This window comes from Cognatundibacterium crateris (assembly GCF_010078235.1).
GTDB lineage: Bacteria > Pseudomonadota > Gammaproteobacteria > Burkholderiales > Burkholderiaceae_D > Undibacterium > Undibacterium crateris.
On record NZ_JAABOS010000005.1, the window covers coordinates 230,687 to 287,545 of the forward strand.

Genomic DNA, 56,859 nt, shown 5'->3' on the forward strand with positions numbered 1-56,859 from the left:
AACGCAATCGAGTAATAGGCGGCTAACACCAGCATCACCAGTATCTGCCCGCGCAGATATTGGGCCAGCAAATCATCCACCTCCAGTAAGCCTGAGGTGGTGGCGCTAACCCAGCGGCGTGGAATGAAGTGTGACAGCCGATGTAGCAAGGCATGCCAGTCCAGCAGCAGATAAAACAGCACGATGGGGATCAGCAGTAAGTTAGCCAGCATCCCAAGAACAGCAGTACCGCCGACTTTAATCGAAGACAGTACCGCTTTGCCGATGACATCACCACTACCGGCCAGCTGCTCAGTCAGCAAGTCTTTAATGCCAGCGCTATCGAGGCGGATATTAAAGCCATGTGCTGCCAGTAAAGGCGATAAAGTCTGGTCGAATTTATCAAAAAAGCGTGGAATCTGCGCCTGTAACTGTGGAATTTCCTTTTGCAGGATAGGCACGATCACCAGCACCATGGCCAGCACCGCCGCGATCAGCAGCAATATGGTGATGCTGGCAGCCATAGGACGTGGCAGTGACCATTTCTTAATCCGCCAGGCGCTTAATTTATCGACCCAGGGATTGAGCACATAGGCCAGTATCCCGGAGACCACAAACGGCATCAGCACCGGACCCAGTAAAGCCAGCAAGACTACCAGTGCCAGCGCGACGCTGAGCCAAAGTAGTGACTGTTTCTGCTCTGTGGACAAAGGTATCAGCATATTCAGGACGGGAACCCCAGGATTAGTTAAGCTTTTGTTATGCATTGACCGAAAATCAGGTCAAGGCGCAGTCGTTTTGTTAAAATAGCGTTTTTGCCGGTGTTTTCTGGCAATTTCTCTATTTTACCGCCTCAAGCCCCTACTGACGAATATCATGAGCACTTCTACCCCTGTTTCTCTCTCTTACGCCGACGCCGGTGTCGATATGGTTGCCGGTGATGCACTGGTCGACGCGATCAAACCATTTGCAAAACGTACCATGCGCGAAGGCGTAATGGCTGGCATCGGTGGTTTTGGTGCGATGTTCGAAATCAGTAAAAAGTACAAGGAACCAGTCCTGGTTTCTGGTACAGATGGCGTCGGTACCAAGCTGAAACTCGCGTTTCATCTGAATAAACATGACACCGTCGGTATTGATCTGGTCGCAATGAGTGTTAACGATATTTTGGTTCAGGGTGCTGAACCTTTATTTTTTCTGGACTACTTCGCTTGCGGCAAACTGGATGTGGCCGCAGCGACGGACGTCATCAAAGGTGTGGCTTTCGGTTGCGAGCAGGCTGGCTGTGCACTGATCGGTGGCGAAACCGCAGAAATGCCTTCTATGTATCCGGATGGCGAATATGATCTGGCTGGTTTTGCAGTCGGTGCAGTAGAAAAATCCAAAATCATCGATGGCAGCAAAATTCAGCCGGGTGACGTGATCCTGGGTCTGGCTTCTTCCGGCATTCATTCCAATGGATTCTCTCTGGTACGCAAGATTATCGAAGTGGCTAATCCTGATCTGAATGCTGATTTCGATGGCCGTACTTTGGGCGATGCGCTGATGGCGCCGACCCGTATTTATGTCAAACCTTTGCTGGCGCTGATGGAAACGCTGGAAGTGAAGGGCATGGCGCACATTACCGGTGGTGGTCTGGTCGAAAACGTACCACGTGTCTTGGGCGACAAATTGACTGCAGTATTGCATAAAGATGCGTGGCCCTTGCCTCCGTTGTTCTCCTGGCTGCAGCAGCACGGCGGCGTGGCGGATGCTGAAATGCACCGCGTATTCAACTGCGGTATCGGCATGGTCGTTATCGTTTCTCAGGAAAATGCGCAGGCAGCAATGGAGCAATTAAGCGCCGCTGGTGAAACGGTATTCCGCATCGGTGAAATCCGTGCGCGTGACGGTAATGAGCATCCGACTATCGTGGTCTGAGCTGAATAGAGTGTTGAACAAAAAGCCTTGTCCGTGGACAAGGCTTTTTTATTGCTGCTGCGAGAAACAGTCAGGTAGCTAAATAAGGAGATATTGAGATATCCGTGTTTTTTAATTTCAAATTTATCTAAATGGAAACAAAGCTACTGTAAATAGGTGTTTTATTCAATATTGTAAATTTCATACAGTTAAGAAAACTTTTTTTACAATTAATATTCTTAGTCGTAGAATTCGCGGGCGGTAGTGGTATTTGATTAACGTACTTGAGAATGGTGTTCTATGAAGCAATATGGCGTAACTCTGGGCTTACTGGCTTTGCTGACTGCATGCGGCGGTGGCGGCGGTGGTGGTGGCACGGATATTGGCGGTCTGCCGTCTTCTGAGTCATTGGCAAATTTGTGTGCCAACCCGCGTGCGGGTAGTGTTGATCGTCAGGGCACGATGGATAATGAAAAAGCCTTCCTGCGTTCTTTTGTTGATGAGACTTATCTCTGGTACAAAGATGTGCCAACGAATCTGAATCCAGCCAGCTATGCCAATCCTCAGCTGTATTTTGATGTACTGAAAACGACAGCAAAAACAGCATCGGGTGTAGCGGTAGATCAATTCCACTGGTCACAAACCACCGAATCCTATGAGGCTTCTTCCTCCGGTATTTCGCAAGACTATGGTATTCAATGGGGGCGCCAAAGTAATTCACCTCCACGCAACTGGGTGGTTATTGAAGTTGCCGCTGGCTCTCCGGCTGCAACGGCGGGCATTAAGCGTGGCGATAAACTGACCTCAGTTGATGGTGTCAATTTTGTGACTGACAATTCGACGGCAGGTATTGCTACACTGAATGAAGGTTTGTTTCCGACTAAACTGCTGGCGCATAAGCTGGGCTTCAACGGGCAGGCCGAAATTAGTATGACGCCTGCCACTTATAGCATCGCTACCGTTAAAAACACTAAAGTTATTCCTACAGTTAATGGCAATGTGGGCTACTTTATATTCGATACGCATATCGCGAAGTCTGAGAATGAATTGATCTCAGCCATCAATACGCTGAAGAACGCAGGCGTGCAGGATCTGGTCATCGATCTGCGCTATAACGGTGGCGGATTGCTGTATATCGCGAGTCAGTTGTCATACATGATTGCTGGCCCGGCTCAGACTGGTGGCAAGATATTTGAACTGATGAGCTATAACGATAAGCTGACAGCGAATAATAAGAAATATCCTTTCTACGATACCACGAGTGGTAATGCTTCTTTGCCGACTCTGGGGTTGAAACACGTTACCTTGCTGGTCAGCCAGGGTACAGCTTCTGCGAGTGAGTCGATTATCAATGGCTTGCGCGGCGCGGATGTGGCGGTGGATCTGATTGGCGATACCACACGTGGTAAGCCGTATGGTTTTGTGCCGCAATCTAACTGCGGCTATACCTATTTTGCGATTCAGTTCAAGGGCGTGAACAATAAGGGCTTTGGGGATTACGCGGATGGTTTTGCGCCAACTTGCAAAGTGGCTGATGATTTGACTAAAGCGCGCGGTGATATCACTGAAGGTATGTTGCGGACTGCACTCGGCTATCGTCAGACAGGCGCTTGCCCAGTTGTGGCTTCTGTGCCGGATGGTATTCGCGCCTTGCCAGCGTTGGAACAGTCTTATGAGTTAGTGCGTCCAGCCAGTCAGGAAATGCGCATCGTCACACCGATGCCACGCTCATAATGAAAGTCTGGAAACTAAGTTTTCTGCTAAGTCTGTCCGCCTGTCAATTGACAGGTGCGGCGGGCTTGCAGCCAGCTGTATTGACACAGCCAGGGACAGCGTCTTCTCAGGAATTACGTCGCGTCATTATTGAGTTAAGCGGTTTTTCCAGTGTGATACTGGCTGAGGACGATCTGACACGTAGCAGTGAATTAGTGATAGAGCGGCGTCATCAGTATCGTCCCAATGGTGACCTGATACAGGGGCGCGATCTGGAGCCACCGCAGCGTTTTCGTTTGCTGCAAAGCGGCGCACAGTGCTGGCTGCTGCATCTGAATTCTGGCCAACAACGACAATTGCAAGGCCTTTCCTGCAGGCCAGTGACAGCAGCATCCGCAGTCAGTCCGACAAAATCTGAGTGAGGCTTTCATGAAGCGCTGTGCCTGGGCCAATTCCGCCAATCCACTTTATCTGGATTACCATGATCATGAGTGGGGCGTGCCCTGTCACGATGAATTACGCTTGTTTGAAATGCTCAATCTGGAGGGAGCGCAGGCGGGACTGAGTTGGGAAACCGTGCTGAATAAACGCGAAAGCTATCGCCTTGCTTTTGATGGCTGGGATGCCAGAAAAATCGCCGCCTACGATGCACAAAAAGTGGCATCTTTGCTGGCTAATCCCGGCATCATTCGGAATAAACTCAAAGTCGCTGCAGTGATTACGAATGCGCAGGCCTATCTGCGTCTATCTGAAGAAACTGGCGGGCTTGATGCGTATCTATGGAGATATGTCGGTGGTGTACCCATCGTCAATACGGGTGAGCGCATTATCACCACAGCTTTATCAGATCAGATTTCCAAAGATCTCAAAAAGCGTGGTTTCAAATTTGTCGGTTCCACGATCATTTATGCTTATATGCAGGCAATCGGCATGGTGCAGGACCATGCTGCGGATTGTGACTGGCGCCGCAGCTGACCATTCCGGAACAGCCGTTGGTTCAGGTGTGTTTTTTACTTCAGCTTGCGATTGACCATGACAGGCTTGCAGTGGGGTTTATCGGTATTCAGTAATGGATGCGCATCGGTCTCTCCACTAGGATGCCATCCCGGTGCTTCTATGCCTTCGAACACGTGTTTCAATTGCTGGCCCCAGCGATCGCGTATCATCTGAAAATAGGAATTCTTTTCATCGATGGTCGTGAAGCGGGTGACTTGCAGGCTGCCTGTTTCATACACCAGTAAATCCAGCGGCAGGCCGACCGAAATATTTGAACGCAAGGTCGAGTCCATGGAAATCAACGCACACTTTGCCGCATCATCCAGAGTTGTTTCCGGATTGACGACGCGATCGATAATCGGTTTGCCATATTTGGCCTCACCGATCTGGAAATAGGTATTTTCATCATGCGCTTCGATGAAATTGCCGGCAGCATAAATCTGAAACAGACGGCAACGCTCGCCCTGTATCTGGCCACCAAAAATCAAACTGACATTGAAATCTATACCGAAGCCGGACAGAGACTGGGCATCACGCTCATGAACACGTTTGACAGTTTCACCGAGTATTCTTGCCGCTTCATACATATTCGGCGCGTTCCAAATAGTATGACCATTGGCATCTTCGTACTCAGAAAGCAGTTCGCGTACTGATTGCGAAATCGACAGATTACCGGCTGTCATCAGCACCATCATGCGCTCGCCAGGTGTTTCAAAAACAGACATTTTGCGGAAGGTGCCGATATGATCGACACCCGCATTGGTTCTGGAGTCTGACAAAAAAACCAGCCCGGCGTTAAGGCGCATGCCTACACAGTAAGTCATAGTTACGGAGGAGTTCTGAAAAGAAATCGATTTTACCCCAAGCAAGTCTCAGGGGATGCCAATATTTAAGTCAGGGAAGGTGTGAAATTGTTAAGCAAAAGGCATGGTGCAGCATGCTGTGCAGACGCATGATGGAAAGCAGGCAGTCTGGCCCAGCGTCAGTGCATCCTCCTGTCATTGCGCTTGGTAGCATGAACAAGCATAGATGCTAAACAGTAGCCTGGGTCTGAACGCTAACACTGACGGACAGGCTTTCATTGCCACCGCCGCGCCTCACACCACGCACTGGTGAGGCCGATTCATAATCGCGACCTATCGCAAGACGACAGTAGGCATCATTCATCAGTCGTGCATGGGTGACATCAATGCTGACCCAGCCCGCGTAGTCATGCTGTTCCACCCAGACATCGACCCAGGCATGACTTTCTGCGTGGTCGCTGGACTCCGGGTCGATGTAACCTGATACATAGCGCGCAGGTATGCCTTGTACATGGCAGCAGGCCAGGAAAATATGTGCATGATCCTGACAAACGCCGCTGCCCTGAGTCAGCGCTTCGCTGGCAGTGCTGGTGACGATGGTGCTGCCGGACAGATAGCTGACTGTGCGTTGTATGGCACTGGCCAGTTGCAGTGCCTGTTGCGTATCACAACGCTCAGGCTGCAGGTTACTGCGCGCGAAATCCAGTAAGTGTTCGCTGGACGCCGTTAGCCGGGTCGGTACAGTGAAAATCAAAGGTGACAGTTCAGCATGGTCTGCAATCCTGCCCTGCAAGGGAGCACTGACCTCAACCACACCTTGCGCCAGAATGTTGATGTCGGTATGCGCGCCGGTCACTACCAGTAATTCAGAAAGATTGTGATAGGCATCCTGAAATGCCTGGTGCTTGCCCGGGCTGTTAATCTCCCAATGCAGGATTTTCTGCTGCGCTTCTAATCTTGGGCGCAGCCGAAGCTGCTGTATCGTATAGCCGGAAGGCGACGAGTAATGGTAAGTCGTGCGGTGTTGGATGGCGAGTTGCATGCGCTTAGTGTCCGGTCGTCAGACGGTGGGAACCAGAAAATCACGGCTGATCCGGTTTCCGAGTTCAAAAATACGTTCTAAAAAAGTCGTCAGCGTGGCATGAAGTCCTGTTTGCAGGATATCTTCAATATTGGCGAATTTCAAATCGGCGTGTAATTTTCCGGCAAATTTTTCTGTGTCGAGTGAGGCGTCGTTACGGATCTCAGTCAGACTGGCAATGACTTCATCCATGCAGGCCAGTAAGGATCGTGGCATATCGGGACGTAACATGAGTAATTCGGCGACACGCTCAGGCGTAATCACATCGCGGTAAACTTTGCGGTAAATTTCAAAGCCTGAGACTGAGCGCAATAATGCGGCCCAATAGTAAAAGTCTCTTTGCATAGGATCGATGCCGGCAACCGCATCCTTGGAACCATGAAATTTGACATCCAGAATACGTGCGGTATTGTCTGCGCGCTCAAGGAAAGTACCCAGGCGCAGAAAATTTACCGCTTCATCGCGCAACATGGTGCCGACGATAACACCCCGTGACAAGTGCGAGCGGAATTTCACCCATTCAAAAAACTGGCTGGGATCTTTTTCCAGCTTGCCACGAGCCAGCTTATCTTGCATCGATAACCAGGTCGCATTTTGAGTTTCCCAAACTTCGGTGGTTAAAGTGCCGCGTACGGCGCGTGCATTTTCGCGTGCTTCATTCAGGCAGGCCGCGATCGATGAAGGATTCATCGGGTCGCGTACCATGAAATCCAGCACATCGCGTTTGTTCAATAAGCCATATTGATGATCGAAGGCTTCCTGTAATTCTGAAATGCCCAGCATGGCGCGCCAGCCTTGCTCTGCATCTTGCGCGCTTTGTGGCAGCATGGAAGTCTGGATATTCACATCCAGCATCCTTGCTGTGTTTTCAGCACGTTCAGTGTAACGGGCCATCCAGAATAAGTGATCGGCGGTACGGCTCAGCATAGGTTTCTCCCTTTATTTTTCCAGTACCCAGGTATCTTTGGTTCCGCCGCCTTGCGAGGAATTCACTACCAGCGAACCCTCTTGTAAGGCAACCCGGGTCAGACCACCCGGCACCATGGAAATCTGTTTGCCGGAAAGCACAAACGGGCGTAAATCGATATGGCGTGGTGCGATTCCCTGATCAACAAAGGTAGGGCAGGCGGACAAGGCCAGGGTAGGTTGTGCGATATAGGCTTCAGGTTTTGCCAGTATGCGTTGCCGGAAATCTTCTATCTGTTGCTGACTGGAGGCTGGCCCGACTAACATGCCATAGCCACCTGCGCCGTGCACTTCTTTGACCACCAGTTGCGGCAGATTTGCCAGCGTATAGGACAGGTCGGCAGGTTTGCGGCACTGATAAGTCGGCACATTGTTGAGGATGGCGTCTTCAGACAAATAAAAACGTATCATGTCCGGTACAAACGGATAGATCGATTTGTCATCAGCCACGCCGGTACCTATCGCATTGGCCAGACTGACACGGCCAGCACGATATACCGCCAGTAAGCCCGGCACGCCCAGTGAGGAATCAGCGCGGAAGGCCAAAGGATCAAGAAAATCATCATCGACGCGGCGGTAAATCACATCCACCCGCTTAGGCCCGCGAGTGGTGCGCATATACACCGCATTATCATTGACGAATAAATCCTGACCTTCCACCAGTTCCACGCCCATTTGCTGTGCCAGGAAAGCATGCTCGAAGTAAGCGGAGTTATACATGCCAGGTGTCATGACGACTACCGTAGGATCATCGACACCGGTGGGTGCCACTGAGCGCAGATTGTCAAGCAGCATGTCCGGATAATGGTCGACAGGGGCCACCTTGTTCTGCGCAAACAGCTCAGGAAACAGGCGCATCATCATCTTGCGGTCTTCCAGCATGTAAGACACGCCTGAGGGCACACGCAGATTATCCTCCAGTACATAGAACTCGCCTTCACCGGCGCGCACGATGTCTACCCCGGCGATATGGGCATAGATATCAGACGCGACTTTGATGCCTTGCATCTCAGGCCGGTATTGCGCATTTTTATAAATTTGCTCGGCCGGAATGACGCCGGCTTTGATAATGCGTTGTTCATGATAGATGTCATGAATAAACATATTCAAGGCCTGCACACGTTGTGCCAGGCCGCGTTGCAGATGACTCCATTCATGCGCAGGGATAACCCGAGGGATGATGTCGAAAGGAATTAAACGTTCGGTACCGGCATCGTCACCATAGACTGCAAACGTAATACCGACCCGGCGGAAACTGAGATCTGCTTCGGCACGCTGACGTTGCAAATGTTCACCAGTTTGTTTTGCCAACCATTGTGCATAGCGCTGATAATGTTCTCTGGTTGACGCTGGGGAACAGTCATCTCCGGCATGCATCTCATTATAAAATCTGGCCATTTTTTCTCCCCACAAAGACGCGTTAAACACACTATATCAAGAAGCATGCCAATTTGGTGCGCAGAGTCAGGGGCAGCGGATATGGTCAACCAAATCTGTTGTTTGCCGGTCAGGGGCTGGTGTGAGTAAACTCACGATGATCATAGTTAAGATGCCGAAAGGAACGCCAAAAATACCGGCCGATATAGAAGCAATGTTTCCCCACTGGAATGCTGGATTGCCGCCGAAAAGAGGGTGGGTGTACATCATATAAAAAATACAGAGGCTGAATCCGGCGATCATGCCCGCTACCGCGCCCTGATAATTGGCACGCTTCCAGAATATGCCCAAAACCAGTGCAGGAAACAGGGTGGAGGCTGCGACTGAGAATGCCGCGCCAACCAATGACAGGATGTCGGCTGGCTTGAGTGAAGCTACATAGGCGGCTATCAGTGCAACCACCAACAAGATCAGTTTTGACATCGTCACGCGTTTTTGTGTGGATGCACTGGGATCAACAATTTTGTAGTAAATATCGTGCGATAGCGAGTTGGAGATAGTCAGCAATAAGCCGTCTGCGGTGGACAGTGCAGCCGCCAGCCCGCCAGCTGCCACCAGTGCCGAGACCACGTAAGGTAATCCTGCGATTTCCGGTGTGGCTAATACGATGATGTCACCGTCCATCATGATTTCTGCGAGTTGTACGATACCATCCCGATTGACGTCGATGATGCTGACCAAGGGATTGAGCTTATCAATATTCGCCCAGTAGGTGACCCAGGATGGCAGCTTGGAAAATTCACTACCGACCAGAGAAGTGTAAATATCATACTTGACCAGTATCGCAAGTGCCGGAATCGTGATGTAGAGCAGCATGATGAAGAACAGTGACCAGAACACTGAGTCGCGTGCTTCGCTCACTGAGGGCGTGGTGTAATAGCGCGTCAGTACATGGGGCAGGGCCGCCGTGCCCATCATCAGGCACAAGACCAGCGCCATGAAATTATTGCGTTTACTGTCGGATTCTTTCTGGTCTTTGGCCGCGTAGGGCGTGTACTGTGCATACCCCGCCTGCGACTTGCTGAGCAAGGCATTACGTGCATCCTGCCATTGCTGACGCGCCTCAGCTTCTGATTTTGGATAGCGGGCCAGGTTCTTACTCGCATTTTTAATTTCTATCAGCGATCCATTGCCACTCTTGAGTTCGTCCAGGCGACGCTGCAATTCATCGCGTCCAGCCAGCCACGAAGCTGGCAATTGTTCGATCTGGCGTTGTAAGACATCGGCGCGCTGGCGGTAGATAGTGCGCACCTGTTGTTCTTTGTCGCTGTGTGCAAATTCCTGTTCTTTGTTGACCAGCTTTTTCAGGAACTCGCCATACGAAATTTGCGGTACCGGATTATCTGCATGTTTGAGTGACAGCCAGCTGACCGGTATCATGAAGGCCACGATAATGATGATGTATTGCGCTACCTGGGTCCAGGTAATTGCGCGCATCCCGCCCAGAAACGAACACACCAGGATACTGGCCAGACCGAGAAAAATCCCTACCGAAAAATCGACGCCGGTAAAGCGTGAGGTAATCAGTCCTACGCCGTAAATCTGCGCGACCACATAAATAAATGAAATGAAGACTGTGGCTGAAACCGCCAGGATACGGACCAGATTATTGTTTTGTGGCCCCGCAAAGCGGGTCCCTAAAAAATCCGCGATAGTGTATTGGCCGAACTTGCGGATATAGGGTGCGATCAGCATTGCGACTAAACAGAAACCACCGGTCCAGCCTATGATGTAGGCCAGACCATCAAAGCCCTGCAGGAATAAACCACCAGCCAGACTCAGAAAGCTTGCCGCAGACAACCAGTCGGCAGCGGTCGCCATCCCATTGAAGACTGCCGGTACCCGCCGCCCCGCCACATAATATTCCGCAATATCTGAGGTTCTGCTCACCAGACCGATACCGGCATAAATCACGATGGTGGCAAACATGAACAGATAGCCTATCCAGGTACGCGGCACACCTTCTTTTTCGAGTATCGACAGACTGATCAGGAAAACCAGAAATAATAAGGTGTACCACAGATAGTAGAGCGTGAGCTTTTGGGTGAATTTTCCGGATGCCATACACTTAATCCTTACGACAGCGATGCGCGATCCAGCGCATGCCGACAGAGTAAGCTGCCAGTATCAGCACGAAGCTTAGCGTCAGACCCTGGGCCAGCATATAGAACGACAGATTCCAGCCGAAAAAATCAATGGCCGCCAGCTCACGCGCGAAAAACAAAGTGCCAAAGCTCAGCGTTGCCCAGCAAACCAGCAGCAATACGGTCAATAGCTTAGTTTGACGCCAGTAACGCGCCCTGGCACTGTGCGCAGTGTGGTGAGTATCAGCTGACATCATCGATCAGATTCTGTGCATGGTTGAGAGGAAACTCAATGCGGAACAGGCAGCCAGGAAAGCCGGGTACTGTGCTGTCAGTCGCATCCCGTATGCTCACTGTGGCCGCATGCTGCTGCGCGATTTCTCTGACGATGGCCAGCCCCAGACCACTGCCTTGTACATTGCTGCCAAGGATGCGGTAAAAGCGTTCAAAGACGTGCTCGCGCTCTGCTGCCGGGATGCCTGGTCCGTGGTCTTCCACTTCCAGTACTGCCAGTGCCTGGCTGGCATCGATATCGACCCTGACCGTCACGCTTTTTCCTGAGGGCGTATAACGGATCGCATTGTCGATCAGATTGCTCAGCATTTCCCTGAGCATGAGCGGGTTACCAAAAATCTGTACGGCTTGTTCGCATTGTTCAAAACCCAGGTCTATCTTTTTATTGAAGGATGCCGGTATCCATTCCCGCACAACTTGCATCGCAAATTCATTCAGATTCAGAGACTCCAGCGCCTGTACGGCCGGACTTTGATTTTCTGCTTTAGCCAATGCGAGTAACTGATTAATCAGGCGGGTTGCCGCTTCTGAGCTGGTAGAGAGTTGCAGTAAAGAGCGGTGAATTTCTTCCTGATCGGTCTGTCGTAAAGCGAGTTCAGATTGCATACGCATACCGGCCAGCGGTGTCTTCATTTGATGCGCGGCGTCGGCAATAAAGCGTTTTTGTATCGCGATGGTTTGCGCCAGCCGTTCCAGCATTTCGTTGAGCGAGGCAACCAGTGGCGTTATTTCTTCCGGTACCTGATGTGAATCGATAGGGCTCAGATCATCTGGCCGGCGTGCGCGTATGCGTTGCTGCAGCTCTGCCAGCGGCGACAGGCCGCGACTCAGTGCAAACCAGACCAGCGCGAGTGCGATGGGCAAAATAATAAACTGCGGCAGTACCACGCCTTTGATAATTTCGTTGGCCAGTACCGCACGTTTTTCCAAACCCTCGGCGACTTGTATCAGGATCAGTTTGTTTTGATTGATGGGTGTTGTTTTGATCAGGTCTACATAAGCATACGCGATGCGCATTTCGCTGCCGTGAAAATTCAGATTGCGGAATTGTATGGTACCAGGCGCGGCGCGCTCTTCTTCCTGCAGTACAGGAAAATCCGTGTCACCGTCTATGATGCCACCTTCCGGCGAGCTGATTTGAAAATAAATATTGTCCAGATCGTCGGCGCGCAAAATATCGCGCGCCGGTTTGGATAGCTGGGTAATGGCTTGTCCGTCCAGCTCTTTAATTTGCTGAGCCAGCACCAGTACCTTGTCTTCGAGTGCGCGGTCAAACGGCTGATTGGCAATCGATTTGGCGACCAGATAAGTAATGGCGATACTCATGGGCCATAGCAGCAGCAGCGGTGCCAGCATCCAATCCAGAATCTCACCAAATAAGGAGCGTTGTACCGCTTCATTTTCAGGGGGCAGTAGCACGCTTACTGTCGCCTCGTGTTGATCTGGTTTGTGGCTATGCTCAGAATTCATGCGGATTCGGGCGGCTGTTCAGGACTGCGCGCCGCTGGCGCAACATAGAATTTTTCCAGGCAATAGCCTAGCCCGCGCACGGTGGCAATACGTACCCCGTCAACTTCAATTTTCTTGCGCAGCCGGTGCACATAGACTTCAATGGCGTTATTACTGACTTCTTCGCCCCATTCGCATAAGTGGTCGACTAACTGCTCTTTCGAGACCAGGCGCCCGGTGCGTTGCAACAGTACTTCCAGTAATCCCAGTTCACGTGCCGACAAGTCCAGCATTTGTTCGTGGATGTAGGCAATCCGGCCAACCTGATCATAGCTGAGTGGGCCGTGTTTGATGACGGTCGGGCCGCCGCCCGCACCGCGCCGGGTCAGCGCGCGTACTCTGGCTTCCAGTTCAGATAAGGCGAAAGGCTTGGCCATGTAATCATCTGCGCCCAGATCCAGCCCTTTAACCCTTTGCTCGACAGAGTCGGCTGCGGTCAGTATCAATACCGGCAGATGGGAGTTTCTGGCCCGCAGCCGGCGTAATACTTCGAGTCCGCTCATTTTTGGCAGACCCAGGTCGAGTATCAGTAAATCAAAATCCTGAGTGGATAAGGCGGAATCGGCTTCCTGCCCGTTACCGACACAGTCGGTGGCATAACCGGATTGGCGTAATGAGCGCGTGAGGCCGTCGGCCAGCACACTGTCGTCTTCTGCAAGCAAGATGCGCATATTGATCTGAATTGTCCCGGAATTTTTATCATTGTCACAGGCGCTAAGTTGTCAGTTCGCGACCTGTATCAGCTCTGCCTATGGTTATCGGCATGTGCGCTGGGCTCGCGTTGAGCCAGATACAACTTTACCGCAAAAAACCAGGCTTCATCCTGATTTGCACCAGATATTTTGCTATTTCAGAGTAATCCTGTGACACTTTGCCGCATACTGCCTGCGACTGTGGAACTTTCCATTGTAAGCGGCACCTAAGTGCAGGTGAAATTTCTTCCCGCCAAAATACTTTTAAGAGAAGCCTGAATGAAACTGAATCTGCGTCAGTCTGCCCTGACCCTGTTTGTTGCCGCTTGTTTTGCGCCAGTTGCAGGCGCTGCTGTCCTTGGTAATATCACCCATCAGGAGCTGGCTGCTGCGCTGCCTGCTGCGGTGCAGTTTACAACGTCCAATGGTGCCGTATTACGTATAGAACTGATCAGTGCGGATGTATTCCGGATTCAGGCTGGCCTCAACGGAAAACTGAGTCAGGCGACTGACAAGGCAGCGCCTATCGTGTTGTCGCAAACGCCGCAGGCAGTGAAATTTGAACTGACACAGCAAGAAGGCTATCGCTTATTACAGACCACAGGCTTTGCACTCAGAATTTATGATCAGCCGCTGCGGCTAGCCTTGTATGCGGCAGATAATCAAAGAAAAATCTGGGAAGAAGTACAGCCTTTAGAAATCACGGAACAGCAGAGTTTTCAGACCTTATCAAGCTCAAAGGACGAAGTGTTTCTCGGTGGCGGGCAGCAAAATGGCAGCTATGCGTTTAAAGGCAAGACGCTGGACATTTCCTATTCCGGTGGTTGGGAGGAGGGGGACAGGCCAAGCCCGGCACCGTTCTACATGAGTAATCGTGGTTATGGCGTCTTGCGCAATACCTGGTCGAATGGCAGCTATGATTTCCGCTCCGCCGATGCTATCCATACCAGCCATGCTGAAGCACGCTTTGATGCTTACTACTTTGTCGGTGGTTTGCCACGCATATTGGATGCCTATACCAGCCTGACCGGCAGAGCGAAATTACTGCCACGCTGGGCGTTGGAATTTGGCGATGCGGATTGCTATAACGATGGCGATAATGGGAAAAAGCCAGGCACAGTACCAGCCGGGTGGTCGGATGGGCCGTCAGGTAAAACGCCGGATGTGGTGCAGTCGGTCGCGGCGCGCTATCGTGAATACGATATGCCGGGTGGCTGGATCTTACCGAATGACGGTTATGGCTGTGGCTATTCAGATTTACCAGCAGTCGTCAGTGGCTTGAAAAAATATGGATTCCGTACCGGTTTATGGACAGAAAACGGCGTTGACCAAATCGCCTGGGAAGTCGGCAAAGCGGGAACGCGTGCGCAAAAGCTGGATGTGGCCTGGACTGGTAAGGGTTATCAATTTTCGCTGGATGCGAATCAGGCTGCCGCGCAAGGCATACTGAATAATTCTGATGCCCGTCCTTTTGTCTGGACCGTGATGGGTTGGGCTGGCACCCAGCGTTATGCAGTGACCTGGACCGGTGATCAGTCCGGTAGCTGGGATTACATACGCTGGCATATTCCTACCCTGATCGGTTCCGGCTTGTCCGGGCAGGCTTATGCGACTGGTGATGTGGATGGGATTTTCGGGGGTAGTCCGGAAACCTTTACCCGCGATCTGCAATGGAAGACTTTCACGCCAGTATTGATGGGGATGTCCGGCTGGTCAAAAGCCGTGCGTAAGCATCCATGGTGGTTTGACGAACCTTACCGCAGCATCAACCGTCAGTACCTGAAACTCAAAATGCGCCTGACGCCGTATATGTACACCTACGCAAGGGAAGCCGAGCTGAGCGGCGCACCCATAGTGCGTGGTCTGATGTGGGATCATGCGCAAGATGCGCATGCGCTGACTGAGCAATACAAATACCAATTTTTCCTCGGTAAAGACTTTCTGGTAGCGCCTGTTTATAAGAGCCAGGCTGCCAGCCGTGGCTGGCGCAAAGGTATTTATCTGCCGCAGGGGCAGTGGATCGATTACTGGGATGGCCGGGTGGTCGATGCCGGTGCGAATGGCAAAGTGATAGATCAGCAGGTGACGCTGGAGCGCTTACCTGTGATGGTACGTGCCGGTGCCATTCTGCCTATGTACCCGAGTGCTTTATATGACGGTCAGGTCGCGAAAGACACGCTGACACTGGATATTTATCCGTATGGTAAATCCAGCTTCACCATGTATGAAGATGATGGTGAAACCCGCCAGTATCAACAGGGTCAATTCGCTTCGCAAACCTTTACCGTAGATGCGCCTATCGGTAAAGCGGGCGATATTCGGGTCAAGGTGGAAGCAGTGACAGGCAGCTACCACGATATGGAAGCCGCACGTGCATTGGAATTACAGATACATAGCCGGGTTGCACCGCGTCAGGTCCTGGCCGGAACGCAGGAGCTGCCTGTGTTTAACAATCGCGCGGCCTGGCTGGCCGCATCTACCGGCTGGTATTACGATGCCCAGGATAAGTACGGCACGGTACATATCAAAACCGCTAAGCAATCTGTACGTGAAGCGCAGGAGTTTTTACTGCGTATTCCAGCGGATCTGAAGCTGACTGTGACGGCGGCGTATCCTTCTGCGCCAGATTTGGGTGACGCGATCGCGCCTGATAATCTGCTGGTCGTCAACCGTCCTGCCGAAGAGCCTGGTCACCCGCTGGAAAATGCGTTCGACGGTAAGCCGGAAACCTGGTTCCGTACTGTGCGTGATCAGTCGCAGAAAACCGGTGCGCATGAATTTGCGCTGGCGCTGGGCGAGCGCCGCATGGTGAAAGGCTTTGAAATTGCACCGCGCACTGACCAGCATTGGCAATATGGTCAGCCTAAGGATATTGAGGTGTATCTGGCGGATAGTAATGGTGAATGGGGGCAGCCGGTATATCGTGGTCGTTTGCTTAAGCAGCAGGCTAAGCAAAAAGTCGAATTTGCTGCCAAGCCCGGACGTCTGTTCCGCTTCCGTATATTGAGTACCTATGACCAGAGTGATGACGGCAGCACACAGGATCCTATGGTACTCACATCTGCTGCAGAAGCGAGCCCGGCAAAAGCCTATCATGCCGCGATTCCTGCGGTAGTCACACCGGTCACGATCTCGGAATTCAGTGTTCTTGAGCAAGCCTTACCCGACCTGCCTAAGCAGCAATTGTATTTGTCGGATGCACTGGCTAAGACCAATTTGCCGATTAGCCTTGATCAGTCAGCCTATCGACCTGACGGAAGTTCTGGCGTGATGCAAATGAACGGACTGAAATTCCGCAAAGGACTGGGTGTAGTGGGTAATACCGCTATACCTTTACAACTGAGCGGACAGTGGCAAACCTTCCGTGCCGACGTGGGTATCGATGATGCGTGTCGCCAGTTTGGTGGTCTGCAATTCCAGGTCTGGGGCGATGAGCGCTTACTGTTTGACAGCGGCTTGATAAAAGCACCAGCGGTGGTCAAGCCAGAACTGGATATCCGTGGCGTGAAACAATTGCGCCTGGTGACGACCGGCGTACAAGGCAATACCAAAGCACCGGTCTGCGCCAACTGGGCAAATGCACAACTGATAGGTTTCCAGGGTGATCAGGTACAGCCCTGAGTGTTGCTGTCTCACAGACCCCGTATTCAGGCCTGTGAGACAGGAAAAATACGGGGTCACAGAAAGTTTGAAAAAATTGCTTGCCAAAAGAACTGATTTTTTATACAGTGCTGAAAACGCTCAATGTACTGTATTTAAATACAGCACTTTTCCACCATCCGATTATTGACTGAAAGAATGTATGGACGATAAAAAACCTGACAACAGCTCTGAAAAAGCTAAAGCACTTGCCGCTGCACTCGCACAAATCGAGAAGCAATTTGGTAAAGGTTCGGTCATGCGTATGGCCGATGGCGAGGTGGTTGAAGAGGTGCAGGTGGTTTCCACAGGCTCCCTGGGTTTGGATATCGCACTCGGCGTAGGTGGTTTGCCACGCGGCCGTGTAGTCGAAATTTACGGTCCTGAGTCCTCTGGTAAAACCACACTGACACTGCAGGCGATTGCTGAAATGCAGAAACTGGGCGGCACATGTGCGTTTATCGATGCGGAGCATGCGCTGGACGTTGGTTATGCACAGAAGCTGGGTGTGAATTTATCTGATTTGCTGATTTCCCAGCCTGATACCGGCGAGCAAGCATTGGAAATCACCGATGCACTGGTACGTTCCGGCAGTGTCGATCTGGTGGTGGTGGATTCGGTGGCCGCATTGACGCCAAGAGCGGAGATTGAAGGCGATATGGGTGATTCCCTGCCGGGTCTGCAGGCACGTCTGATGTCCCAGGCTTTGCGTAAGCTCACAGGTAGTATTAAGCGTACCAATACTCTGGTGATCTTCATTAACCAGATTCGTATGAAAATCGGTGTGATGTTCGGCAGCCCTGAAACCACAACGGGCGGTAATGCACTGAAGTTCTACGCTTCGGTTCGTCTCGATATTCGCCGTACAGGCTCAATCAAGTCGGGTGATGAAGTCGTCGGTAGCGAAACTAAAGTGAAGGTAGTGAAGAATAAAGTCGCGCCACCGTTCAGAGAAGCGCATTTCGACATCATGTATGGCGAAGGTACTTCACGTGAAGGTGAGATTCTGGATCTGGGCGCGGAAGCAAAGATTGTTGAAAAATCCGGTGCCTGGTATAGCTATAACGGTGAAAAAATCGGTCAGGGTAAGGATAATGCGCGTAGTTTCCTGAAAGATCATCCAGAATTGGCGTATGAGATTGAAAACAAAGTACGTGAACATCTGGGTGTTCCATTGTTGCCACCAGCAGGGCATGACGAGTAATAAGCGCTGACTGTAGATGTGACACTGGTCTGGTGTTGCAATATGCGCATGAACGCCAGCATGGATTGCTGGCGTTTTTTATTCCTAGTGGTAAAACTGAAGATTGCTGTCTGATGCAAAAGCCTAAATTAAGCCTGAAGGGCCGTGCCCTGCGCTATTTGTCGCAACGCGAACATAGTCGTCTGGAATTGGCACGCAAACTCAGTCCCCATGTGGCGGAAGGTGAGGATCTCGATGCGGTGCTGGACTGGCTGCGGGATGCCAATTTTCTCTCCGCAGAGCGCTTTTCCGAGTCTTTGGTACACCGCCGTGCTGCACGCTTTGGAAATCATCGCATCCTGGCTGAGCTACAAAGTCATCGACTCAGTGCCGAAGATGTGGAAAACCGTAAAGCAGAAATGCAGGAAACAGAGTTAGCCAGAGCTGTGAATCTACTACATAGAAAATTTCCTGTAGCCCCGGCTGATCAGGAAGAAAAATATAAGCAGATGCGTTTTTTGCAACAACGAGGCTTTTCCAGCTCGTCGATACGTGCCGCCATGCAGGCTGAGCGCGAAGACTAGCCCGACTGCATACCTTACTGCAACAGAGTCAGCGATTGTAGCAAGTCTTAGTTGCCTCAATTTTTCTTCAAACCTATTGTCTTAAGGTAAATGATTCTGGTAAAAAACAGCTTGTCCTTGCAAGTTCCTCATATAGCTGTGCTAGAATTCCGTGGTTTTTGCAGCGCCGCAGGAGCGGCTGTTACCGTAGAAGCTGCGGTAACGACACGCAATTGTGGCTCTTTTATTCAGAATTAGCCGCCCAAAAAGGCATGATGCCCATATCTCAGTCCACCACAAAACGCACGTTGAAGCATACGCGCGCGATCACTATCGAAGCGTTTGCGCGCGACGATGGTTTGTGGGATCTTGACGCTCGCATAACTGATCACAAGCAACGTGATATCCAGCTCGCTTCCGGCCTGCGGCCGCAAGGTGCGGCTTTGCACGACCTGACTTTGCGTGTAACGGTTGATCTGCAACTCAATGTGGTTGATGCGTTTGCCTGTTCGGACGCGGTTCCTTATCCTGGGTATTGTGAGTCTATTGGCCCTGATTACCAAAAACTGATAGGTCTCAACCTGATGCGCCAGTTCAGGCAGGGCGTGAAAGAGCGACTATCCGGTACTAATGGATGTACTCACCTGACAGAGTTAGCGCAGATTTTACCTACCGCAGCAATTCAAGCATTCGCCGGTGACGTGATCGATACACGTGACGCCGCCAGCAATTCCACTGATTCCAACCAACCTTTCCAGTTAGACCGTTGCCACGCATTGCGTCTGGATGGACCGGCAGTTGTTCAGTATTACCCGCGTTGGGCGAAGCCTTCGCCTGATGCAAAATCACCCAGCTAGTTGTTTAATTATTATTTATACCTCAGTGTCTGAAGGGAAGTCGTATGAAAATCCATGAGTATCAGGGTAAAGAAATCCTCCGCAAATACGGAGTGACCGTACCACGCGGTATCCCATGCATGTCCGTTGAAGAAGCAGTCAAAGCGGCTGAAACTCTGGGCGGACCAGTCTGGGTCGTCAAAGCACAGATCCATGCCGGTGGCCGTGGTAAAGGTGGTGGCGTTAAAGTTGCAAAATCACTGGAGCAAGTGCGTGAATACGCAGATGCCATCATGGGTATGCAATTGGTTACTCACCAAACCAGCCCTGAAGGCCAGAAAGTTCGCCGTCTGCTGATCGAAGAAGGCGCGGACATCAAGAAGGAACTGTACGTTAGTATGGTAACTGACCGTATCAGCCAGCGCGTTGTTTTGATGGCTTCCTCCGAAGGCGGTATGGATATTGAAGAAGTTGCGGAAAAACATCCGGAACTGATTCACTCCATCGCTATCGACCCTAGCGCAGGCCTGCAAGATGCAGAAGCCGACGATATCTCCCGCAAAATCGGTGTTCCTGAAGGCTCCCTCGCTGATGCACGCGTACAGTTGCAAGGTTTGTACAAAGCATTCATGGAAACTGACTGCTCCCTGGCAGAAATCAATCCGCTGATCCTGACCGGCTCCGGTAAAGTGATCGCACTGGACGCAAAATTTAATTTCGATGCCAACTCCCTGTTCCGTCAACCGGAAATCGTGGCTTACCGCGATCTGGATGAAGAAGATCCGGCAGAAATCGAAGCGTCCAAGTTTGACCTGGCTTACATCTCCCTCGACGGTAACATCGGTTGCCTGGTGAACGGTGCTGGTCTGGCGATGGCAACGATGGATACCATTAAACTGTTTGGCGGCGAGCCAGCTAACTTCCTCGACGTAGGCGGTGGCGCGACAGCAGAGAAAGTCACTGAAGCATTCAAGATCATGTTGAAAAACCCAGGTCTGAAAGCCATCCTGGTCAACATCTTCGGCGGTATCATGCGTTGCGACGTGATCGCAGAAGGCGTGATCACTGCATCTAAAGCTGTTTCCCTGCAAGTACCTCTGGTTGTACGTATGAAGGGTACGAATGAAGACATCGGTAAGAAAATGCTGGCTGATTCCGGTCTGCCTATCATTTCTGCTGACACGATGGAAGAAGCAGCTCAGAAAGTTGTTGCCGCTGCTGCTGCTCACGCTTAATTATCGCAAGGAATCACTATGTCCATCCTGATTAATAAAGACACTAAAGTCATTACCCAAGGTATTACTGGTAAAACTGGCCAGTTCCATACACGTATGTGCCGCGATTACGCGAACGGCAAAGAATGTTTCGTTGCTGGCGTGAATCCAAAGAAAGCTGGTGAAGATTTCGAAGGTATCCCGATTTACGCAAACGTGACAGAAGCAAAAGCTGCGACTGGCGCTACTGTTTCCGTGATCTATGTTCCGCCAGCAGGTGCAGCGGCAGCGATCTGGGAAGCCGTGGAAGCGGAACTGGATCTGGCGATCTGTATCACTGAAGGCATCCCTGTCCGTGACATGATGATGTTGAAAGACCGCATGGCTAAAGCCGGTAGCAAAACTAAATTGCTCGGCCCTAACTGCCCAGGTCTGATCACTCCAGACGAAATCAAAATCGGTATCATGCCTGGTCACATCCACAAGAAAGGCCGTATCGGCGTGGTTTCCCGTTCCGGTACTCTGACTTATGAAGCAGTTGGTCAGTTGACTGCATTGGGTCTGGGTCAATCTTCCGCCGTTGGTATTGGTGGTGATCCGATCAACGGTCTGAAGCATATCGATATCATGCAGATGTTCAATGATGATCCTGATACAGATGCCGTGATCATGATCGGTGAAATCGGTGGTCCGGATGAGGCAAATGCCGCTTACTGGATCAAAGAAAACATGAAAAAACCAGTCGTTGGCTTTATCGCTGGCGTGACCGCACCTCCAGGAAAACGTATGGGCCATGCTGGCGCATTGATTTCCGGCGGTGCAGATACAGCACAAGCTAAACTGGAAATCATGGAAGCTTGCGGTATCAAAACAACAAAGAACCCGTCTGAAATGGCGCGTCTGTTGAAAGCAATGCTGTAATCTGAACTGATTCAGGTTTTCGGGTATCAAAAGGCCGCGCATGTCGCGGCCTTTTTTGTGTCTGATTCACGCAGTATTCTTGCTTGTGTGTGAATTAAGTGCAAACTGTTGTGGTCAGTGTTAAGCTTATTGGCTGCAAGGGCTTAGGGTATCCGGATCATGATGAGGTTTGCGTAAAGGCATATCAGTTGGTCTTATACCTGTGAGCGCCCGAAATGCCGGAAATGCTGATTTGCCTGTCACTGGCAGGTCCTGAAAAAACAAAGAGATAATGCCCAACCCGCAAAAAATAGAATTTTCTGCACTGTCCGACATTGGAAAAGTCAGAGCACATAATGAAGATGCCATCGTTGTGTGCGAAGACTATGCATGTGCAGTTCTGGCTGACGGTATGGGGGGGTACAAAGCGGGTGAAGTGGCCAGTGCGATGGCAACGCAAATTATTGCTGAACATTTGACCCGTCATTTTGAGCGTCGCTGGTTGCCTCACTTCCGCATTCGTATCAAACAACTGAATCGCTGGCTGCAAGAGGCTATTGACCAAGCGAATGCGCAGATACTGCGTGTTTCACAGGATGATCCGGCTTGTTTCGGGATGGGAACGACGGTGGTGGTCGCTTGTTTTTTTGAAGATAAACTGGCTATTTCCCATGTCGGCGATTCGCGCGCCTATGTTTTTCGACAAGACAGGCTGATCAGGCTGACCTATGATCACTCGGTTTTGCAAGAGCAAATTGACGCTGGTTATATTTCGGAAGAGCAGGCACGCTTTTCTGCAATTAAAAATTTAATTACCCGGGCCGTTGGAACCCAGAGTTATGTCCAGGTAGAGCAGCATATACATGAAGTGTACGATGGGGATATTGTTCTGCTGTGTTCGGATGGATTGACCGACATGCTCACCCATGATGAAATTCTGCAAATTATTGAGCAGAATAGACAGGATCTTCCGGCTTGCTGTCAGTGTTTGATTGCAGCCGCGAATGCTCAGGGTGGATTTGACAATGTCTCTGTTGTATTGCTGCGCGTGCCTGCAGTGCGCGCGCAAAGCTGGTTGCAGCGTCTGACCGGGCGCTGATTGCTAATTTAATTATTTTCTGAATCTGAGATTATGGCGAAAATCATCGTCACCTTTAATGGGTTGATACAACAAGAAGTCAGTATAAGCAAGTCTCGCATTACGATAGGGCGCAGACCAGGCAATGATATCGTGATTGATCATCTGACTGTGAGTGGTCAGCATGCTGCGATTGATTCGACGTCGAATGGTTCGTTCATTCTGGATTTGGGTAGTACCAACGGCACCATGGTCAATAGTCAGCCGGTCAAAAAACATTTGCTGCAACATGATGATGTGATTGATATCGGCAAATATAAATTGCGCTTCCAGGTCAATAAACAAGAGCAGGTCAAAACACTGGACGCGGCTACGGGTGTAACAGCAGTAAAAACAGGTATCGCTAAAGTCAAAGTGATGAATGGTGCAAATATAGGAAAAGAACTGACATTGACTAAACCCATCACCACAATAGGATCACCTGCGGCGCAAGTGATTGCTATCGCTAAACAGGATGGCCGATATACCCTGCGCTTTGTGGAGGGAAAAGAAATGCCTAAAGTGAATGGTCAAATTCTCGGCGATGCGCCTCACCTGTTGAATCACGCTGATATCATCGACTTGATGGGTGTACATATGCAATTCAGCTTGTCCTGAAGCTGAAAATAGTCAGTCAGGTGATGCTGGCGGGAATTTTTGACGAAAACTGGCAGTTAACTGACAAATTTTGTCTGATTTCAAAAAAACGTCAGTGTTTACCCAGGATGCTTCCTGCTTGTATGAGCTGGCACACTGTTTGCTCACTATACGATCAGGAATAATCCTGATTACCTCTCAACTGGAGATTAAGCATGAAATCGATGAAATTTGCTAAGAAAGTACAACAAGGTTTTACTCTGATCGAATTGATGATCGTTGTTGCGATTATCGGTATTCTCGCTGCTGTTGCATTGCCAGCATACAATGACTACACAACACGCGCTCAGGTATCTGAAGCAGTTGAATTGCTGGGCGGCCTGAAAGCACCTTTGGCTGCTTATGCTTATGAGCAAAATAAATGGCCAGATCTGACTTCTTCCACCACGCCAACGGCAACTCAAATTACTGCAACATTAACTGGTAAATATTCTGATGTATCGACCTCGACTGGAACTGCTATCGGCAGTTTTCCTGACGGTGTAATGATTGCAACTATGAAATCTGGTCAGGCTAGTGGTAAAAAAGTAGCTTTTAAAACTAGTAACGGCGGTCAAATTTGGGATTGCTCCTCTGCTGCTGGTACAGACGTTCCTACCAAATTCTTGCCACAGGCTTGCAAATAATACTGTTGGTTTAACTAATCAAGTATGAATAAAAAGGTGCTTGATCAAGCACCTTTTTTACATCTAGTTCATCTATGTGTTCGGGAAATTAAACTATGAGAATTTCCAAACTGCACAAAGGGTTTACTTTAATCGAGTTAATGATTGTAGTGGCGATTATTGGAATCCTTGCTGCTACTGCAATTCCAGCTTATTATGATTATACGACTCGTGCACAGGTAACCGAGGCAGTTGAATTATTGGGTGGATTAAAAGGCCCAGTCGTCGCTTATGCCTATGAGCAAAATGCCTGGCCAGATTTAACATCTTCGCTTACGCCCTCATCTACTCAGATTACTGCAACGGTAAATGGTAAATATGCAGATGTGACAAGTACGACAGGAACAGGTATCGGTACTTTTCCTAACGGGATCTTGATTGCTCAAATAAAGTCCGGTCAAGCCAATGGTAAGTTTGTGATGTTTAAGACTACTTCTGGTGGGAAATCTTGGGACTGCTCTTCAGGGGCTGGTACTGATGTGCCATCAAAATGGTTGCCTCAAGCTTGTAAATAGTTTGGAATGTGACTATTTTGTTTTGAAATACAAAAAAAGACACCAGCCGGTGTCTTTTTTTATGTGATACAGACAAAATATGTGTAGCGAATTATTTTCTTATTTTTTACAGTTTTTCATTTGTTAGGTTGAAGAATGAAGTTTGAAAAACAAAGATTGCTGGCAGCAGCTGTACATTTGTTAATTTCCGGTGTGATTGCCGGTGTTGTGACTGCGTTGATTTTGTTGCTCTGGTACCCGGGGCAATATGCCCAAATTGCCAGAGGTTTAACACTGATCGTGCTGGTAGTTGGGGTGGATATCGTATTAGGACCTTTATTGACGCTGGTTGTCTTTAATCCAGCCAAAAGCCGGGCGGAACTGATGCGAGATATTAGTGTGATTGCTATTTTGCAATTATCTGCTTTGGCTTATGGTGCACATACTGTGTTTATCGCACGTCCGGTTGCCTTGGTTTTCGAGGGTAGCCAGTTTCGTCTGGTGAGTGCAGCGGAAGTCGAGCAAAAAGAATTAGAGCAAGCTTCCCCAGGCTTGCAGAAATTGTCGTTGACTGGCCCCACAATATTGGGAACCAGGGATTTTAAAGATGAGAAAGAAAAATCCGATGCAGCTTTCACTGCTTTCTCAGGCACAGATATCGGTGCCCGACCTTCGTTCTGGCAGGGCTATGAACAGTCGGCTGACAAGGTTAAACGTGCGGCTAAACCATTGTCCGCCTTGAGTCTGAAATATCCGGCTCAGAAAGCCCTATTAGAGCAGGCAGTGAAGGACGCAGGCGTTCCGGACACTTCCTTACGTTTTGTGCCCTTACTCGCACGCGGTACAGAGTGGTCAGTACTGGTCGATGCCAATACCGCTGCAGTTAAAGGATTTGTGCAACTGGATGGTTTTTGAATCTTCGTTAGAACGACGCGATGGACCATGACCAGGCTAGTCCATCAGTCAGTGTTACCTGAAGGTGCACTGCAAATACGAACACTGTATTTGCAGTTTTTTTATTGAATTATGAAACCACAACTTGTTTTTGCAGCACTCCCATTCGCTCTGGGTATGGTGATCGCATTTCTGACACCCGTGCATTTGCATCCCCTGCGCTCCTATTTTAATGATTTGGCGATCATACTCGGCCTGATAGCCAGCGTTTGGATGGCTGCTGGTACAGCAGGCTTCCGTTGGCGACTGAATGTCATCGTTGCAGGTTTTGCTTCGATGGTGCCGCTGATCTGGTTGCAGTATGGTTTGGCGAACCACCAGGCCTGGTACGATCTGTTACTGCCATGCGTCTATTTTGTGTTGGCTGCTTTTGCTGTCATGCTGGGTGCTGGTTGCACGTCCAATACTGAGCAAAGCGACAGGCTGGGCCTGGTGCTGGCGATTGCGCTGTTATTGGCAGGACTGGTATCGGTGTTGATACAAGTGGCACAAGCCATGGGGTGGTATCTGGGGCCTTTGCTAATGTACATGGGTAAGTCAGGCGTGTTTCAGAGGCCTTATGCTAATCTGGCCCAGCCAAATCAACTTGCTCTGGTTCTGAGCTTTTCATTGGCCGCCTGCTGGTTCTTATATCGTGAAGCGCGCTTAAGTCGGGGCTTAGCTCTGGCGTTCAGTTTGATGTTATTGGCGGGATTGGTAATGACACAGTCTCGCATAGGCTGGATTATCGTCCCTGCATTTGCCATGGTGCTGAGTCTGCCTGATGCCGATGGGCGGCGCTTACATCCTGCTGCCTGGCTGAGCTTGCTTGCGGTGTATGCAGCCTCAGTACTGCTACTCCCGCAACTGGTTGCAGCAGCAGGTATGTCAGGTGCCTCCGTGCTTGAGCATGTGGTCGGCAACCGTTCTGAGCGGCTTGGTCTTTGGAAGCAAGCCTGGCAACTGGCGCAGACTCATCCCTGGACTGGTGTGGGTTGGTTTGGCTTTGGCGCCGGACAAGTACAAATAGCGGCTGATCTGCCATCCACCACCTATGCCGAACATGCACATAATCTGTTGCTGAACTTCGCAGCGGAAATGGGCCTTCCCGTCACTATCATCTTGGCTGGTGGGATGTTGTGGTGGTGCTGGCACACATGTGTACGTACTAGTCAGTCTCCTTTTGTACGCTTTGCAGGTTTATGTCTGATTGCGGCTGTTGTGCACAGCATGGTGGAATTCCCGCTGTGGTATGCCTATATATTGTTGCCGCTTGCGTTCCTTATGGGGATATTACATCAGCGCCGCTGGCCAGCTTCCGGCTACGCGGTGCCAGCCGTTGTTCCGCGTATGCTGGTGCTGCTTGCCCTGATGGCTGCAGCCTTGCTGACCTGGGATTATCTGCGTGTCGTCCGTGCGTTTAAGGTGTTACGGATCGATCCGGTGGCGAATCAGCAGCAGACTCAGTTGAAGCAACCTGCATACACGGTGTTTCCACAGTTTTATGCCTATTTTCATTTATTTGAGATACAGCCGCACGCAGGAATGTCTGATGCCGAGATTGAGGAGTTGCGCTTCTGGGTTGAGCGCTTTGGCTTTGTGCATAACCTCAATAAGCTGGCTGAGGTCTATGTGCTGAATCAGCGTCCCGACGAGGGCGTGCGCACGATGCGTACTTTGCAGCGTTTGCATCCTGATGCCTACGTGGAATATTTTGATTACTGGCAGGCTAAAGCCCGCCAAGAGCCCGCATTCCATGCCGTGATCGATAGAATTCCTGCCAGGGATGCTCCTTAAGGCCTGAACAGTAAAGCTGCTTGCAGGCCATCGTCATCCCCGTTCAATGCATGGCGACGGTCTGAGTGCGACTCAGGCCTGGCCGGACTCGGTATCAATCAGACTGGTCCAGTCGCCGGACTTGCCGCCATGTTTTTCCAGCACCCGGATATCGCTCATTACCATGCCACGGTCTACTGCTTTGCACATATCGTAAATAGTCAGTAAGCCGATCTGCACTGCGGTCAGCGCTTCCATTTCCACCCCGGTTTTTCCTATGGTTTCTGCATGTGCAGTGCAGATTATCATTGCCTTCTCTGCCACAATGTTAAAATCAATGCTGACCCGCGTCAGCGGGAGTGGATGACACAGCGGAATCAGATCGCTGGTACGCTTGGCTGCCATAATCGCCGCGATGCGAGCGATGCCTAAGACATCACCTTTTTTTGCATTACCCTGCATGATGATGGCTAGTGTTGCTGGAAGCATGCGTATCATTCCACTTGCAACGGCAATACGGTGGGTATCTTGTTTTCCTGCCACATCGACCATATGTGCTTGTCCAGTCTGGTCGAAATGGGTCAGTTCTGTAGATTGCGCTTCTGTAGTCATAGCTTGAGAGGATCAGTGAAAGATGTCCGGAGTATATCCAGCAGTGTCGCCACGTGGTGCGCTGGTCAGAAAAAAAATCGCGCAAATCGGGCGGCTGGCAACGATGGGCTTACTGGTGGCAAGCTGTATTTATCCGGCTGGCTGGTCAGCCAGCGTGCAGGCGCAAAACCTGCCTAATCTGGGGGACACTGCACGGGAAGACTTGTCGCCGCTGATGGAGCGGCGTCTGGGTGAGCAGATCATGAGTAGCGTGCGGCGCGATCCTGATTATATGGATGATGGCCCGATCTCGGAGTATCTGAACCGGCTCGGTAACCGCATGTTAGATGCACGTCCCGACGCACGTGGCGAGCAATCGTATGATTTTGAATTTTTTGCAGTGCGCGATCCGGTATTGAACGCATTTGCTTTTCCCGGTGGTTTTATAGGGTTTCATTCCGGTCTGATACTTTCTGCCCAATCCGAATCTGAGCTGGCCTCGGTCATGGGACATGAAATTGGTCATGTGGCACAACGCCATATAGCCCGCATGATCGCGGGTCAGAAATATGATGCATTTATCCCTTTAGCTGCACTGGCGCTGGCCATCCTGGCTGCACGTTCCAGTCCTGATGCTGCTATGGCAGTGGCTGCAGGTGGGCAGGGGCTGGCTATCCAGAAACAATTGAATTTCAGCCGGGAGGCTGAACGCGAGGCTGATCGCATAGGCTTTCAGATTTTGCGGGACGCCGGTTTTGATACCAATGGCATGGTTGCTTTTTTTGGCCGCTTACAGGCATCAATGCGGAATTATACGGATAATGCCCCCGCCTATCTGCGCAGCCATCCGCTGACCAGCGATCGTATAGCCGATATCCAGGCCAGAGTGCTGGATCAGCGCTATCGCCAGGTCGAAGACAGTATTGACTTCTTTTTGATGAAAGCGCGCATTCGGGTCTTGCAAGACACTACGGTGCAGGGCTTGATGGATAGTAAAGCTGCATTTGAATTGCAAATAAAGTCGGAACGCTCGGAAGACCGAATTGCTGCTACTTATGGTTTAGCCTTCGTCGCCCTGAAGCAGTTAGATACGCTGAAGGCACAGTCTCTGTACAACCAGGCCAGAAAACTGGTGGAGCAAAGTAAATCAGCTCAAGCCACACTCACCCGTAGCAGCATGTTTGCCAGCCTCGCGATAGACATCGCCGTGGCTGAGAAGCGCTATACTCAGGCGATCGCTGATGCTGAAAAGTTTATGCAGCTATTACCTCTGTCGCGTGGACTGGTCTACCAGTATGCGGAAGCATTGATTGCGGCGAAGCTGGACGCTAAAGCTGAAGGATTTCTACGTGATCAGGTCGTTTTATACCGCCAGGATGCCCGTTTGCAGAATTTATTAGCCAAAGTTTATGCCGCACAGGGCAAGCAGGCCTTGCAACACATTGCTCTTGCTGAAGCTTATGCGATCCAGGTCAACTGGAAAGCCGCCATGCAGCAACTGGAGCTGGCCAGACGCGAGAAAGACGCTCAGTATTACGAATTATCTGTGATCGATGCCCGTGAGCGTGAATGGAAAGAGGCGCATAAGGACGAGCTGCTTGAAAAAGGAAAAAAATAGGCTGCCAGCCTTATTCCGTTTTAGGATTGACACAAATCGCTCCTGTCGAATAAGTCGCTTATTCGTGCAAGTCATCGCAAGTGGCCGGAAATTTGCGTAAGCCCTGTTGGTATCGACTACGTTCTTCAGGCACACATATTGCTTTTTGGTAAGAGTGAGAAATTAAGGAGTTTTCATGTTCGCATGGTTTAATGCAAAAGAGAGTAAGCAGTTTGGCGTGTCATTGGCTGAGTTTTATCTTGAGCGTGTGTTGGTTGAAGGGAAATCACGTACAAAAAAAAATGTGGGAATGAAGCAGGCAGAGCTTTTATTGAAATTGCAGGCGCAGTTACGAACTTTTACAACTAGCCATTCGTTAAACGTATACAAGAAAGCCGCATTGAGTAATGCTTTTCAATGGAAGTTGAAGGACGCAGGCTTGGAAGGTGAGCAGGTTGATCAATTGGTCAGATGGCTAACCAGACAACTGTAGACTTCTGACATCAGTGGCCATGAAGCCTGATGAATGCGTATTTTGATTTTTGTACAAACTATGATCATTAGGCCTCGCCGGCGCAATCCAGCATCACTCCTGAGCTGCGTTCGTATTACTTTTTTCTGCCTTTGATAAAACATGACTTTGCTTAACCGTTTCCGCGCATTTTTGAGTAAAAAAGAGAGCCACCACTCTTTAGTTGAACCTGTATCGAGTCAGCGCGTCAATGAAGTGCAGCAGGCCATAGCGCTGATTGAGCAAGGAAATGCGCTGGAAGAGCAGGGTAAGTCTGATCTGGCCTTGCAGAAGTACCGCCAGGCGAGCAGCACCGACCCGCAGTCGGCACGTGCCCATCTGAATATAGGAAATATTCACACATCCGCAGGTCGCTTCAATGATGCCTTGCGCGAATACCGTACGGCGATTTCCAAGCAGGCAGATTATGTTGGCGCTCATTTCAATCTGGGACGTACCTATATGCTCGCCGCACAGCCGGAAGCGGCGCAAACCGCGTTCCAGACCGCGCTGGCGCTGGATCCTTCATTTGCACATGCCTATATCGCGCTTGGCAATGTACAGGCTGAACTGGGAAAAACAGAGGCGTCTGTCGCCAGTTATGAAAAAGCACTGACACTGACGCCGGATAATCCTGAGATTTATCGCAATCTGGCGCTCACTTATTCTGAGCAAAGGGCGCATGCCAAGGCGATAGAGAAATTTGAGCGCATACTGGAAATGGACCCGGCATCTGAATTAGCTCACCACGAATTGATCATAGTCTATCAACGCATGGGAGCCTTAGATAAAGTACTTGATGTATGCCGCCACGCGTTGCGTCAAAGCCCAGATTCTGCTCCTGTTTACACGCAATTATTATTCCAGCTCTCCCATGACGTGCATACCAGTCCGCAAGACTTGTTTGCGCAACACAAAGAATTTGCGACTAAATTTGAATTACCATTACAGTCTGCCCGCTACCAGCATGAGCCTGCAGGCTCAGCCGACAAGCAACTGCGCGTGGGTATCGTCAGTGCGGATTTACGTGGGCATGCGGTTACGTCTTTTATCGAACCTTTGCTGCGCGCATTGGCAGTTGTTCCGGATGTGGAACTACATATTTTCTATAATTTTCCGGAAGAGGACGAGGCGAGTGCGCGTTTGCGTACTTTCTTGCCGCTTTGGAAAAACGTGGCTGCATTGACTTATGAGCAGTTTGCTCAGCTGGTAGTGGACGATGAGATCGATATCCTGATTGATTTGTCTGGTCATACGCAAGGTCATCGCCTGTTATCGTTTGCACGCCGTCCGGCACCGGTGCAAGTCAGCTGGCTCGGTTATCCGGGTACTACCGGATTGCAAGAGATGGATTATTTCATCGCCGATCATCATTTTTTACCTTACCCTGAGTTTGATGCATGGTTCACCGAAAAACTGGTACGTTTGCCGGTTACCACGACTTTTCTGCCGTTTGAGGCGGCACCGGAAGTGTCACCATCGCCCTTATTGCAACGCTCGCATCTGACTTTCGGCAGCTTCAACCGCGCCAATAAGATTAGCCGTGAAGTGGTGGCTTTATGGGCCCAGGTACTACGCGATATACCTGATGCACGTATGAAGCTGGCAGGTTTGCCTGGGCTGATGGATTATCAGTTTTTGATTAACTGGTTTCAGGAAGAGGGTATTTCTGCAGACAGGCTGGATTTTTATACCCGCACCTATATGGAAGATTATCTGGCCTCACACAAAGAAGTCGATGTCTGCCTGGATACCTTCCCCTACACCGGTGGTACAACGACTAACCATGCGATGTGGATGGGGGTGCCTACGTTGACCCTGACCGGAAAAACGGCGCCTGGAAGGCAGTCTGCTGCCAACTTACTGCACGTCGGTATTGCTGAGCATTTCGTTGCTGACTCTGAGCAGGACTTCGTAGCAAAAGCAGTCTGGCTCAATGAAAACCGCAGCTATCTGACTGAATTGAGGATGCAGTTACGCGGGCAGTTTGCCAAATCCGGGTTTTTACAGCCAGAGCAAGTCGCACATGCATTGCATGCTGCTTTACGCCAGATGTGGGTATACCGGTGTCAGGCCGAGTCCGCACGGCCGTTCGAGGTATTGCGGCAGGATGCCACCTATGTTTGTCGTCCCTTGGAAGGGCGCTCAAAATGAGCAAAGACCCGGTATATGTGACGCGCCCCAGTCTGCCACCGCTGGCAGATATGCTGCCCTATCTGGAAAAAATCTGGCAGACCGGCATCCTGACCAATGGTGGCCCTATGCACCAGGAGTTGGAGCTGGCTTTGGCGCGTTATCTGAATGTACCGTATATCTCCCTTTTTTCGAATGCAACTATCGCTCTGATTGCTGCGTTCAAAGCTTTGCATTTAAGTGGTGAAGTTATTACGACGCCATATTCATTTGTCGCGACTTCCCACGCTTTGTTATGGAATCAGATTACCCCTGTGTTTGTCGATATTGATCCAATCACTCTGAATCTGAATCCTGAGCTGATTGAAGCAGCGATTACCGACAAGACCACAGCGATTTTACCTGTGCACTGCTATGGCGTGCCCTGCAATGTAGACGCCATACAGGCGATAGCAGATAAATACGGTTTGAAAGTTATTTATGATGCTGCGCACGCATTTTCTGTGCGTCAGGGTCAGCGCAGCATACTTAGTGCAGGTGATCTGTCTGTCTTAAGTTTTCATGCGACCAAAGTGTTCAATACCTTCGAAGGCGGTGCCATCGTCTCACCGGATGAGGCAAGCAAACGGCATATTGATCACTTAAAGAATTTTGGATTTGTCGATGAGGTCAGTGTGGTCGAGATTGGCATCAACGGGAAAATGAATGAATTTCAGGCTGCTGTAGGTTTGCTGCAGTTACAGCGTGTCGATGCGGCGATACAGAGTCGTGCTGAAATAGATCGCTATTACCGCGAACAACTGGCGAACGTGAAAGGGATATCTTTTCTACATACTCCAGCTGACTGGAGCTCCAATTTTTCTTATTTTCCGATTCAAATTGGCAGTGAATTTCCTGTGTCGCGCGATGCGCTGTATCACCACTTCAAACAGCATGATATCCATCCCAGACGCTATTTTTATCCTTTGATACCAGAATTCGAAATGTACCGGCACCTGGCTTCCGCCAATATTGCGAACCTGCCGGTAGCTAAGCAAGTCTCAGAACGTGTTTTATGTTTGCCGATTTATCCCGACATGCCGCTTGAAGTGCGACAGAAAATCGTCGATCTGATCCGAACGCTGGGGCAGGGAGCTGAGGCATGAAAGCATATGCCAGCATACAGGCGCTTGCGTATGCATTGCCTGAACAGATTTTAGACAATGCCGAGCTGGCGCAGATATTCCCTGAGTGGACCGCTGAGAAGATCTTTGAAAAAACCGGTATCCGTCAGCGCCATATCGCAGCAGCCGGGCAGACTGCAGCTGACCTTGCTGTGCAGGCTGCAAAGAAGTTATTTACTACGCCGGAAATTTCTCCGGCCAGCATAGATTATTTACTGTTTTGCACCCAGACACCGGATTATCTGCTACCCAGCTCGGCCTGTCTGATTCATCAGCAATTAGGTCTGTCTTCTGCTTGTCCCGCGCTGGATTTGAATATGGGCTGCTCCGGCTATGTCTATGGTTTGTCCGTCGCAAAAGCTCTGGTCGAGTCAGGCATGGCGAACAATGTTTTACTGCTGACGGGGGATACTTATACCAAGTTAATTGCAGAAAATGACCGCAGTGTACGGCCTTTGTTTGGTGATGCGGCAACCGCAACGCTGATTCAGGCAAAACCGGGTGAGCTGGCAGCGATATCTGCGTTTAACATGGGAACTGATGGCAGTGGCTATGAGCATTTGATCGTGCCGCAAAGCGGCTGTCGCTCTATGGGGTGCGATGAAGCAGCTGTGTTTACTGATCATGCAGGTCATGTCAGGGATGCGTCCAGACTGTATATGAACGGCCCTGAAATATTGAAGTTCACGCTGCAAAAAATTCCCGGACTATGTAAAGAGACCCTGGAGCTGGGCGGCCTGGGCTGGGATGGCATCGATATGCTGATACTGCATCAGGCGAATCGCTTTTTGCTGGAAGCACTCAGAAAGAAAATTGGCATTGCTGCAGAACGGTTTTTAATCGAACTGGAACATGTGGGAAATACGGTTTCCTCATCAATTCCGCTGGCGCTGGCTATCAGCATAGAAAAAGGCTGGAATGCGGAACATAAGACAGTGCTGCTGGCCGGTTTTGGCGTAGGCTATTCCTGGGGCGCTTGTATAATCCGGTTCGATCAAAAACTTATCGTAAGAAGTTAAAGAATTTATTTTCAGGAGTAAGGTATGCAAGAATTTTTTGAAGGTATGGCGGAGATTCTGGAGCTGGATAGCGGGCAGATACAGCCGGATCTGAGTCTGCAGGATTATGCCTGGGATTCTTTGGCGGTAGTATCGACCATGGCGCTGGTTGACGATGTGTACTCAGTGATGCTGGATGGCCAGGCGCTGGCAAAATGCACTACTGTTGCTGACATTCTGGCGCTGATAGACGCGGCGAAGAAAGACTGATATGAGTGCCACTGATGCGCAGACCGGCTTGCAGATTCGCGTTGATCACGTTGCTATCCGCGGCGTAGTCAGCGCTGTTCCTCAGCAAACTTGCACGAATCAGGATTTCGCAGACCGCTTTGATACTCAGGTGATTGATGAGATCACCAAGATGACTGGTGTCGAGCGCAGGCATATTGCGGGCCCCAATCAGACCACGGCCGATCTGGCGGAAGCTGCAGCAAGTCGCTTGTTGAGTCAACTTGCCTGGTCAGCCGAAAGCGTGGATGCAGTGATTTTCGTATCGCAAACACCGGATTTCCGTTTGCCGGCGACTGCTTGCACCTTGCAGCACAGGCTGGGCTTATCTAAGAATTGTGCAGCACTGGATGTTAACCTGGGTTGCTCCGGTTATGTGTATGGCTTGTGGCTTGCTTCACGCTTAATTGATGGTCTTGCTGTCAAACGTGTGCTGCTATTGGCCGGAGACACCTCCAGCAAACTGGTTAATACGGAGGACCGGGCGACTGCTCTATTGTTTGGTGATGCCGGAACTGCGACTGCGCTGGAGTATAACGAACAAGCTCAACCCGCGTATTACGTGATTGGGACGGATGGCGGCGGCGCACGTCATCTGATGGTGCCACGCAGCCCGGTACGTGCAGAGCAACAAGAGGATGCACGTCTTAGTCAGCTGAATCCCGACTATTTGTATATGGATGGCGCACAAGTATTCAACTTCACAATCAGCAGCGTACCGGCATTAGTCAAGCAGTTGCTGAGTTTTTCCGGGCAAACGTTGGAAAGCACTGAACACTTCCTGTTTCATCAGGCAAATGCCTTCATGCTGCGGCACATCGCCAAAAAACTCAAGATTCCTGCCGACCAGTTTTCTTTGAATTTACAGCGCTTCGGTAACACTTCCAGCGCTTCTATTCCCTTGTTACTGACCGATATATGCCGCGAGACTCCCTTACGTGAACGCGTTGTGATGGCTGGTTTTGGTGTTGGCTATTCCTGGGCTGCGGTCAGTTGCGATCTCAGCCTGATGCAAGTCACAGATTTAATTGAAGTCGAGTCATGATATTTAAAGAAAATGCTTTGCAGGGGCGACACATACTGGTCACGGGAGCTTCGTCCGGAATTGGACGTGCAGCTGCGATTGCCATGGCGGCTTGCGGTGCCAGATTATGTCTGAGTGGACGCGATGCGGCGAGACTGGACGAAACCCTGCAAGCCTTAGGCGGATCAGGGCATTACTGTGTACCGGCTGAGCTGGATGGCAGTGATCAGCTCGTCGAACTGGTGCAAAAAACGGCACAGTTACATGGCCCGTTTAGTGGCATGTTCCATGCGGCCGGTATCAGCATGTTACGTCCCGCAAAACTGTCTAAGGAAAAGCAGTTTGATGAAATATATGCTTCCAGTGTGAAGTCGGCGATGGCATTGGCGCGCGCGGCGTCGCTGCGCGGTGTGATGGAAGACGGCAGTGCCATCGTGATGATGTCGTCCGTGGCAGCAACGCGTGGGCAGGCTGGCATGGCGCTGTACTCTTCAGCGAAAGCAGCGACAGAAGGCTTGGTGCGCTCACTTGCTGTCGAGTTTGCTCCACGTCGCATTCGCGTGAATGCGATTGCTGCCGGTGCTGTGGAAACAGCGATGCATGCGCAACTGACCCATACATTGGGTGAGCAGTCCTTGTCTGCATATGAGCAAAAGCATTTGCTGGGATTTGGGACTGTGGACGATATTGCCGGCGCCGTGATCTATCTGATGGCAGAGTCCGGACGCTGGATTACAGGTAGCAGCTTGTCTGTCGATGGCGGTTATTCAGTAAGGTAAAAGATGATTCTCCCAACTCAACTCATACTGGCTGGTGCCGGCGGCATGGGCCAGGAATTACTGGCCCTGCTGGCGCCGGATATTGCCAGTGGACGTGTGGTTATCCGTGGCATCATTGATGACACGATTGCGCCCACCCCCTGTTTTTCTGCTGATTTTCCCTATCCGGTACTTGGTGGCATTGCCGGTTTTCAGCCAGAGCCTGAAGACCGGATTCTGCTTGCGATAGGCGAGCCTCAGGCCAGGATGACGGTGGCACGTGCACTCAGAAAACAGGGCGCACGTTTCTATACCTACGTCCATGCGAATGTGATTATTGCACCCAATGCCAGCATAGGTGAAGGCGTAGTGATTTACCCGTTCTGCCTGATTTCAGCCAATACCCGGATTGCGGATTTTGTCGTGATTAACACTCATTCCGGTGCCGGACATGATGTGGATATCGGCGAGTCCAGCGTCATTTGTGCGCATGTGGATCTGACCGGACATGTGAAGATAGGCAGCGCGGTACTGGTCGGTTCGCACGCTTCGGTATTGCCGTCAGTCGTCGTGGGCGATGGCGCCAGGATAGGTGCCGGTGCCATCGTGGTCCGGAGGGTGCGCGAGCAGACTACCGTTTATGCGCAACCAGCCAGAACACTGACATGATGAACACACGATTACGCGACCACTACTGGCACTTGCTATGCCACCGTTCCGAATTACCGCAGCCGGGAGATTTTCTGCGTCTGCAATGGCTGGGGCAGGAAGTCGTCGCAGCCAATGATGCGGGTGAGATTATTGTTTTTGATAATTTGTGCCCGCACCGTGGCGCGCGTTTTTTTGATGCCGAATACGGCAATGCTCCCATCAGTTGTGCCTATCATGGCTGGACATTTCAAGCCGGGACTTTACTGATACCTGCGCGTGAAAAGTATAAGGCCTGTGAATTAAGCAAAGTCAGCATGGGTATGCTGAAGACGGAATGGTGTGGTGATTTTCTGTTTGCCTCAGTGAAGCCAGCGCATACGCTGGACATGCAATTAGGCGACTTGTCGCAACAACTGGCATCCATTTCTATGGATATTAACGGACGTGCCGACTGGAATGCCTATACCTATGAGTGCGATTGGAAAATCGCCATTGAAAATGGTCTGGATTCGCTGCATACGCCCTACGTCCATACTGAGACCTTGGGGCGCTTAAGCTTGTCTGATCCTGAAAATGCCTATGTCGCAGACAATTCAACAGCGTCTTTTCAGATTACTGATACGTCTGTGTCTAAGAAGCTCAGGTCAGCTGCGCGCTTGTTTTCTCGCACTGAGCCGATAGATGGATACATCAGTATTTATCTGTTCCCATTCACGATGCTGACGTCTACCTGTGGCCTGTCGTATTCGCTGCAGAATTTTTTCCCATCAGCGCAAGAACAAAAAACCCATTTTTACAGCCGCTTATTGAAAACTTCATTAAGGACGGGTGTGCCAGCCGCCAGCATGGATCATTTTTTTCTATCCACTGCTGAGGTCAACCGTCAGGTTTTCCGGGAAGATCATGATATCTGTAGCCGCATACCCATACAGAGCTATGACTGGAATGATGTCAGCCGTTTATCTGTGGATGAAGAAAAAATTATTCACTTCAGAAAAAGCTTGCAGCGTGTCGCCAGTGCAGGTGATGTTTAAGCACTCCAGCTTGTCAGCTGTCCAGTCGTGGCGTCGCTTGAAACGGATAGCTGGACCTGAGCGACTGGGCCTTGCCTTTGCGCAGACGCACAGCAGCTATGATACCCGGCAGTTCCAGCCATAAATCACTGGCCTGATCAGCTTCTATCCATTGCATCAATGCTTCAGTGCTGAGGACCTGAGCCTGTTGATCACGGATACGATCGAGGCAGTCGGCGATGTCTCTGTCATCGAGCAGGCATAAGTTGTGTTCACTGATAAAAAACAGCCGGCCAGTTTCGTCCATCACTGCCTCGTGTAGCTGATGCAGAACTGTGCCGGTATGTAGTTGCAGATGGCTTGGTGAGAGCGTACAGATATAAGGTGCCGCTTCCAGGTCGACATAGACGCGTTGCGGGCCATTCTGGAAATACCAGCGATCGTCCTCATCATGGGTGTAATTACGCTGTATGAAGCTGATCAGACTGGGGTGGCGAATGATATCACCGGGCAGGCCGAGTGCCTGACAGCGCTCATCGCGCATACGCCACTGGCCGCGTGCATCGAGTGCCAGCCAGCCAAAACAATGGGGTACATTGGGCCATTTCGTCATGGCTGCTTTGACTATCTCATCCATCATTCACCTGTTTCTGTATGCACTTTGCTATGGAGTGCGCTGTTACGCTTTGTGTTTGAATATCCGTCTGAGCGCTTATAAAAACTGCTCAAAATAGCCAAGAATTTTTTGCGGCAGCCAGTCCAGTTTTCCGGGGAATCCACCCGTCGCAAAGCCAACATGGCCGCCATGTTGCGGGTAGTCCAGTGTGACACACAGCGCAGCCTGTCGGGGTAAATGCTGGCCTGGCAGGAAAGGGTCATTCCTGGCGTTCAGTACCAGTGCAGGAATACGAATATCGTTCAATATCCAGCGGGCGCTGGCACGATGCCAGTAATCGTCAGTATCGCGATAGCCGTGCAAAGGCGCCGTGACCACGTTGTCGAACTCGTACAGGTTCTGCGCTGCCAGCATGCGCTGCTGATCAAACAGACCGGGGAATTGCCTGAGCTTTTGCAAACATTTTGGTTTCAGCGTCTTCAGGAACATGCGGGTGTACAGCATGTTCAGTCCGCCAGACAAAGCAGCGCCACCCTGTGCCAGATCCAGCGGTGCAGAGACCGCGCATACCGCATCTGCCAGGCTGGCCTGATGTTGAGATTCGCCGGTCCAGCGTAATAAGGCATTGCCACCCAACGAAACACCGGCCGCAAAAAAACGCGCTGTTGTATGCTGAGTCCGCCAGTGCTGATGCAGGCGGCGCAGTATCCAGTTGATTTCTGTCGAGTCGCCGGAATGGTAAAAGCGCGGCGCCTGATTGAGTTCGCCTGAGCAGCCACGGAAATGCGGTATCACTCCTGACCAGCCACGCTGCTGCAGCGCATGCATCAGCGCCTGGGCATAATGACTTTGACTTGATCCTTCGAGACCGTGAAACAGCACCACGCAAGGCTGACCCGGCTGGCCATCGAGAAAATCCACATCGATGAAATCCTGGTCTGGCGTTTGCCAGCGTTCGCGCCGTAGCGCGACTGCAGGACGCGGCATCCACAGTGCAGGAAGTATGGTTTGCAGATGGCCACCGGGCAGCCATGCAGGAGCCTGATAAGTCATGGTCAGTGCAGGGTACTGGCTTTGAACAGATCCAGTGGCGCTTTGCCTGCTGCAACGGAGGAGTGATGCATGGTGATGCGCCATCCTTGCGGTGTTTTCATGTACACGTTGGTCGCCAGGATGTGGATGTCGGCTAATTGTTCATTAGGGCGCTGTATCTGCTCGATCACACTGTGCACAGCGGTCAGCATATTATGCGTCGCATGGATTTGATGCGCCTGCACTTGTACGCCACCGCGTTCGAAAATGGCTTCCCATGAAGCCCTGATCGCGGCATGCCCAATCAGGCGCGGCGCGCCGGGATGGATGCAGACGATTTCTTCATCCTCTGCCCACAGCGCCATCATGGCTTCAAGGTCAGCACGGCTCAGCGCATCATAAAAGGCAGCTTCGGTTTCTTCCGGGCTGCCGTTCATTTGCTTTTTGGCTGGCATATTTTGATCCGGTTTCAGACAGGCCTGATTAATGCGCCTTGAGCACAGTGCCGGGTGCCAGTTTGTATTTGGTGCCGCAATAAGAGCAAGTCGCTTCGCCGCCATGGGACAGGTCCAGGAACACGCGTGGGTGCGAGGACCACAAAGGCATGGCTGGATTTGGACAATGTGCAGGCAGATCTTTGGCTTGCAGTTCAACGACATTGTTCGCAGTATTTGGGGTGGACATAAGCGCTCCGTGGGTAAGTGTCATCAGTCAGCTGACAGCGGGGTCAGCGTTAAGCCGCGATTTTAACGGATTTGCGCTACTTCGGTCAGCGTTCTGCGCTGATTTTCATTCAAGGCTAGAATACCGGTCTGCCTGCGACTGTCGGTGCGCTGTAGCGCTTAGCCCGACTCCCGCAACTGATCAGACTCAGCGCTTAGCGCCGCTACAGGCGGCGCTGCGGTTCGAAACTGAACGATTTCAACGCTCACTGCCTGGCTGACGCTGTGCACGTGGGTCAATTTTTTCTTAAAGTCAGAATGCATGACGTCGATTAAAACAAATCAGGATGCCTGGAAAGAGGCGCTGCAAGCCGGTGCGCCTACCTGGTTCGGTATCGCTGCCTGGGGCTTAGTGGTTGGTGTGGCCATGATTAAGGCGGGTCTCAGCACGCCGCAAGCGCTGGGTATGACGCTACTGGTGTTTGCCGGTTCGGCTCAGCTGGCATCTCTGCCTTTGCTGGCGGCACATGCGCCGCTGTGGGTGATTTTTGCGACCGCACTGGCGGTGAACCTGCGTTTCGTGATTTTTTCCGCGATACTCGCGCCGCATTTTGCCCATCTGCCGCTGCGTACCCGCGCGTGGCTAGGGTATACCTCAGGCGACTTGTCGGTCAGCCTGTTTTTACAGAAATACCCGGAACTCAGCGATGCCAAAGGGAAGCTGACGTATCTGAAGGGCTTGATTTTCCCTAATTGGCTATCCTGGCAGGTCGGATCCATCATCGGTATTCTGGCCGGCAGCCAGGTGCCGGAATCCTGGGGGCTGGGCTTTGCCGGTACGCTGGCGATACTCTGCGTCATGCTGCCCTTGATACTCAACCGTGCCGCAACTGTGGGTGTGCTGGTATCGGGCGCCGCAGCACTGGTAACTTTTGCCTGGCCCTATAAGCTGGGCTTACTGTTTTCCGTTGTAGCCGGTATGGCAGCAGCGATGCTGTTTGAAGAATACTGCACACCGCGTGCAGCTGAGGAGCAGCATGATGCATGATCTTGATGTCTGGCTCACGATTGCATTGTTAGTACTCGCTACTTTTATTGCGCGCAGTGGCTTTTGGCTGGTCGGCAGCCGGGTGCAATTGCCTAAGCGGGTGCAGGATGGTTTGCGCTATGCGCCAGCCTGTGCACTGGCAGCTCTGATATTCCCGGATTTACTGATGCTGCAAGGTCAGTTGGCGATCAGCTGGAATCAGCCCAGACTGGTGGCAGGTTTGCTGGCCACCGCTTTTTTTCTGGTCAGACGCAATATGCTGCACACCATCCTGTTCGGGATGGCAGTATTCACTTACCTCAGGCTGGGCCAATAGGCTGGAGCCAGTCTGTCTGCGGCCTGCAGGATAAAAGTGGTATCAAACCAAGAAAACGCTATAGCCACGGCTGGCGCTTTGGTAAAATAGCGAATTCACTCCAATTTCTGAGAAAAAACGCGCCGCAATTGTAGATGTTGCAATGCCTTCAGGCCTGCACGACAGCATGCTGGCCAGACCGTAGCGGTCATCTCATTAAGAACGGAGCGCAGATTTCCTCACTTTGATACTGAAAAGACGATGCAATTCAACCGACTCAGCGATCTCATCGCAGCTAATCAGCTCCAGGGCAAGCGCGTATTTATCCGTGCTGATCTCAATGTTCCACAAGATGATGCCGGTCAGATTACCGAAGACACCCGCATCCGCGCCTCCGTCCCTGCAATACAACAGGCTTTGCAAGCCGGTGCTGCTGTGATGGTGACTTCCCATCTGGGACGTCCGGTTGAAGGCGAATTCAAGCCTGAAGACAGCCTGGCGCCAGTCGCACAGCGTCTGTCTGAGTTGCTGGGCCTGCCAGTTGCATTGAAACAGAACTGGCTGGACGGCGTCGACGTCGCACCTGGTCAAGTGGTATTGCTGGAGAATTGCCGCGTCAATAAAGGCGAAAAGAAAAATGACGATGCACTGGCGCAGAAAATGGCGGCTTTGTGCGACGTGTATGTGAACGATGCCTTCGGTACCGCGCACCGTGCAGAAGCAACGACCCATGGCATCGCTAAATACGCACCCGTCGTGTGCGCTGGTCCTCTGCTGTCCGCAGAACTCGATGCGCTGGGTAAGGCACTCGGTCAGCCGGCCCGTCCGCTGGTCGCGATTGTGGCTGGCTCCAAAGTATCCAGCAAACTGACTATCCTCAAATCGCTGGCAGATAAAGTCGATAACCTGATCGTAGGCGGCGGTATCGCCAATACCTTCATGCTGGCATCCGGTTTGAAAATTGGTAAGTCGCTGGCGGAAGCCGATCTGGTCGAAGAAGCTAAAGCGATTATCGACATGATGGCTAAGCGTGGTGCTTCGGTGCCGATTCCTACTGACGTGGTATGCGCCAAAGAATTCGCAGCGACCGCCGTGGCAACGGTGAAAGCCGTCGCGGATGTGGCTGATGATGACATGATCCTCGATATCGGCCCTGAAACGGCTGCCAAGCTGGCGGAACAGATACGCCAGGCTGGTACTATCGTCTGGAATGGCCCGGTCGGTGTGTTTGAATTTGACCAGTTTGGTCAGGGCACTAAAGTGCTGGCGAATGCGATCGCTGAATCCTCTGGTTTCTCTATCGCCGGTGGCGGTGATACCCTGGCAGCGATTGCCAAATACCATATCGCTGATCGCGTTGGCTATATCTCCACTGGTGGCGGCGCTTTCCTGGAATTCCTGGAAGGTAAAACACTGCCTGCAGTAGAAATTTTGTTGCAGCGCGCAGCAGGCTGACCGTCAGTGCAGGCAGCGGGCGACTCAGCTGAGCGCCGGCTGTTTGTCTGTCTTTACGCCTGCATCGCCAGGAAGCAGATGCAGGCTGAAAAAAATAAAAAAATACGCAAAAGCGTACTGTTTGTTAGATGTATAAGTGCATTGTTTGTAATCGCCTTATTTGTAATCGCATTTTTCGTCCACATTAAAAACTGAACTTTATACTCAGGAGACCCGATGTCACGTGCTACCAAAATCGTCGCTACGATAGGACCTGCTTCTAATGATCCGGATACGCTGAAGCGTATGATCAAAGCTGGCGTGAATGTCGTACGGCTGAATTTTTCACATGGTAAGGCACAGGATCATATCGACCGTGCCGGCATGGTGCGTCAGGCTGCGGCTGAGTGTGGACGCGAAATTGCGATTATGGCCGATTTGCAAGGGCCGAAAATCCGTATCGGTAAGTTTGAACAGTCCAAAATCCAGATCGCAAATGGCGACAAATTTATTCTGGATGCAGATTGCACCATGGGTAATCAGGAACGTGTAGGACTGGATTACAAGGCCTTGCCGCGCGATGTGAAACCGGCTGACGTGTTATTACTCAACGATGGTCTGATCGTTTTGGTGGTTGAGAAAATCACAGGCAATGAAATTCACACCATTGTTAAAATCGGTGGCGAATTATCCAATAACAAAGGTATTAACCGTCAGGGCGGCGGTTTGACCGCACCGGCGCTGACGGCCAAAGACATGGAAGACATCAAGACGGCGATGTCGTTTCAGGCCGATTACATCGCTGTCTCATTTCCGAAAAACGCCACCGATATGGAAATGGCGCGCCAGTTATCGAATATCGCCGGTGAGCCGTATAACCACAAGCCGATGATGATCGCCAAGATAGAGCGCGCTGAAGCGATTCCGGTCTTGCAGGAAATTCTGGATGCATCGGATGGCATTATGGTGGCGCGTGGTGATCTGGCGGTAGAAGTCGGAAATGCTGCGGTACCTGCACTGCAAAAGCGCATGATTAACATGGCACGCGCCTCGAATAAACTGGCGATCACAGCGACCCAGATGATGGAGTCCATGATCGTCAATGCCGTGCCTACCCGCGCTGAAGTGTCGGACGTGGCGAATGCGGTACTGGATGGCACTGATGCGGTGATGGCATCGGCCGAAACAGCCTCCGGCAAGTATCCGGTAGAGACCGTGGAAACCATGTCGGCGATTTGCCTGGAAGCGGAGAAGTTCCAGGAATCCAAGCTGGATGCAGATTTCATGAATCTGACCTTTACCCGCATCGATCAGTCTATCGCTTATGGCGCACTGTTCACTGCGCATCATTTACGGGTGAAGGCGATCGTTGCACTGACAGAGTCTGGCTCAACGGCATTGTGGATGAGCCGTCACAGCATAGACGTACCCCTGTTTGCGCTGACGCCTAGTATCGCGACGCAGCGTAAGGCTGCTTTGTACCGCAATGTGCGTACTTTTGCCTTGCCATCCTCCACTGACCGTGATGCAGTGTTAAATGCAGCAGAAACAGTTTTGCTGGAAAAAGGCGTGGTCAGCAAGGGTGACATGATCGTGGTGACCTGGGGTGAACCTATGGGCCAGGTCGGTGGTACCAATGCACTTAAAATTGTGAAAGTAGGTGGCTGAGCGGCTAGCGCCAATCGGCTTGGAAAAGGACAGAATTTGTAGTACTCAGCGCGGATACAAACCGCTGCGGACAAGGGGCTCTGTGTACACCGGGCCGTCATCGCTGCGGTATCCGTCTTGCTGAAGAAGTTTTGCTTGTTGCGTTGCTGCGCCAGATGTTTCTGCTGCGTCAGATGTGCCGGAAACCATGCCGCGTGTGGACCACAAGCCTTACCGTTTTTTTTATCGACCTTCTGGAGTTTATTATGCCTCTCGTTTCCATGCGTCAATTGCTGGATCATGCTGCCGAAAATGGCTATGGTCTGCCAGCGTTTAACGTCAACAATCTGGAACAAGTTACTGCGATTATGCAGGCTGCGGACGAAGTCGGCGCGCCTGTCATTATGCAAGCCTCGGCTGGTGCCCGTAAGTATGCCGGTGAAGCCTTCCTGCGTCATTTGATCGAAGCTGCGGTTGAAGCCTATCCGCACATCCCGGTTGTGATGCATCAGGATCACGGCCAGTCTCCTGCCGTGTGTATGGCTGCGATCAAATCCGGCTTTACTTCTGTGATGATGGATGGCTCGCTGATGGAAGACGGTAAATCTGTCGCCAGCTATGAATACAATATGGAAGTGTCACGCAAAGTGGTGGAATTTTCACACGCGATTGGTGTGACGGTTGAGGCGGAACTCGGTGTGTTGGGCTCGCTGGAAACCATGATGGGCGACAAGGAAGATGGCCACGGTGCTGATGGCAAAATGACCCGTGAACAATTGCTGACCGACGTGAATCAGGCTGCTGACTTTGTAAAAGCAACCCAGTGTGACGCGCTCGCGATTGCGATCGGTACCTCACACGGCGCTTACAAGTTCTCCCGTAAGCCTACCGGCGACATCCTGGCGATAGACCGCATCAAGGAAATCCACGCACGTATTCCTAATACCCATCTGGTGATGCACGGTTCTTCTTCCGTGCCTCAGGAACTGCTGGAAGAGATCCGTCAGTTCGGCGGCGACATGAAAGAAACTTATGGCGTTCCAGTTGAAGAAATCGTCACTGGTATTAAGCATGGCGTACGCAAGATCAATATCGATACCGATATCCGCCTGGCGATGACTGCCGCGATCCGTCGCTTCATGTTCGAAAATCCAGGTAAATTTGATCCGCGTGACTACCTGAAGCCAGCACGCGAAGCGGCTAAGCTGGTGTGCAAAGCACGCTATCTGTCCTTCGGTTGCGAAGGTCAGGCTGCCAAGATCAAGCCGATGTCACTCGAAAAAGTCGCAGAGCAATACAAAAAAGGCGCGTTGTCGCAGATCGTCAACTAAGCTGAAGTAGTCACCAGGGCGCAGATAATGCGCCCTGCGCATTTTTACGGATTCAGAAACGAGGCCGCTGACCGGTCTGGCAGACTGCAGTGTGGATCTGCCCGGGTTCTGAACCACAAACAGACACAAACAGACACAAACAGCAGTATCCAAAGTATCGAAATCACCATGACAACTCAAATCAATTCCACTCTCCATTCCCTGCCATTGCTCGGTCGCGGTAAAGTCCGTGACAACTATGCGGTCGGCGACGACAAATTATTGATCGTGACCAGCGATCGACTGTCGGCTTTCGACGTCATCATGAACGAGCCTATTCCTGAAAAAGGCCGCGTGCTGAATCAGATGGCGAATTTCTGGTTTGAAAAGCTTGGCCATATCGTGCCAAATCACTTAACTGGTATTGCGCCTGAGTCCGTGGTGGCAGCAGATGAAGCGGAACAGGTACGTGGTCGCGCCGTGGTCGCCAAACGTCTGCAACCTATCATGGTGGAAGCAGTGGTGCGTGGTTATATCATCGGTTCCGGCTGGAAGGATTATCAGGAAACTGGCGCGGTCTGCGGCATCACGCTGCCTGCCGGTTTGCCACAAGCGGCGAAACTGCCTGCGCCTATTTTTACGCCAGCTGCCAAAGCAGAGATGGGTGAGCACGATGAAAACATCAGCTTTGCCGATATGGAGCAAAGAATCGGTGCTGAGCTGGCGGCGAAAATCCGTGACATCAGTATTCAGTTGTATACCGAGGCATCTGAATATGCGGCAACACGCGGCATTATCATCGCCGATACCAAATTTGAATTCGGCCTCGATGAACAAGGCGTGCTGCATTTGATGGACGAAGTGCTGACTGCGGATTCTTCACGCTTCTGGCCTGCGGATTCCTATGCGACCGGTATTTCGCCACCTTCGTTCGACAAACAGTTTGTGCGCGATTATCTGGAAACCATCACCAGCTGGAACAAGACCGCACCCGCGCCGGCCTTGCCTCAGGATGTGATCGCCAATACCTCTGCCAAGTATCAGGAAGCGCTGCAGCGTCTGACTGGTGAAACCTTGAAGGCATGATCATGACTCAGGATAAAAAAGTTCAGGTCGGCGTCGTGATGGGTTCTTCGTCTGACTGGGATGTGATGCAGCATGCTGTCGCGGTTTTGAAGGAATTTGACATAGGCTTTGAAGCGCAGGTTGTCTCTGCCCATCGTATGCCGGACGAAATGTTCCGTTATGCCGAGACAGCACGGGAACGTGGTCTGCGTGGCATTATCGCCGGTGCTGGTGGCGCCGCCCATTTGCCAGGCATGATCGCAGCTAAAACTATCGTACCGGTATTTGGTGTGCCTGTGCCATCCAAGTATCTGCGTGGTGAAGACTCCTTGCTCTCTATCGTGCAGATGCCTAAGGGCATACCGGTTGCGACCTTTGCGATCGGTGAAGCCGGTGCGGCCAATGCGGCGCTGGCGGCGGTCGCGATGCTGGCCACCACCGATGCCGCACTGGCAGAAAAATTAGAGGCTTTCCGTGTACGCCAGACCCAGGTCGCACGCGACATGGTATTGCCAGTCTGATTGTTGTAGTGGGTGATGCTGGCCAGGCTGTGGCTTAGCCTGCATTGCTCGCATCGTTTGCATTCACAGCCTCGTTTGCGTGGTCTGCATAGTTGAGTGCTGTTTGAGTTGTGCAGCTGGTATGACTACCCTGCCAGCTTGTAGGTGTATTTTGCTGGCTCTGACTTCACTCAGATGAGGGGCCGGATTTTTAAACCTGAGGGGAGTCTGCCCCTCAGGGCTGAAGCGGCATAGCCCCGGCACAGCGACCAGCGCAAAGGTATAGCAGCCTTGCCTGGTCGCCACGCTAAAGCTTCAGCGCTATTCCTTTTCATTTTCAGTAAGACATCATGAATATCGACAAACAAGATCAGCCGCGCCAGCCGCTGTTACCGAATACCGCAGCAAGCCGACTGGGCATATTGGGTGGTGGTCAGTTGGGCCGTATGTTTGCCCACGCGGCGCAGGCGATGGGTTATCAGGTCGCCGTGCTGGAGCCCGAAGCGGCTTGTCCTGCGGCGCAAGTGGCAGAACACCACGTGCAACTGGCGTATGACGACGAACAAGGTCTGGCCTTGTTGTCCAGACTGGCACCGCGTGTCACCACCGAATTTGAAAATGTACCGGCGGACAGCCTGAAACTGCTGGCGACCGGCGGCTTCGTCGCACCCGCTGCAGCCTGTGTGTCGATCGCACAAGACCGTCTGGCGGAAAAGCATTTCTTCACCCGTTGTGGCCTGCATACCGGTGTGTATCCGGCACCGCACTGGGGCATCGCCTCAGAAGACGATCTGAAGAGTGTGAAAGACGATTTGTTACCAGGCATTCTGAAGACAACACGCATGGGCTATGACGGCAAGGGCCAGGTGCGCGTGCGCAATCGCGAGGAATTGCATACAGCTTATGCGCTGATGCAGGGACATTGTGTGCTCGAAAAAATGCTGCCGCTGGCGTATGAAGTGTCAGTGCTGGTTGCACGTGGCGTCGATGGCGAAGCGGTGGTCTATCCTATCGCTGAAAATGTACACCGCGATGGCATCCTGTTCACCACACTCGCGCCTAGCCCGAATGTATCGCCGGAAGTCGCGCGCCAGGCCCAGAAAGCGGCCCTGGATATCATTGCCGAGCTGGGCTATGTGGGCGTATTGTGTATCGAGTTCTTTGTATTGACTGATGGCTCTATCGTCGTCAATGAAATGGCGCCGCGTCCGCATAACAGCGGCCATTACACTATGGATGCCTGTGATACCAGCCAGTTTGAACAGCAAGTCCGCGCGCTGGCCCAACTGCCGTTGGGCAGTGTGCGTCAGCATTCAGCGGCTGCCATGCTGAATATACTCGGTGATGTCTGGTTTGATGGCGAACAGCAACGTGAGCCCGCCTGGGATCAGATACTCGCCATCCCAGGTGCGCATCTGCATTTGTATGGCAAGGCTGAAGCGCGCCGTGCGCGTAAGATGGGGCATGTCACTTTTGTCGCATCCAGCATGGAACTGGCCAGAGCCAATCTGCGCAGTGCCTGCGTCATCCTCGGAATAGCAGCGCCGGAGTCCGCATGAAAGCTGTAGCTTGTACCCCTTGCGCGATTGCTGAAGCAGCAGAAGCCTTAGAGAGCGGCTTGCTGGTCGCGTTCCCGACCGAGACCGTGTATGGCCTCGGTGCCGATGCCGAAAATCCGGATGCCGTGGCGCGCATTTATGAAGCCAAAGGCCGTCCCTCCAATCATCCCGTGATCGTGCATGTGGCGCCCGGTGCCGATATTTCTTACTGGGCACAGCAGATTCCCGAGCAGGCGCAGCAATTGATCGCCGCTTTCTGGCCTGGTCCGCTGACCCTGATCCTGAAGCGTGCTGCGCATATACCGGATGCGGTGTCCGGCGGACAGGACACCGTGGGCATACGTTGCCCATCGCATCCTGTGGCGCAGGAATTGCTGCGTGCTTTCAAAGGTGGGCGTGGTGGTCTGGCAGCCCCCTCAGCCAATAAATTCGGTCATGTCAGCCCGACCATGGCTGAACATGTGATGGAAGAATTTACCCAGGAACTGAGTCCTGGCGGACTGATTGCTGCCGTGCTCGATGGTGGTCAGAGTGACGTTGGTATTGAATCGACCATCGTTGATCTGAGCCGGTTGAGCACACACGGGCCAGTCTTGCTGCGTCCGGGGCATATCAGCGCAGCCCAGTTAGAGCAAGTCATGCAGATGCCGGTGGCCAGTCCTGATGCTGCTGCACCACGTGCTTCCGGCACGCTGGACGCACATTATGCGCCGCACACACCAGTGGTGCAGGTCAGGGCGGATGAGCTGGATCAGGTAGTAACCCGGTTGCAGGCTGCTGGCAAACAGATTGCGCTGATGAGCTACCAGGCGCATCCTGCGATACAGACTCAGGCCTGGCGTCATCTGCCCGCAGATCCTGTGTCATATGCGCATGATCTGTATGCCGGATTGCGTGAGCTGGATCATGCGCAGGCTGACCTGATTCTGGTCGAGGCTTTACCGCAAGAGCAGGATTGGCAGGGCGTGAACGACAGGCTGCGCCGTGCAGCTTTCGATTCGCGCGATGTGCTCGCACGAATGCTGGCCTGAGTGAGTTGAGCGGGTAAGTTGCCAGCTTATTTGTAAATCAGTTTCATCGCCAGGATGAAGGACGCAAGCATCAGCGTCACGATATTGGCGATGATTACTGGCCAGGCTGATAGCAGTATGCCGTAGGTGAGCCACATCAGAATACCGCCGATGAAAATCACATACATGCTCAGCGAAACGCCTTCTGCGCGTTTGCAGCGCCAGGTCATCCAGGCTTGAGGAACGAAGGCAGCAGTCGTCAGTACGGCTGCGATGTAGCCGATGATGTCGGAAGTTTGCATAGACTTATTACGGCAGGGTCTGAATAAATTGACCGGAATGATAAACCAGCGGGGCTTGTGGGGTAAATTCGCAATGCTCGACTTCGCCGACAAAAATCACATGATCGCCTTCGGGATAGCGGCTGCGGTTATGGCATTCAAACCAGGCAGAGGCACCTTTGAGGATAGGGTGTCCGGTACGCGATAAGCTGAATTCCACGCCTTCAAAACGATCTGTCTTTTTGCTGGCAAACTGTTCCGCCAGCCATCCTTGGTCGGCTGACAAGACATTTACTACATAGTGAGAATTGCCGCTGAAAACAGGCATGCTGTTGGCCGCATTGCCCAGACTCCAGAGGATCAGGGGCGGGTCCAGCGAAACCGAGTTGAAGGAGCTGGCAGTCAGCCCTAAAAACTGACCATCCGCGAGGCGGGTTGTAATGACGGTCACGCCTGTCGCGAACTGAGACAGGGCCTGGCGGAAATGGCGGGTATCGAATTCGCGCTTTTCAGCGCGCGGAGCGCGGGTGTGCATTGGGAGTCCATGGCTTTTTTGAGACATTATCCCAGATTTCCCTGCATTCGTAGAAGTCGATACTGCTTTCCTGTTCAGACGGCGGCACTGTGTTAAACTTGCGCCCTTGACGGATTCCTGATCCGGACTTTAAGTGGTTGATTTGTTTGGTTTTTTTTAAATACTGACAGGTTGAATGATATGAAGACACTAAGCAGCCTGGCTGGACGCCTGGGATTGTTAGTATGCCTGCTTTTCTGGGGTGCCAGCGCCTTTGCGCAAATGACGACGGAGCGTCAGTTCCCGCCCGGAACCAAGCGCGGCTTGCTCGATATGTCACGTTATCCGGATATACGGCTGGATGGCAAAGCGCGTTTTTTGTCGCCAGGTGCCAGGATTTTTAATAATGAGAATCTGCTGGTACTGCCTTCCACGCTGGATGCGCCCAAAATCATCGTCAATTACACCGAAAACACCATGGGTGATATTGATAAGGTCTGGATACTGACGACAGCGGAAATGCCTAAAGTTTTGCCTAAACCGGAAGTCTGGGCTCCGATGCCGTTTAAAAATCCGGAAATAAAGTAAATAGCTCGCCCCCGGCACGGCGATGCTTATGCTGTGAGGCTTAAGTGGCTGGCAGTACAGACGCGCTGCTGTAAGCACGAAATCCTGTGCTGTCATTGTTCCGGTGAGCCGGGCGAGGTGGCGAACTTGCTGTCAGTGGATGACTGAAGCGCAAACTTCCGTTTCATAGTTTTGCTTAAATTTTCAAAATAGTAGAAGTAGATAATGCAAAAAAAAGTATTTATTAAAACCTTTGGCTGCCAGATGAATGAGTATGACTCAGACAAAATGGCGGATGTATTGAATGTCTCTGAAGGTTTAGTCAAAACCGACACGCCGGAAGATGCGGATGTGATTCTGCTCAATACCTGCAGCGTGCGCGAAAAAGCCTCGGAAAAAGTGTTTTCCGACCTAGGGCGTCTGCGCGAGCTGAAAAAGAAAAATCCTGACTTGCTGATCGGTGTTGGCGGCTGTGTGGCGTCGCAGGAAGGCGAAGCCATCATTAAACGCGCCCCCTATGTCGACGTGGTATTTGGCCCACAGACGCTGCACCGCTTACCGCAACTGATCGATGCACGCCGCCATTCCGGCCGCTCGCAAGTAGATATCAGTTTCCCTGAAATCGAAAAATTTGATCACCTGCCACCAGCCAAGATAGAAGGCGCGACCGCCTATGTGTCTATCATGGAAGGATGCAGTAAGTATTGCAGTTACTGCGTCGTTCCTTATACCCGTGGTGAAGAAGTATCACGTCGTTTTGAAGATGTGCTGGCCGAAGTGGCCGGTCTCGCGGCGCAGGGCGTGAAAGAAATCTCATTGCTGGGGCAGAATGTGAATGCGTATCGCGGCGTGATGGAAGATGGCGAGATCGCCGACTTTGCCTTGCTGATCGAATACATCGCTGAATTCCCGGAAATTGAACGCATACGCTTTGTGACCAGCCATCCTAAGGAATTCACCCAGCGTCTGATTGATTGCTATGCCAAAGTGCCTAAACTGGTGAATCATTTGTATTTGCCAGCTCAGCATGGTTCTGACCGTATCCTGTCCGCTATGAAGCGCGGTTATACGGCGCTGGAATACAAATCGGTGCTGCGTCGTCTGAAGCAGGTGCGTCCGGATATTGCAGTATCTTCCGATTTCATCGTTGGTTTCCCGGGCGAGACGGACGAGGATTTCAATGCCTTGATGAAGCTGATTGAGGATGTAGGCTTCGATAACAGCTTCAGCTTTATTTTCAGTCCGCGTCCAGGCACGCCAGCGGCGAATCTGGCTGACGATACGCCGCAGGAATTGAAATTGCGCCGTTTGCAGCATCTGCAGGCAGTGATTGATGCGAATACCAAAAAATACAGCAACGCCATGATAGGCACCGTGCAGCGCATCCTGGTCGATGGCCGTTCTGTGAAGAACCCAGCCGAGTTGCAGGGCCGTACTGAAAACAATCGCGTCGTGAATTTCCCTGGTCCTGCCAGCCTGATCGGTACCCTGGTAGACACCCGTATCACGGAGTCGTATAACTATTCGCTGCGCGGCGAACTCATCGATGCGAAGGATGCGGCTGCATCATGATAAAAACGCCTGTGCCGGTTACGCATTTTGTTCCTCAGCCGCTGGATAATAACCGGCTGGCGAACCTGTGCGGTCCGCTCGATGAAAATCTGCGTCAGTTATCTGCGGCGCTGGATGTGACGATATTCCGCCGTGGTGAGAAATTCATTATCAGCGGGCATCAGGGCGAGCGTGCGCTGGCTTTGCTGGAGCATTTTTATGCAATGGCGAAAAAGCCTGTGTCTATCGACGAGGTGCAACTGGCGCTGGTGGAGCAACGTGCTCGCCAACATCAGGCCCAGAGCGCAGACAAACCCGAGCTGGTCAGCCCGATCCCGGCTGGTGCGGCGGCTTTACCGCTGACACCACCGGATGTCAGTGAGATTGAAAGTCCGCTGCTGAAAACCCGCCGCTCCGATTTGCGCGGGCGTACCCCGCTGCAGAATTACTATCTGAAATCGATCTTAGAGCACGACATCACCTTTGGTATCGGCCCGGCCGGAACCGGTAAGACTTATCTTGCGGTTGCCTGTGCGGTTGATGCGCTGGAGCGTGATGCTGTCAAACGCATTATCCTGACACGTCCGGCTGTAGAGGCCGGTGAGCGGCTGGGTTTTCTGCCGGGGGATCTGGCGCAGAAAGTCGATCCCTACCTGCGTCCTTTGTATGACGCGCTGTACGACTTACTGGGTTTCGACCGCACGCAGAAGCTGTTTGAAAAACAAGTGATAGAAATCGCGCCGCTTGCGTATATGCGTGGCCGCACCCTGAACCACGCGTTCATCATTTTGGATGAGGCACAAAACACCACGCCGGAGCAGATGAAGATGTTCCTGACCCGCATAGGCTTCGGCAGTAAAGCGGTGGTGACCGGCGATCCTTCTCAGGTGGATTTGCAGCGCGGACAGCGCAGTGGCTTGATGGATGCCTGCCATGTGCTGAAAGAGGTGCGCGGCATCGCCTACACCCAGTTCACCAGCGCCGACATTGTGCGGCACCCGCTGGTAGGCCGCATCGTCGATGCCTATGAAGCCGCCAGCGAGCACAGCGCAGCCCACCAGGCTGCACTTGGCATGTTTAAAACCGGCAGTTCTGCCTCTACTTCCACACTCAGTACCTCACATCATGGCCGTAAAAAATCCAGCTAAACCTAAACTGACTTTATCCGTGCAGTACGCAGATGCCAGACTGCAGGACGTTCTGCCAAGGCCGCTGCTCAGAAAAACGGTGCAGGCTGCTTTGTTTTTCCCGGCAGAGCTGAACCTGCGTTTTGTCGATGCCGAAGAAGGACAAGTGCTGAATCGCGATTACCGCGGCAAAGACTATGCGACCAATGTACTGACCTTTGCCTACACCGAAGATCAGGATGCCGAAGTGACTCAGGCTGACATCATTTTGTGTACCGATGTCTTGCAGCGTGAAGCCGCGGAACAGGGCAAAGCGGTAGTCGATCATGCACAGCATCTGATTGTGCATGGCGTCTTGCATGCGCAGGGCTATGATCACGAAGTTGACGAAGAAGCGGAAGAGATGGAAGCGCTGGAAATTGAAATCCTCGCGGCGCTGGGTTTAGCCAATCCTTATCAGGAGTAAGCCTGTATGCAATTTCCCTGGCAGCGACACTACGGTCAGCGCATTACGATGGGCGGTCGCGATGTGGTGGTGTTTGGTATGGAGCGCCACTACTGGCAGGATATTTACTACTATGCGATGACGTCCAGCTGGCCACAGTTTTTTCTGGCGGCGGCACTGGTTTTTCTGAGTTTCAATCTGATTTTCGCCAGTCTCTACATGCTGGGCGAGCATCCGATAGCGAATATGGCGCCGGATAATTTTCTGGGTGCTTTTTTCTTTAGCGTGGAAACCCTTGCGACCGTCGGCTATGGAGATATGCATCCGCAAACCGTGTATGCGCACTGGGTGTCGACGACAGAAATTTTTGTCGGGATGGCCAGCGTCGCTTTGATCACGGGGGTGATGTTTGCCCGCTTTTCACGTCCGCGCGCGAGCATCCTGTTCGTCAATCATCCGGTTTCTCATGAAGCAGATGGACAGAAATTGCTTCTGTTCAGGATAGCGAATGCACGCCTGAATATCATCAGTGAAGCATCGGCTAAATTGCGCATGCTACAAGATGAAGAAACCAGCAGCATGGGCAAATTCCGTAAGCTGACTGATCTCAGGCTGGAACGTGATCAGCATCCCATGTTCAGTCTGGGCTGGACGATTATCCATGTGATAGATGCGGATAGTCCTCTATACGGTAAGACGCCAGAGCAACTCAAAGACGTGAATACTGCATTTATACTCACCATCGAAGGCGTGGATGAAACTACTCATCAAATGCAACGTGCACGCCAGTATTATCCGGTACAGGAAATTCGCTGGAATCATCGTTATGTGGATGTCTTGAATTATCAGGGTACGGTAGCTCATCTGCATTACCAACACTTTCATGAGAGCGTAGCCATTTCTGAGGTAGCGCAAGCTGGTCAATGAGTGCTGCACGCTGCCTTGTGAATGACAGCGGAAGTGCATATTTGCAATAGATGCAATAGATGCAACATGAATCTGCAGGATAATTTTGGATTCCGCTCTATTTGTTGTATTCTGTAGGATTGAAACAACGGCGTTAAGCCTCCTATGCAAGAGCACTCTAGCAAGGTCAGATCAGCTGACCTTAAACCTCACCGGTCACTTTTTGAACGATTGACCGCCTTAATTTCTCCCGAACCAGAAAATCGTGCGGAACTGTTAGAAGTTCTGACTGAAGCCCAGGAGCGCAACCTGATCGATGCCGATGCACTGGCAATGATAGAGGGCGTGTTTCAGGTATCCGATTTGTCTGCCCGCGACATCATGGTGCCACGGGCTCAGATGGACGTGATCGACATTTCCAAGCCTATCGATGAATGGATGCCTGAAGTGCTGGCAACTGCGCACTCCCGCTTCCCCGCCATCGATGACGATGATGAAAAAGTGATAGGCATCCTGCTCGCCAAAGACTTATTGCGCTATTACGCTGAAGACGCGTTCGATGTGCGAGACATGCTGCGCCCCGTCATTTACATCCCGGAATCGAAACGTCTGAATGTCTTGCTGCGTGATTTCCGGGCCAATCGCAATCACATGGCCATGGTGGTGGATGAATACGGTGGCGTTTCCGGTCTGATTACGATTGAAGATGTGCTGGAGCAAATCGTAGGCGATATCGAGGATGAGTACGATTTCGAGGAAGAAGAAGACAACATCCTGGCGCTGGAAAACAAAGGTAATGGTAAGCGCTGGCGGGTTAAGGGTGTCACAGAGATCGGACAATTCAATAGCGTATTAGGTGTACGTCTGGCCGGACCTGAGACCGATAGTCTGGCTGAATTCCTGGCGGGTCATCTGGGCGAGGTGCCACACAAGGGCGATGAGTTTACACTCGCCAATCTGCATTTCGAAGTCTTGCGTGCCGATGCACGTCAGGTACAGATTGTGCAGGTAGAACAAAGGCCACGGACGGATGAGGATGAATAAAGCGGTTGCCGCAGCCACCACCTGGCTGACATCCTGCCGCAGCTGGAAACTGAATTTGTTGTTGCTCATCGCAGGCGGATTGAATGTAT

The 56,859-nt window shown here is 51.6% G+C and carries 58 protein-coding genes (2 of these 58 only partly in view); 42 read left to right on the forward strand and 16 right to left on the reverse strand.

Going from position 1 to position 56,859, the window contains the following annotated elements; genetic code table 11:
* Positions 1-701, reverse strand: the 5' portion of a protein-coding gene (locus EYB48_RS11715; protein WP_162020605.1) for an AI-2E family transporter. The gene continues 385 nt to the left of window position 1, outside the view; 701 of the gene's 1,086 nt are visible here — the first part of the coding sequence; the start codon lies at positions 699-701; its stop codon lies beyond the left edge, outside the window.
* Between the two features lie 154 nt (positions 702-855).
* Here EYB48_RS11715 and purM point away from each other — a divergent pair, with 154 nt between their 5' ends.
* The 4 genes from purM (at position 856) to EYB48_RS11735 (ending at position 4,566) form a co-directional block, all read left to right on the forward strand.
* A complete protein-coding gene (gene purM / locus EYB48_RS11720; RefSeq protein ID WP_162020532.1) occupies positions 856-1,899 on the forward strand; it encodes a phosphoribosylformylglycinamidine cyclo-ligase in 1,044 nt (347 codons plus the stop codon).
* A 279-nt stretch (positions 1,900-2,178) separates the two neighbouring features.
* Positions 2,179-3,612 carry a S41 family peptidase gene (locus tag EYB48_RS11725; RefSeq protein ID WP_162020533.1) on the forward strand — a complete coding sequence of 478 codons (1,434 nt, stop codon included), beginning with the start codon at positions 2,179-2,181 and terminating at the stop codon, positions 3,610-3,612.
* Entirely contained in the window at positions 3,612-4,013 is a 402-nt protein-coding gene (locus EYB48_RS11730) for a hypothetical protein (protein ID WP_162020534.1), read from the forward strand. The genes EYB48_RS11725 and EYB48_RS11730 overlap by 1 nt, the downstream gene beginning before the upstream one ends.
* A gap of 7 nt (positions 4,014-4,020) precedes the next feature.
* Positions 4,021-4,566, forward strand: a complete 546-nt coding sequence (locus tag EYB48_RS11735) for a DNA-3-methyladenine glycosylase I (protein ID WP_162020535.1) — start codon at positions 4,021-4,023, stop codon at positions 4,564-4,566.
* Between the two features lie 35 nt (positions 4,567-4,601).
* Here EYB48_RS11735 and EYB48_RS11740 read toward each other — a convergent pair whose 3' ends face one another.
* From EYB48_RS11740 to EYB48_RS11775, 8 genes are all read right to left on the reverse strand, one after another.
* A complete protein-coding gene (locus tag EYB48_RS11740) occupies positions 4,602-5,411 on the reverse strand; it encodes a proteasome-type protease (protein WP_235935075.1) in 810 nt (269 codons plus the stop codon).
* 208 nt (positions 5,412-5,619) lie between these two features.
* On the reverse strand, positions 5,620-6,432 hold the full coding sequence (locus tag EYB48_RS11745) for a transglutaminase family protein (protein WP_162020536.1): 813 nt from the start codon (positions 6,430-6,432) through the stop codon (positions 5,620-5,622).
* A gap of 18 nt (positions 6,433-6,450) precedes the next feature.
* Complete coding sequence (locus EYB48_RS11750; RefSeq protein ID WP_162020537.1) at positions 6,451-7,398, reverse strand: alpha-E domain-containing protein; 948 nt, start codon at positions 7,396-7,398, stop codon at positions 6,451-6,453.
* Between the two features lie 12 nt (positions 7,399-7,410).
* Positions 7,411-8,835: a circularly permuted type 2 ATP-grasp protein gene (locus EYB48_RS11755; RefSeq protein ID WP_162020538.1), complete on the reverse strand. Its 1,425-nt coding sequence runs from the start codon at positions 8,833-8,835 to the stop codon at positions 7,411-7,413.
* Between the two features lie 66 nt (positions 8,836-8,901).
* A complete protein-coding gene (locus tag EYB48_RS11760; protein WP_162020539.1) occupies positions 8,902-10,938 on the reverse strand; it encodes a sodium:solute symporter family protein in 2,037 nt (678 codons plus the stop codon).
* A gap of 4 nt (positions 10,939-10,942) precedes the next feature.
* A complete protein-coding gene (locus tag EYB48_RS11765) occupies positions 10,943-11,215 on the reverse strand; it encodes a DUF4212 domain-containing protein (RefSeq protein ID WP_162020540.1) in 273 nt (90 codons plus the stop codon).
* Complete coding sequence (locus tag EYB48_RS11770; protein WP_162020541.1) at positions 11,202-12,722, reverse strand: sensor histidine kinase; 1,521 nt, start codon at positions 12,720-12,722, stop codon at positions 11,202-11,204. The genes EYB48_RS11765 and EYB48_RS11770 overlap by 14 nt, the downstream gene beginning before the upstream one ends.
* Entirely contained in the window at positions 12,719-13,432 is a 714-nt protein-coding gene (locus tag EYB48_RS11775; RefSeq protein ID WP_162020542.1) for a response regulator, read from the reverse strand. Before EYB48_RS11775 ends, EYB48_RS11770 begins: the two co-directional genes overlap by 4 nt.
* 300 nt (positions 13,433-13,732) lie before the next feature.
* Between EYB48_RS11775 and EYB48_RS11780 the strand changes: the two genes are divergently transcribed.
* The 12 genes from EYB48_RS11780 to EYB48_RS11835 all read left to right on the forward strand — a co-directional run bounded on the left by EYB48_RS11780 (position 13,733) and on the right by EYB48_RS11835 (position 27,451).
* Entirely contained in the window at positions 13,733-17,074 is a 3,342-nt protein-coding gene (locus EYB48_RS11780) for a TIM-barrel domain-containing protein (protein ID WP_162020543.1), read from the forward strand.
* 181 nt (positions 17,075-17,255) lie between these two features.
* A complete protein-coding gene (gene recA / locus EYB48_RS11785) occupies positions 17,256-18,296 on the forward strand; it encodes a recombinase RecA (RefSeq protein ID WP_162020544.1) in 1,041 nt (346 codons plus the stop codon).
* 113 nt (positions 18,297-18,409) lie between these two features.
* On the forward strand, positions 18,410-18,859 hold the full coding sequence (gene recX, locus EYB48_RS11790) for a recombination regulator RecX (protein WP_162020545.1): 450 nt from the start codon (positions 18,410-18,412) through the stop codon (positions 18,857-18,859).
* 254 nt (positions 18,860-19,113) lie between these two features.
* Positions 19,114-19,695, forward strand: coding sequence for a DUF2889 domain-containing protein (locus EYB48_RS11795; RefSeq protein WP_162020606.1), 582 nt, complete (start codon positions 19,114-19,116; stop codon positions 19,693-19,695).
* 29 nt (positions 19,696-19,724) lie between these two features.
* Positions 19,725-20,909, forward strand: a complete 1,185-nt coding sequence (gene sucC / locus EYB48_RS11800) for an ADP-forming succinate--CoA ligase subunit beta (protein ID WP_268895149.1) — start codon at positions 19,725-19,727, stop codon at positions 20,907-20,909.
* A gap of 18 nt (positions 20,910-20,927) precedes the next feature.
* Entirely contained in the window at positions 20,928-21,809 is an 882-nt protein-coding gene (gene sucD / locus EYB48_RS11805; RefSeq protein WP_162020547.1) for a succinate--CoA ligase subunit alpha, read from the forward strand.
* 271 nt (positions 21,810-22,080) lie between these two features.
* A complete protein-coding gene (locus tag EYB48_RS11810; protein ID WP_162020548.1) occupies positions 22,081-22,887 on the forward strand; it encodes a Stp1/IreP family PP2C-type Ser/Thr phosphatase in 807 nt (268 codons plus the stop codon).
* Between the two features lie 33 nt (positions 22,888-22,920).
* Complete coding sequence (locus EYB48_RS11815) at positions 22,921-23,523, forward strand: FHA domain-containing protein (protein WP_162020549.1); 603 nt, start codon at positions 22,921-22,923, stop codon at positions 23,521-23,523.
* 194 nt (positions 23,524-23,717) lie between these two features.
* Positions 23,718-24,188: a pilin gene (locus tag EYB48_RS19200; RefSeq protein WP_162020550.1), complete on the forward strand. Its 471-nt coding sequence runs from the start codon at positions 23,718-23,720 to the stop codon at positions 24,186-24,188.
* Between the two features lie 95 nt (positions 24,189-24,283).
* Positions 24,284-24,742 carry a pilin gene (locus EYB48_RS11825; protein ID WP_202927764.1) on the forward strand — a complete coding sequence of 153 codons (459 nt, stop codon included), beginning with the start codon at positions 24,284-24,286 and terminating at the stop codon, positions 24,740-24,742.
* A gap of 135 nt (positions 24,743-24,877) precedes the next feature.
* Positions 24,878-25,636, forward strand: a complete 759-nt coding sequence (gene tfpZ, locus EYB48_RS11830) for a TfpX/TfpZ family type IV pilin accessory protein (RefSeq protein ID WP_162020551.1) — start codon at positions 24,878-24,880, stop codon at positions 25,634-25,636.
* 111 nt (positions 25,637-25,747) lie between these two features.
* Positions 25,748-27,451, forward strand: coding sequence for a PglL family O-oligosaccharyltransferase (locus EYB48_RS11835; protein ID WP_162020552.1), 1,704 nt, complete (start codon positions 25,748-25,750; stop codon positions 27,449-27,451).
* 72 nt (positions 27,452-27,523) lie between these two features.
* Here the strand turns inward: EYB48_RS11835 and moaC are convergent, their stop codons facing one another.
* Positions 27,524-28,042: a cyclic pyranopterin monophosphate synthase MoaC gene (gene moaC, locus EYB48_RS11840; RefSeq protein ID WP_162020553.1), complete on the reverse strand. Its 519-nt coding sequence runs from the start codon at positions 28,040-28,042 to the stop codon at positions 27,524-27,526.
* A gap of 22 nt (positions 28,043-28,064) precedes the next feature.
* Here moaC and EYB48_RS11845 point away from each other — a divergent pair, with 22 nt between their 5' ends.
* The 10 genes from EYB48_RS11845 to EYB48_RS11890 all read left to right on the forward strand — a co-directional run bounded on the left by EYB48_RS11845 (position 28,065) and on the right by EYB48_RS11890 (position 38,178).
* A complete protein-coding gene (locus EYB48_RS11845; RefSeq protein ID WP_162020554.1) occupies positions 28,065-29,639 on the forward strand; it encodes a M48 family metalloprotease in 1,575 nt (524 codons plus the stop codon).
* Positions 29,640-29,814: 175 nt separating this feature from the next.
* Positions 29,815-30,111 (forward strand): hypothetical protein, encoded by a 297-nt coding sequence (locus EYB48_RS11850; protein WP_162020555.1) that lies wholly within the window; start codon positions 29,815-29,817, stop codon positions 30,109-30,111.
* Between the two features lie 141 nt (positions 30,112-30,252).
* Positions 30,253-32,283, forward strand: coding sequence for an O-linked N-acetylglucosamine transferase, SPINDLY family protein (locus EYB48_RS11855; protein WP_162020556.1), 2,031 nt, complete (start codon positions 30,253-30,255; stop codon positions 32,281-32,283).
* The gene (locus EYB48_RS11860) at positions 32,280-33,407 is read left to right on the forward strand and encodes a DegT/DnrJ/EryC1/StrS family aminotransferase (RefSeq protein WP_162020557.1); all 1,128 of its coding nucleotides are present in this window, start codon (positions 32,280-32,282) and stop codon (positions 33,405-33,407) included. Before EYB48_RS11855 ends, EYB48_RS11860 begins: the two co-directional genes overlap by 4 nt.
* Complete coding sequence (locus tag EYB48_RS11865) at positions 33,404-34,444, forward strand: 3-oxoacyl-ACP synthase III family protein (RefSeq protein WP_162020558.1); 1,041 nt, start codon at positions 33,404-33,406, stop codon at positions 34,442-34,444. Before EYB48_RS11860 ends, EYB48_RS11865 begins: the two co-directional genes overlap by 4 nt.
* Before the next feature lie 24 nt (positions 34,445-34,468).
* Positions 34,469-34,693: an acyl carrier protein gene (locus tag EYB48_RS11870; RefSeq protein WP_162020559.1), complete on the forward strand. Its 225-nt coding sequence runs from the start codon at positions 34,469-34,471 to the stop codon at positions 34,691-34,693.
* A 1-nt stretch (position 34,694) separates the two neighbouring features.
* Positions 34,695-35,756, forward strand: coding sequence for a ketoacyl-ACP synthase III (locus tag EYB48_RS11875; RefSeq protein WP_162020560.1), 1,062 nt, complete (start codon positions 34,695-34,697; stop codon positions 35,754-35,756).
* Positions 35,756-36,514, forward strand: a complete 759-nt coding sequence (locus EYB48_RS11880; protein WP_408058293.1) for an SDR family NAD(P)-dependent oxidoreductase — start codon at positions 35,756-35,758, stop codon at positions 36,512-36,514. The genes EYB48_RS11875 and EYB48_RS11880 overlap by 1 nt, the downstream gene beginning before the upstream one ends.
* A 3-nt stretch (positions 36,515-36,517) precedes the next feature.
* Entirely contained in the window at positions 36,518-37,162 is a 645-nt protein-coding gene (locus tag EYB48_RS11885) for a NeuD/PglB/VioB family sugar acetyltransferase (protein ID WP_162020562.1), read from the forward strand.
* Positions 37,159-38,178 (forward strand): aromatic ring-hydroxylating oxygenase subunit alpha, encoded by a 1,020-nt coding sequence (locus tag EYB48_RS11890; RefSeq protein WP_162020563.1) that lies wholly within the window; start codon positions 37,159-37,161, stop codon positions 38,176-38,178. The genes EYB48_RS11885 and EYB48_RS11890 overlap by 4 nt, the downstream gene beginning before the upstream one ends.
* A 13-nt stretch (positions 38,179-38,191) precedes the next feature.
* Here the strand turns inward: EYB48_RS11890 and EYB48_RS11895 are convergent, their stop codons facing one another.
* From EYB48_RS11895 to EYB48_RS11910, 4 genes are all read right to left on the reverse strand, one after another.
* Positions 38,192-38,797, reverse strand: coding sequence for a DUF2946 family protein (locus EYB48_RS11895; RefSeq protein ID WP_235935077.1), 606 nt, complete (start codon positions 38,795-38,797; stop codon positions 38,192-38,194).
* A gap of 72 nt (positions 38,798-38,869) precedes the next feature.
* Positions 38,870-39,826 (reverse strand): YheT family hydrolase, encoded by a 957-nt coding sequence (locus EYB48_RS11900; protein WP_162020564.1) that lies wholly within the window; start codon positions 39,824-39,826, stop codon positions 38,870-38,872.
* A gap of 2 nt (positions 39,827-39,828) precedes the next feature.
* Positions 39,829-40,260: a YybH family protein gene (locus EYB48_RS11905; protein ID WP_162020565.1), complete on the reverse strand. Its 432-nt coding sequence runs from the start codon at positions 40,258-40,260 to the stop codon at positions 39,829-39,831.
* 28 nt (positions 40,261-40,288) lie between these two features.
* Positions 40,289-40,489 carry a zinc-finger domain-containing protein gene (locus EYB48_RS11910; protein ID WP_162020566.1) on the reverse strand — a complete coding sequence of 67 codons (201 nt, stop codon included), beginning with the start codon at positions 40,487-40,489 and terminating at the stop codon, positions 40,289-40,291.
* A 300-nt stretch (positions 40,490-40,789) separates the two neighbouring features.
* Here EYB48_RS11910 and EYB48_RS11915 point away from each other — a divergent pair, with 300 nt between their 5' ends.
* From EYB48_RS11915 to EYB48_RS11955, 9 genes are all read left to right on the forward strand, one after another.
* Complete coding sequence (locus EYB48_RS11915; RefSeq protein ID WP_162020567.1) at positions 40,790-41,515, forward strand: AzlC family ABC transporter permease; 726 nt, start codon at positions 40,790-40,792, stop codon at positions 41,513-41,515.
* Positions 41,508-41,831 (forward strand): AzlD domain-containing protein, encoded by a 324-nt coding sequence (locus tag EYB48_RS11920; RefSeq protein ID WP_162020609.1) that lies wholly within the window; start codon positions 41,508-41,510, stop codon positions 41,829-41,831. The genes EYB48_RS11915 and EYB48_RS11920 overlap by 8 nt, the downstream gene beginning before the upstream one ends.
* Before the next feature lie 240 nt (positions 41,832-42,071).
* Positions 42,072-43,265: a phosphoglycerate kinase gene (locus EYB48_RS11925; protein WP_162020568.1), complete on the forward strand. Its 1,194-nt coding sequence runs from the start codon at positions 42,072-42,074 to the stop codon at positions 43,263-43,265.
* Positions 43,266-43,481: 216 nt separating this feature from the next.
* Complete coding sequence (pyk, locus tag EYB48_RS11930) at positions 43,482-44,912, forward strand: pyruvate kinase (protein WP_162020569.1); 1,431 nt, start codon at positions 43,482-43,484, stop codon at positions 44,910-44,912.
* A 245-nt stretch (positions 44,913-45,157) separates the two neighbouring features.
* A complete protein-coding gene (gene fba, locus EYB48_RS11935; protein WP_162020570.1) occupies positions 45,158-46,222 on the forward strand; it encodes a class II fructose-bisphosphate aldolase in 1,065 nt (354 codons plus the stop codon).
* Between the two features lie 168 nt (positions 46,223-46,390).
* Positions 46,391-47,287 carry a phosphoribosylaminoimidazolesuccinocarboxamide synthase gene (locus tag EYB48_RS11940; protein ID WP_162020571.1) on the forward strand — a complete coding sequence of 299 codons (897 nt, stop codon included), beginning with the start codon at positions 46,391-46,393 and terminating at the stop codon, positions 47,285-47,287.
* Between the two features lie 2 nt (positions 47,288-47,289).
* On the forward strand, positions 47,290-47,787 hold the full coding sequence (gene purE / locus EYB48_RS11945; protein WP_162020572.1) for a 5-(carboxyamino)imidazole ribonucleotide mutase: 498 nt from the start codon (positions 47,290-47,292) through the stop codon (positions 47,785-47,787).
* A gap of 329 nt (positions 47,788-48,116) precedes the next feature.
* Positions 48,117-49,325, forward strand: coding sequence for a 5-(carboxyamino)imidazole ribonucleotide synthase (locus EYB48_RS11950; RefSeq protein WP_162020573.1), 1,209 nt, complete (start codon positions 48,117-48,119; stop codon positions 49,323-49,325).
* Positions 49,322-50,356 (forward strand): L-threonylcarbamoyladenylate synthase, encoded by a 1,035-nt coding sequence (locus EYB48_RS11955; RefSeq protein ID WP_162020574.1) that lies wholly within the window; start codon positions 49,322-49,324, stop codon positions 50,354-50,356. Before EYB48_RS11950 ends, EYB48_RS11955 begins: the two co-directional genes overlap by 4 nt.
* A 26-nt stretch (positions 50,357-50,382) precedes the next feature.
* Here EYB48_RS11955 and EYB48_RS11960 read toward each other — a convergent pair whose 3' ends face one another.
* Both EYB48_RS11960 and EYB48_RS11965 read right to left on the reverse strand, forming a co-directional pair.
* A complete protein-coding gene (locus tag EYB48_RS11960) occupies positions 50,383-50,637 on the reverse strand; it encodes a SemiSWEET transporter (protein ID WP_162020575.1) in 255 nt (84 codons plus the stop codon).
* 7 nt (positions 50,638-50,644) lie between these two features.
* A complete protein-coding gene (locus EYB48_RS11965; protein ID WP_162020576.1) occupies positions 50,645-51,151 on the reverse strand; it encodes a flavin reductase family protein in 507 nt (168 codons plus the stop codon).
* Positions 51,152-51,331: 180 nt separating this feature from the next.
* Between EYB48_RS11965 and EYB48_RS11970 the strand changes: the two genes are divergently transcribed.
* The 7 genes from EYB48_RS11970 to lnt form a co-directional block, all read left to right on the forward strand.
* Positions 51,332-51,718 carry a hypothetical protein gene (locus tag EYB48_RS11970; protein WP_162020577.1) on the forward strand — a complete coding sequence of 129 codons (387 nt, stop codon included), beginning with the start codon at positions 51,332-51,334 and terminating at the stop codon, positions 51,716-51,718.
* 204 nt (positions 51,719-51,922) lie between these two features.
* Positions 51,923-53,269, forward strand: a complete 1,347-nt coding sequence (gene miaB / locus EYB48_RS11975) for a tRNA (N6-isopentenyl adenosine(37)-C2)-methylthiotransferase MiaB (RefSeq protein ID WP_162020578.1) — start codon at positions 51,923-51,925, stop codon at positions 53,267-53,269.
* Positions 53,266-54,396: a PhoH family protein gene (locus EYB48_RS11980; protein ID WP_202927765.1), complete on the forward strand. Its 1,131-nt coding sequence runs from the start codon at positions 53,266-53,268 to the stop codon at positions 54,394-54,396. The genes miaB and EYB48_RS11980 overlap by 4 nt, the downstream gene beginning before the upstream one ends.
* Complete coding sequence (gene ybeY, locus EYB48_RS11985; protein WP_162020579.1) at positions 54,374-54,841, forward strand: rRNA maturation RNase YbeY; 468 nt, start codon at positions 54,374-54,376, stop codon at positions 54,839-54,841. Before EYB48_RS11980 ends, ybeY begins: the two co-directional genes overlap by 23 nt.
* Positions 54,842-54,847: 6 nt before the next feature.
* Complete coding sequence (locus EYB48_RS11990; protein WP_162020580.1) at positions 54,848-55,747, forward strand: ion channel; 900 nt, start codon at positions 54,848-54,850, stop codon at positions 55,745-55,747.
* 144 nt (positions 55,748-55,891) lie between these two features.
* Positions 55,892-56,770, forward strand: coding sequence for an HlyC/CorC family transporter (locus tag EYB48_RS11995; RefSeq protein WP_162020581.1), 879 nt, complete (start codon positions 55,892-55,894; stop codon positions 56,768-56,770).
* Positions 56,763-56,859, forward strand: partial view of an apolipoprotein N-acyltransferase gene (lnt, locus tag EYB48_RS12000; protein WP_162020582.1) — the start only. Its footprint extends 1,484 nt past the window's final position; 97 of the gene's 1,581 nt are visible here — the first part of the coding sequence; the start codon lies at positions 56,763-56,765; the stop codon falls past the right edge of the window. Before EYB48_RS11995 ends, lnt begins: the two co-directional genes overlap by 8 nt.

What these genes read in the sequence shown, in the direction of transcription:
- EYB48_RS11865 (WP_162020558.1), top strand. Translation starts at nt 33,404, where the DNA reads ATGAAAGCATATGCCAGCATACAGGCGCTTGCGTATGCATTGCCTGAA.
- EYB48_RS11750 (WP_162020537.1), bottom strand. Translation starts at nt 7,398, where the DNA reads ATGCTGAGCCGTACCGCCGATCACTTATTCTGGATGGCCCGTTACACT.
- EYB48_RS11780 (WP_162020543.1), top strand. Translation starts at nt 13,733, where the DNA reads ATGAAACTGAATCTGCGTCAGTCTGCCCTGACCCTGTTTGTTGCCGCT.
- EYB48_RS11890 (WP_162020563.1), top strand. Translation starts at nt 37,159, where the DNA reads ATGATGAACACACGATTACGCGACCACTACTGGCACTTGCTATGCCAC.
- sucD (WP_162020547.1), top strand. Translation starts at nt 20,928, where the DNA reads ATGTCCATCCTGATTAATAAAGACACTAAAGTCATTACCCAAGGTATT.
- EYB48_RS11870 (WP_162020559.1), top strand. Translation starts at nt 34,469, where the DNA reads ATGCAAGAATTTTTTGAAGGTATGGCGGAGATTCTGGAGCTGGATAGC.
- EYB48_RS11850 (WP_162020555.1), top strand. Translation starts at nt 29,815, where the DNA reads ATGTTCGCATGGTTTAATGCAAAAGAGAGTAAGCAGTTTGGCGTGTCA.
- EYB48_RS11775 (WP_162020542.1), bottom strand. Translation starts at nt 13,432, where the DNA reads ATGCGCATCTTGCTTGCAGAAGACGACAGTGTGCTGGCCGACGGCCTC.
- ybeY (WP_162020579.1), top strand. Translation starts at nt 54,374, where the DNA reads ATGGCCGTAAAAAATCCAGCTAAACCTAAACTGACTTTATCCGTGCAG.
- EYB48_RS11725 (WP_162020533.1), top strand. Translation starts at nt 2,179, where the DNA reads ATGAAGCAATATGGCGTAACTCTGGGCTTACTGGCTTTGCTGACTGCA.
- EYB48_RS11860 (WP_162020557.1), top strand. Translation starts at nt 32,280, where the DNA reads ATGAGCAAAGACCCGGTATATGTGACGCGCCCCAGTCTGCCACCGCTG.
- EYB48_RS11735 (WP_162020535.1), top strand. Translation starts at nt 4,021, where the DNA reads ATGAAGCGCTGTGCCTGGGCCAATTCCGCCAATCCACTTTATCTGGAT.
- purM (WP_162020532.1), top strand. Translation starts at nt 856, where the DNA reads ATGAGCACTTCTACCCCTGTTTCTCTCTCTTACGCCGACGCCGGTGTC.
- purE (WP_162020572.1), top strand. Translation starts at nt 47,290, where the DNA reads ATGACTCAGGATAAAAAAGTTCAGGTCGGCGTCGTGATGGGTTCTTCG.
- EYB48_RS11885 (WP_162020562.1), top strand. Translation starts at nt 36,518, where the DNA reads ATGATTCTCCCAACTCAACTCATACTGGCTGGTGCCGGCGGCATGGGC.
- EYB48_RS11895 (WP_235935077.1), bottom strand. Translation starts at nt 38,797, where the DNA reads ATGATGGATGAGATAGTCAAAGCAGCCATGACGAAATGGCCCAATGTA.
- EYB48_RS11995 (WP_162020581.1), top strand. Translation starts at nt 55,892, where the DNA reads ATGCAAGAGCACTCTAGCAAGGTCAGATCAGCTGACCTTAAACCTCAC.
- EYB48_RS11845 (WP_162020554.1), top strand. Translation starts at nt 28,065, where the DNA reads ATGTCCGGAGTATATCCAGCAGTGTCGCCACGTGGTGCGCTGGTCAGA.
- EYB48_RS11875 (WP_162020560.1), top strand. Translation starts at nt 34,695, where the DNA reads ATGAGTGCCACTGATGCGCAGACCGGCTTGCAGATTCGCGTTGATCAC.
- EYB48_RS11915 (WP_162020567.1), top strand. Translation starts at nt 40,790, where the DNA reads ATGACGTCGATTAAAACAAATCAGGATGCCTGGAAAGAGGCGCTGCAA.
- recA (WP_162020544.1), top strand. Translation starts at nt 17,256, where the DNA reads ATGGACGATAAAAAACCTGACAACAGCTCTGAAAAAGCTAAAGCACTT.
- EYB48_RS11950 (WP_162020573.1), top strand. Translation starts at nt 48,117, where the DNA reads ATGAATATCGACAAACAAGATCAGCCGCGCCAGCCGCTGTTACCGAAT.
- EYB48_RS11835 (WP_162020552.1), top strand. Translation starts at nt 25,748, where the DNA reads ATGAAACCACAACTTGTTTTTGCAGCACTCCCATTCGCTCTGGGTATG.
- EYB48_RS11925 (WP_162020568.1), top strand. Translation starts at nt 42,072, where the DNA reads ATGCAATTCAACCGACTCAGCGATCTCATCGCAGCTAATCAGCTCCAG.
- EYB48_RS11900 (WP_162020564.1), bottom strand. Translation starts at nt 39,826, where the DNA reads ATGACTTATCAGGCTCCTGCATGGCTGCCCGGTGGCCATCTGCAAACC.
- tfpZ (WP_162020551.1), top strand. Translation starts at nt 24,878, where the DNA reads ATGAAGTTTGAAAAACAAAGATTGCTGGCAGCAGCTGTACATTTGTTA.
- EYB48_RS11765 (WP_162020540.1), bottom strand. Translation starts at nt 11,215, where the DNA reads ATGATGTCAGCTGATACTCACCACACTGCGCACAGTGCCAGGGCGCGT.
- miaB (WP_162020578.1), top strand. Translation starts at nt 51,923, where the DNA reads ATGCAAAAAAAAGTATTTATTAAAACCTTTGGCTGCCAGATGAATGAG.
- EYB48_RS11745 (WP_162020536.1), bottom strand. Translation starts at nt 6,432, where the DNA reads ATGCAACTCGCCATCCAACACCGCACGACTTACCATTACTCGTCGCCT.
- EYB48_RS11770 (WP_162020541.1), bottom strand. Translation starts at nt 12,722, where the DNA reads ATGAATTCTGAGCATAGCCACAAACCAGATCAACACGAGGCGACAGTA.
- EYB48_RS11810 (WP_162020548.1), top strand. Translation starts at nt 22,081, where the DNA reads ATGCCCAACCCGCAAAAAATAGAATTTTCTGCACTGTCCGACATTGGA.
- EYB48_RS11760 (WP_162020539.1), bottom strand. Translation starts at nt 10,938, where the DNA reads ATGGCATCCGGAAAATTCACCCAAAAGCTCACGCTCTACTATCTGTGG.
- pyk (WP_162020569.1), top strand. Translation starts at nt 43,482, where the DNA reads ATGTCACGTGCTACCAAAATCGTCGCTACGATAGGACCTGCTTCTAAT.
- EYB48_RS11755 (WP_162020538.1), bottom strand. Translation starts at nt 8,835, where the DNA reads ATGGCCAGATTTTATAATGAGATGCATGCCGGAGATGACTGTTCCCCA.
- EYB48_RS11825 (WP_202927764.1), top strand. Translation starts at nt 24,284, where the DNA reads ATGAGAATTTCCAAACTGCACAAAGGGTTTACTTTAATCGAGTTAATG.
- EYB48_RS11855 (WP_162020556.1), top strand. Translation starts at nt 30,253, where the DNA reads ATGACTTTGCTTAACCGTTTCCGCGCATTTTTGAGTAAAAAAGAGAGC.
- EYB48_RS19200 (WP_162020550.1), top strand. Translation starts at nt 23,718, where the DNA reads ATGAAATCGATGAAATTTGCTAAGAAAGTACAACAAGGTTTTACTCTG.
- EYB48_RS11980 (WP_202927765.1), top strand. Translation starts at nt 53,266, where the DNA reads ATGATAAAAACGCCTGTGCCGGTTACGCATTTTGTTCCTCAGCCGCTG.
- EYB48_RS11955 (WP_162020574.1), top strand. Translation starts at nt 49,322, where the DNA reads ATGAAAGCTGTAGCTTGTACCCCTTGCGCGATTGCTGAAGCAGCAGAA.
- fba (WP_162020570.1), top strand. Translation starts at nt 45,158, where the DNA reads ATGCCTCTCGTTTCCATGCGTCAATTGCTGGATCATGCTGCCGAAAAT.
- EYB48_RS11910 (WP_162020566.1), bottom strand. Translation starts at nt 40,489, where the DNA reads ATGTCCACCCCAAATACTGCGAACAATGTCGTTGAACTGCAAGCCAAA.
- EYB48_RS11970 (WP_162020577.1), top strand. Translation starts at nt 51,332, where the DNA reads ATGAAGACACTAAGCAGCCTGGCTGGACGCCTGGGATTGTTAGTATGC.
- EYB48_RS11740 (WP_235935075.1), bottom strand. Translation starts at nt 5,411, where the DNA reads ATGACTTACTGTGTAGGCATGCGCCTTAACGCCGGGCTGGTTTTTTTG.
- EYB48_RS11990 (WP_162020580.1), top strand. Translation starts at nt 54,848, where the DNA reads ATGCAATTTCCCTGGCAGCGACACTACGGTCAGCGCATTACGATGGGC.
- EYB48_RS11815 (WP_162020549.1), top strand. Translation starts at nt 22,921, where the DNA reads ATGGCGAAAATCATCGTCACCTTTAATGGGTTGATACAACAAGAAGTC.
- EYB48_RS11965 (WP_162020576.1), bottom strand. Translation starts at nt 51,151, where the DNA reads ATGCACACCCGCGCTCCGCGCGCTGAAAAGCGCGAATTCGATACCCGC.
- EYB48_RS11905 (WP_162020565.1), bottom strand. Translation starts at nt 40,260, where the DNA reads ATGCCAGCCAAAAAGCAAATGAACGGCAGCCCGGAAGAAACCGAAGCT.
- EYB48_RS11920 (WP_162020609.1), top strand. Translation starts at nt 41,508, where the DNA reads ATGCATGATCTTGATGTCTGGCTCACGATTGCATTGTTAGTACTCGCT.
- EYB48_RS11960 (WP_162020575.1), bottom strand. Translation starts at nt 50,637, where the DNA reads ATGCAAACTTCCGACATCATCGGCTACATCGCAGCCGTACTGACGACT.
- EYB48_RS11730 (WP_162020534.1), top strand. Translation starts at nt 3,612, where the DNA reads ATGAAAGTCTGGAAACTAAGTTTTCTGCTAAGTCTGTCCGCCTGTCAA.
- EYB48_RS11795 (WP_162020606.1), top strand. Translation starts at nt 19,114, where the DNA reads ATGCCCATATCTCAGTCCACCACAAAACGCACGTTGAAGCATACGCGC.
- EYB48_RS11940 (WP_162020571.1), top strand. Translation starts at nt 46,391, where the DNA reads ATGACAACTCAAATCAATTCCACTCTCCATTCCCTGCCATTGCTCGGT.
- moaC (WP_162020553.1), bottom strand. Translation starts at nt 28,042, where the DNA reads ATGACTACAGAAGCGCAATCTACAGAACTGACCCATTTCGACCAGACT.
- recX (WP_162020545.1), top strand. Translation starts at nt 18,410, where the DNA reads ATGCAAAAGCCTAAATTAAGCCTGAAGGGCCGTGCCCTGCGCTATTTG.